The following is a 57,338-nucleotide window of genomic DNA, read 5'->3' as shown; positions in this document are numbered from 1 at the left end:
CTGGCCGCGGAATCCCGCCGTCGGCTCCCGCTCGTCCCGTCCCACCGACCGTCCTCGACGGCCGTGACGTGGGCGGGATCCCGGAGCCCCGGCTCTCCCGAACTCTCTCGCCAAGGAGCCCCCGTGGGACGCGTCGTCGTCGAGGTCATGCCCAAGCCCGAGATCCTGGACCCGCAGGGCAAGGCCGTCGTCGGGGCGCTGCCGCGCCTCGGTTTCACCCAGTTCACGTCCGTGCGCCAGGGCAAGCGGTTCGAGCTCGAGGTCGACGGCCCGGTCACGCCGGAGATCCTCGCCGCCGCCGAGGAGGCCGCGGTCAAGGTGCTGTCGAACCCGGTGATCGAGGACGTCGTGCGCGTCGCGGACATCGAGGCGGACGCGGCCGCGACGATCACGTCCGAGGGGCTCGCCTGATGTCCGGCGCGACGCTCGCGACGGCGCGGATCGGCGTCGTCACGTTCCCCGGCACGCTGGACGACCGCGACGCGGCGCGCGCGGTGCGCCTCGCGGGCGGCGAGGCCGTGTCGCTGTGGCACGCGGACGCCGACCTGCACGGCGTCGACGCGGTCGTCCTGCCCGGTGGCTTCTCCTACGGCGACTACCTGCGCGCGGGCGCGATCAGCCGCTTCGCGCCCGTCATGGAGTCGATCGTCGACGCGGCGGCGGGCGGCATGCCCGTCCTGGGCATCTGCAACGGCTTCCAGGTCCTCACCGAGGCCCACCTGCTGCCCGGCTCGATGGTCAAGAACGACCACCTGCACTTCATCTGCCGTGAGCAGGTCCTCGTGGTCGAGAACGCGGACACGGCCTGGACGCGCGACTACACGGCCGGCCAGCGCATCACGATCCCGCTGAAGAACCAGGACGGCCAGTTCGTCGCGGACGACCGTACGCTCGACGAGCTCGAGGGCGAGGGTCGCGTCGTCTTCCGCTACGACGGCTGGAACCCGAACGGGTCGCGCCGCGGGATCGCGGGCATCACGAACGCGGCGGGCAACGTCGTCGGCCTCATGCCGCACCCCGAGCACGCCGTCGAGGCGGGCTTCGGCCCGGCGAACGAGGCAGGCCCGCGCGCGGGGACCGACGGGCTCGGCTTCTTCACGTCGGTCCTGGGCGCGCTCGTCAACGCATGACGAGGTCGGCGTGACGGGCTCGCCCCTCCGCGCCCTGCCCGACGGCGTCGGGCGCCCGGGCGCGCACGTCACCGTCGAGGCCGTCCCCGGGGACGACGCCGTGGCCGAGCTCCTGCGCGCCCGTCAGCAGGCGGAGCTCGCCGTGCGCTACGGCGAGCCCGACGCGGGCACGTTCGTGCCCGACGCGTCGCTCGCGAACGTCGTGGTCCGCTCCGCCGGTGAGCCCGTCGCGTTCGTCGCGCTGCGCGACGTGTCGGGCACGCCCGACGGCCGCGGCGGGACGCACCCCGCGCGGACCGGGGAGGTGAAGCGCCTCTGGGTCGAGCCCGCCCATCGCGGCCACGGTCACGCGCGCACCGCGATGCGGGCCGTCCACCAGCACGCGGTCGACGCCGGGCTCGACCGCGTCGTCCTGGAGACCGGGACGCTGCAGCCCGAGTCGATCGACCTGTACCTCTCGCTCGGGTACGTCCCGATCGAGTCGTACGGCCACTACGCGGGGCAGCCGCTCTCGCGCTGCTTCGCCATCGACCTGACGTCGGCACACGCCGTGGGGGTCGGTCCACACGCCGCGGAGGAGACGTCGGCGACGGGTGAACGGCTCGGGGCGCCTGGCGCTCGGACGACGGCGACCGCCGCGCCACCGTCGACCGCGAGCGCCCCCGTGACCGTGCCGCCCGTCGAGGTCCGTGCCGTCCTGTGGGACGACCCGGACGCGGCCGCGCTGCGACGGGAGATGCACGAGACGTCGTCCGCGGTCCTCTACCCCGAGCTGTTCGCCGGGTTCGAAGCCGCCGGCGGGTTCGACGCCGTCGACGCACGCCTCGGCGACGACGTCGTGACGACCCTCGTCGCGTACCGGGACGGCGAGGCCGTCGGGTGCGCGTCGCTGCGCCGCCCCGCGCCCGGGGCGCCCGCGGACGCGCTCGAGGTGAAGAAGGTCTTCGTGCGCGCACGGGCACGCAGGACCGGGACGGCCCGCAGGCTCCTCGACGGGCTCGAGGCGGTCGCGCGCGAGCGCGGGGTGGCCCGGCTCCTGCTCGAGACGGGCATCCGCCAACCGGGCGCGATCGCGCTCTACCGCTCGCTCGGCTACCGCGCCGTCCTCACGTTCCCGCCGTACGTCGGGGACAACCACGTCGCGCTCTGCTTCGCGAAGCCGCTGGTCTGAGGGTCGCACCCGGGGATTCTCAGGGCCGTGCCGGATATGCCCGCGGTGTCCTGCCCCGCTAGGGTGTCCCCGTGATCCCCCTCGCGACCGGTGCCTACTCCGTGGCCTCCGTCGTCATCGAGCTCCTCGGCTGGGTCGCCGCCGTCGCGTCACGCGTGCCTGGCCGGGTCGGACTGCTCGCCGGTGAGCTGCGCGAGACCGCCGTCGAGTGGGGGATCCCCGTCGGCGACGTGAGCGACCTCTATGCCGGGTTCCCCGTGCGCCTGGCGCTCGCGGTCGGGGCCGTCGCGCTCGTGTGCGCGGTCGTCGCGCTGGTGCACGGGCTGCGCGAGCGTCAGCGCGCCGAGGGGTCCGCCGACGCGTCGCGGGTCACCGGGCGCTGAGCAGCGGCACGACCTCCCGCCCGAGGAAACGGACGAACCCCTCGACGTCGGGCTCGTCGGCGGTCGGCTGGACCGCGACGGCCGTCGCACCCGCGTCCGCCAGGGCCAGGACGGCTGCGGCGATCGTCGCGGCGTCGCCGCCCGCGCCGATGCCCTGACCGGCCTCTTTGCCCCACAGCGGCACCTCGCGGTCCACGCGCTCCTGCGCGCCCGGTCCCGTCGCGGCGATGAGCGTCGCGTGGAGATCGAGGTCGCCCCTGGCCCTGGTCCTGCCCGCGCGTGCCGCCGTGGCCGCCGCCCGCACGTCGTCCGGGGTGAGCGCGTTCGCGAGGATCAGGCCGTCGCCGAGCTCGCCGGCGAGCGCGAGCGAGCGGGGGCCCACACCACCGAGCCACAGCGGGACGGGCTCCGTGGGCGGCCAGTCGAGCCGGACCGCGTCGAGCGTGACGTACCGCCCCGCCGTCGTGACCTCCTCGCCCGCGAGGAGGCTCCGCAGCGCCGTGGCGTGCTCGCGCAGCAGCGTCAGCGGCGACTCGACGCGGACGCCTGCCTGCCCCATCCACTCCTGGACCCCGTGCCCCACGCCCGCGACGAGCCGCCCGGGAAACACCCGGGCGAGCGTCGCGACCTCCATCGCGGTGACCGCCGTGCTGCGCAGCGGTGCGGGCATCAGCCCGATGCCGACGCGCACGCGCTCGGTCCAGGCCAGCGCTGCGGCCGCCGACGCGAGGCCCGACTGCTTGAAGCAGTCCTCCCATACCCAGAGGTCGTCGAGGCCGGCCTCCTCGGCGGTCGTGGCGAGCCGCCGCAGGCTCTCCGGTGCGTGGGTCGGGACGAACGCGATACCGAGCCGTGGTGTCGTCATGCCGCCATCGTGCCGGGCGCCACCGACAGTCAGCCGTCGTGGCGGCGCGCGCCTGACCACCCTCGGGGGGACCGTCGTGCGCCCTCGTCGGCGCGCGCCAGGAAGGCGAGCTGCGCCGCGACGGACTGGCGCGCCGCACCGAGGACGGACGGGTCGACGTCGGCGTAGACGCGCGCGACCACCTGCTCCACGGCCTCGTCCGCACCTGCGGTCAGGCCGAGAGCGGCGAGCGCCACCCGCACCTGGGCGAGGCGCTCGAGCCGGTGCTCGCGGTACGCGCGCACGCGCTCCGCGAGGTCGTCGACGACCGGCCCGTGGCCGGGGAGCCCTGTCGCCCGCCCGGGCCCCGCGGAGGCGACGGTCTCGATCGAGTCGAGGCTCGCGAGGTACGCGCCGAGCGAGCCGTCGGGCTGCGCGATGACCGTCGTGCCGGTCCCGAGCACCGTGTCCCCGGTGAGGACCGTCGTGCCCGACGGCGATCCCGCGCCGCCCGCGGCGGCGTCGCCCGACCGGGTGCCCCCGGCGGCCATGTCGCCGAGGGTCGCGTCGCCGAGGTACTGGTCGGCGGGGGTCTCGCCGCCCGGGCGTGCGCCGTCCCCGGCGAGGTCGCCGGCCGGGGCGACCGGGCCGTCGTCGGGCAGGACGAGGCAGACCGAGTCGGCGGTGTGACCCGGGGTGGCGAGGACGACGACGCGCAGCCCGGCGGCCTCGATCACCTCGCCGTCGCGCAGCGGCTCGCCGCCGTGGCAGTGTGCCGCGTCGGCGGCGCGCACCGGCGCCCCGGTGCGTTCGCGCAGCCCGGGGGCACCGGCCGTGTGGTCGGCGTGGCGGTGGGTGACGAGCACGAGCTCGACCGGCCCGGCCGCGGCGAGCGCGTCGAGGTGCGCGGCGTCGTCGGGCCCCGGGTCCACGACGACGCACGTCGCCGACCCCGGCGCGCGGAGCACGTACGAGCGCGTGCCGTCGAGCGTCATCGGGCCCGGGTTGTCGGCGCGCAGCACCGCGGCGAGCCGGGTCACGGGCGTGGGCGCGGTCATCTCGGGCCGTCTCAGGCGCGGTGGCGCAGGACCGTCGGGCGACCCTCGTCGTCCCACTGCGAGAAGCGGGCGTCGACCAGCGGGCCGACGAGGTCGTACGTCTCCCACGTGTCCGGCACGCGGTACACGTCCTCGGGTTCGCCGTCGCCGGGGCTCACCGCGTCGACGTAGTCCTCCAGGTAGAGGCCGCCGCGTCCTCGTCCTCCTCGTCGCCCGTGTAGTACGCGCTCGCGAACGCCGCGGCGACGTCGTCGAGGTCCTCGTCGACGAGCCTGCCGTCGCACACGTCGAGCACGAACGCGCCGGGCGTCGTCGTCCGGTCGTGCAGCGCGGCGAGCTCGTCCGCGGCGTGCTCGGCGAGCTCCTCGGAGACGTGCCCGCCGAGCACCGCCCACGCGAGGAACATGCCGATGTGCGTCGCGCCCGCCGCGGGGCCGGCCTCGGGCGGATAGCCCTCGCCCTCGGAGTGCCAGGACGCGTCGTCGAGCTTCGTCGTCATGCGCGCGACGCTACCGCGTCCCGCCGACCACGACCTCGCTCCGCGTCGAGAACGACCCTGCTGTCGGAAAGACGCCGCTCGCGACAGCAACGTCGTTCTCGGCGGGGGGAAGAGGGCCGGGGAATCAGGCAGCGAGGGCGGCCGCGAGGAGCTCGAGGGTGCGGGTGCGGCCCGGGGTGGAGTCCAGCGCCTCGTCCGCGCGCGACGCCGCGACCGGCACGATCATCACCTCGTCGACCCCGTGGCGCTCGGCGAGCCGACGGACCTCGGCCGCGGCGTCGTCGGGCGTCCCGACGGCCCAGCGGCGCAGGCTGTCCTCGACCATCTGCCCGGCCGCGCCGTCGAGGGGCGCGGCCTGGGCCTCCTCCACGGTCTCCAGCGCGGTGAGCGGCTGACCGGTGCGCAGCCGCGACATCATCCGCGCCTGCGGGAGCGCGCGGGCCCGGGCCTCGTCGTCGGTCTCGGCGACGACCGCGTTGAGCGTGAGGAACGTGCGGGGCTCGGGGAACGCCTCGCTCGGACGGTAGCCCTCGCGGTACAGCGCGAGGATCTCGTCGACGCCCTGGCCGGAGAAGTGGTTCGCGAACACGTACGGGAGCCCGAGCTCGGCCGCGAGGCGCGCGGAGTAGTCGCTCGACCCGAGCAGCCAGACGGTCGGTGCGCCGTCGGCGGCCGGGGTCGCGTGCACGTCGTACACCTGGCCGCTCGTGAGGCGCAGGGTCGCGCCCTCGGGGCTCATGAGCGCGAGGATGTCCGTCACGTGCTGGGGGAACCGGTCGACGTCGGCGGTCGGGCCCGTGATGCGCAGGAGCTGCGTGACGACGGGGTCGGAGCCCGGCGCGCGGCCGAGGCCGAGGTCGACCCGGCCGGGGGCGATCGCCTCGAGCGCCGCGAACTGCTCCGCGACGACGAGCGGCGCGTGGTTGGGGAGCATGACCCCGCCCGAGCCGACCCGGATGCGCTCGGTGACCGACGCCGCCGCGGCGATCATCACGGGCGGGGTCGACGCGGCGACCGCGGGCATGTTGTGGTGCTCGGCGAACCAGTACCGCTCGCACCCGAGCCGGTCCGCGAGGCGGACCAGGTCGAGCGACGCCCGCACCGCCTGGGCGCTGGACTGGCCCGAGCGGACGGGCACGAGGTCGAGGACGGACAGGCGGGGGGTCTGGGTGCTCACCCTGGTGCCAACCGGAGACCCCCGGGCCTCATTCCCCCGAGGCAATCCCGCGAGGACCGCGGCACGCCTGCCAGGATGGTCGCCATGGACGTCCCCTCAATGATCATGGGCGCCGCCATCGCGTCCGTCGCCTGGATCGTGCTCGTGCCCTGGGGCCGGCTGAAGGAGCTGCGGGGGCGCGATCAGGCGGGGCGCACGGAGGACTGACCGCCCGGAAGCGGCGTCCGCAGGCCGCTCGCCCGGTGGACCGGGCTCGTGACCGCGGTACGCACCGCGGCCTCGGAGCCGACGACGCGCACGAACGACTGCGCGCGCGTCACCGCCGTGTAGAGCAGCTCGCGCGTGAGCAGCGGCGACGTCGCGGGCGGCAGGACGAGCGTCACGCGGTCGAACTGGCTGCCCTGCGCGCGGTGGACCGTCATGGCGTGCACGGTCTCCACCGGCGGGAGGCGGTGGGTGCGCACGCGCAGCGGCGCACGCGGGTCGCCGAACACGGCGACGACGCCGGCGCCCCCGGGCTCGGCGACGAGCACGCCGGTGTCGCCGTTGTAGAGACCCACCTCGGCGTCGTTCGTCGTGACGAGCAGCGGCCGGCCCGCGACCCACGGGGAGTCGGTCGCGTGGTGGCCCGTGGCCTCCTCGACCCAGGCCTCGACCTGCGCCGCCCACCTGCCCCGACCGGCGGGGCCGCGCCGGTGCGCGACCATGACGCGGTGCCGGGCGAGGGCGTCGAGTGCGGCGGGCGCGTCACCCGCCCGGGCCGCCTCGACCAGCAGCGTGCCCGCGGCCACGGCGTCCGCGCGGACGGTGGCCAGCACGGCGTCGTCGGGCGTGTCGTCGGGGGTCTCGAGGAACTGGACGCTCCCGTGCCCGGCCCGCAGGAGCGCGAGCGTCGCCTCCGCGTCCCCCGCCCGGATCGCCGCCGCGAGCGGCAGGATCTCCGAGTCGCGGTCCTGGCGGTGGACGGTGCGCAGCCGCACGACGCCGTTGCCCAGGACCGCGCGGTCGTCCACCTCGCCGACGGCGGGCGGCGCGGAGTCGGCGAGCGCGACGTCGGCCGTCGCGACCACGACGGCCGCCGTCGCGGGCGGGGCGACCGGTTCGCGGTGCACGAGGTCTCCGAGCACGGCCCCGGCCTCGACGGACGCGAGCTGGTCGGGGTCGCCGACGAGCACGAGCCGTGCGTCGGGCCGCAGCGCCTCGAGCAGCCGCGCCATCAGCGGCAGCGCGACCATCGAGGTCTCGTCCACGACCACCACGTCGTGCGGCAGGTGGTGGTGCGCGTCGTGCCGGAACCGGGTGCTGCTGCCGGGCCGGTAGCCGAGCAGCCGGTGCAGCGTCGTCGCGACCGGGGAGCCGACGCGCTCGCGGTCGACCGGGTCGCCGAACCCGGCGACGACCTCGCGCACCGCCTCCTGGAGGCGCGCGGCGGCCTTGCCCGTGGGCGCGGCGAGCGCCACCCGCAGCGACGCGCCGGACACCGCGTCAATCGCCGTGCCGGTGGACGACGAGGTCAGGAGCGCGGCGTCGTGCAGGACGGCGAGCAGGCGCGCGACGGTCGTCGTCTTGCCCGTGCCCGGACCACCCGTGAGGACGGTGAGCCGGCGCGTCGCGGCATGCGCGGCGGCGAGGCGCTGCCGGGTGTCGTCCGCCGCGGGGAAGAGGCGGGCGAGGGCGGCGTCGAGGCGGTCGGGGTCCACGGGCAGGTCGTCCGCGGCGAGCCGGCCGTCCACGTCGTGGCGCACCGAAAGCTCGTCGCGCCAGTAGCGGTCGAGGTACAGGGCACCGCCAACCCAGCGCGCGGGGCGGTCGGCCGGCCCGTCGACGCCCACCGCGACGAGCGGGCTGCGCGCGACCGCGGCCGCCCACGTGGTGCGGTCCGGCCAGGGCAGGTCCGTGGCGTCGGTGCGCGCCGCCTCCTCGTCCTCGGGCAGCTCGAGCGACCCGAGGTCGTCGAGGCGCACGCACACCGACCCGCTGCGCACCGCGCGCACCGCGAGCGCGACCGCGAGCAGCACCTGGTCGTCGTGCTCGCCCGTGAGCCGCCCGAGCCGCAGCGCGACGCGCAGGTCGGCCGCGGAGACCACGCGCGCGGCGTTGAACGTGGCGAGCCACGCGGGCACCCCGACGGCGAGGCGCGGGTCGCCCTCGTCCACCGGAGGGGCCGGCGGCGCGGCGGGGGCCGTCGCGCCGGGAGGGGTCGTGGTCATGCGCGACCTCCGTCGAGCAGGGCGGACAGGGCGACGACGAGCCCCGGCGGGGGCGTCCAGGCGACGACGCCGTACGGGGCGCCGTCGGGACCGGTCGGGGTGTCGGGGCCGGCCATGCCGCGCACGAACAGGTACGCGCCGCCCGCGAGGTCGCGGTCGGGGTCGTAGCCGCGCACGCGCCAGCGCAGGTACCGGTGCAGCGCGACGAGGTACAGCACGAGCTGCAGGGGGTAGTGCGAGGCGAGCATCGCGTCGCGCGTCGCGTCCGGGTGGTAGTCGCCGACGGCGAGCGGCACGCCGGGCGGGCCGACGCGGTTCGTCTTGTAGTCGACGACGAGGTACCGCCGGCGGCCCGCAGGGTCGGGACGACCGTCCGGCCCTGTGGCGGGCACCCGCAGCACCGCGTCGATCGAGCCCGTGAGGTATCCCCGCAGCGGGACGCCGGCCGCGCCGGCACCGGCGCCCGACCCCGTGCTCGCCCCGGTGCCGCCCGCCTCGTCGGCGAGCGCCGCGAGCAGGTCGGGGTAGCGGGCGAACGCGTCGTCGGCGGCCAGGTGGGCGCGCAGGACGTCGGCGAGGTCGCGCAGCGTCGCGGGCGTGACGCCCTCGGTCTCGTCCCCGCCCGCGAGCGGGAGCTCGAACTCGAGCTCGGGCAGCCGGTCGCGCGGGTCGACGTCGGCGAGGGTGAGCCCGCCCGCGATCGGTCCGAGCGGGGTGCGCAGCGACAGGCCCAGCGCCGCGGCGAGCGACACGGGCTCCACCCCGGGCACGCGGACCGTCGCGGCCTGCGCGCAGCGGGCGCGGACCTCGGCGTCGAGGTCGTCCGCGGCGGTGTCGACGTACTCGAGGATCTCGTGCACCAGCGTGCCGAACGCCGTGCCTCCCGGCTGCCCCTCGTAGGGCGACGGGACGTCGGCGCCGGGACGGGTGGCCGGCACGACGGCGGGCGCGGTGCCGGTCCCGTCGTCGTCCGGCGTCTCCTCCGGCTCGTCCTGGACGCCCGGGTCCTCCGGCTCGCTCTCGATCCCGCCGACCGGACCGTGGTGCGCGGCCGCGGTGAGGGCCGAGTACGACGCGCGCCGCCACTCGCGGTCGGGCAGGTGCGTCGCGGCGGCGAGGGCGAGGTCGGACCCGGCGCGCGCGCCGGGCGACCAGCGCTCGCCCTTCGGCCGGGCGTCGACCTGCTCGACGACGACCGTCCCGCCCGAGCGCGCGGCGAGCGCCTCGAACGCGGACCGGACGGCGTCGTCGCGCATCGCGTCGGGCCGGGCGTGGCGGCCGGGCTCGCCGCCGAGCATCCGGTCCGCGAGGAGCAGCCGCGTGAGCGGCCCGGACCCGGTGCTGCGCTTGGTCGGCGTCCAGTGCACGACCACCTGGTGGCGGGCGCGCGTGAGGGCGACGTACAGCAGCCGCAGGTCCTCGCCCAGCTCCTCGTCGCGCCAGCGCGCCTTGGCGTCCACGAAGCCGGGGGAGCCGACGCCGCCCAGGTGCAGGACGCGCTGCCCGTGGTCGTCGTGGAACGCGAACAGCTCCTGGTCGTCCGACTCGAACCGCTCCCAGCCGAACGGGACGTACACGACGCCGAACTCCAGGCCCTTCGCCGCGTGCACGGTGACGACCTGGACGGCGGCGGCGTCCGTCTCGAGGCGCCGGGTGCGCTCGTCGGTGAAGACGGAGCCGACCTCGGCGATCCGGGCGCGCAGCCACGCCGTGAGGGCGGCCGTGCCGAGCCCGTCGGTGACGGCGGCCTCGTGGAGCGCCTGCGTGACGTGGCGCAGGTCGGTGAGGTAGCGCTCGCCGTCGACCCGCTCCATGACCCGCGCGGTCGCACCTCCCCGGGCCGCGACCTCCGCGACCGCAGCCACGCCGCGGTCCGCGAGCAGACGTGCCCAGGTCCGGACGGTGTCACCGAGCACGTCGTGGTCGGCGTCGCCGGCGGTCGCGAGCCGTTGCGCGTCCCAGCCGACGAAGGGGGTGAGGGCGAGCGCCGTCGCGCGCCGGTGCAGACCGGGCTGCTCCAGCGCCGCGAGCAGGGTGAGCCAGTCCTGGGCAGCCGCCGAGCCGAACACGCTCGACGGCCCCGACACGACCGCGGGCACACCGAGCGCGACGAGCGCGGAGCGCACCGCCTCGGCCTGCGCGTTCGTCCGGGTGAGCACCGCGACGTCGCGCGGCTCCAGCGGCCGCCACCGTCCCGCGCCGCCGGTGCTCACGCCGTCGTCGCCCGCCGCGCCGAGCCCGTCGTCGCGCACGCGGTCGCCGCCGCCGTCGGCGGTCCCCAGGCGCCTCGCGACGTCCGCCGCGACGTCCCGGGCCAGCAGGCTGCGCGCGTCCGGTGCCGACGGGGCCGACGACCCGCCGAGGCGGTAGGCGCGCCGCGTGACCTGCCGCAGCCGCACCGGCGCGCCGCCGGAGAAGCGCGGCTCGGGGTGCGCTGCGTCGACCGGGCGCACGACGATGCGCGGGTCGCCGAGCGCCGTCTCGCCCAGCAGCGCGTGCAGGCCCGCGAGGAGCGGACCGTCGCTGCGCCAGCTCGTGCTGAGCGTCGCCGTGTCCGCGGCGTCCTCGACCGCGCGCAGGTACGTCACGACGTCCGCGCCGCGGAACGCGTAGATCGCCTGCTTGGGATCGCCGATCAGCACGAGCGTGCGGCACTCCTCGGGGTGCCCGTGGAACGCCGTCCGCAGGATCTCCCACTGCTCGGGGTCGGTGTCCTGGAACTCGTCCACCATGACGACGCGGAACCGCGACCGGACCCGCCGGGCCGCCGTCGCGCCGTGCTCGGGGTCGGTCAGCGCGCGGCGCAGCAGCACGAGCAGGTCGTCGTAGTCGAGCAGGTGCATCGCGCGCTTGCGCGCCTCGACCTCGCGGCGCGCGGCGACCGCGGCCTCGTACCGCGCCGCCGCCACCGACCCCTCGGCCGCGTCCGACGGCGCGACCACCGCCCCGTGGTCGCTCACGGCCGCCCGGGCGACGTCGCGCACGTCGCGCGGCGAGAGGATCGGCTCGGGCTCGTCGGCGAACCGTCGCACGTACAGGTCGTCCGTGACCTCCTCGACGAGGTCCGCGACGTCGGGCAGGAAGCTCGTCGTGAGGTCGACGTCGGCCGCCGTCCCCAGCGCGGTGAGCATCTGCTGGCAGAAGCCGTGCGTCGTCGTGATCGTCGCCGCGTCGAGCTGGGACAGCGCGACGCGCAGGCGCTCGCGGCGGCGGTCGAGCTCGTCGTCGTCGACCGCGGCGAGGAACGCGACGAGGGGGTCCGGGTCGTCGGCGGGGGCGGCCCCGCGCAGCGCCCGCTCGGTCGCGACGAGGCGCTCGCGGACGCGGTCGCGCAGCTCCGACGTCGCGGCGCGACCGAAGGTCACGAGCATGATCTCCGGCAGGGCGGCCACGCCCTCGGCGACGTACCGCGTCGTGAGGGTCGCGATCGTGTGGGTCTTGCCCGTGCCGGCGCTCGCCTCGAGCACGACCGTCCCGCTCGGCAGGTCGCCGAACGGGTCGAAGCGCCGGGGCGCGCTGCTCGTCCCCGGCGTGCCGGCGTGCGGGGTGGTGCCGTCGGTCGTGGTCCGGGACGTCGCGCCGTTCACCGGGCACCTCGCAGCTCGTTCTCCAGCAGGGGCTCCCACACGCGGCGCGCGAGCGCGCCGAGGCGGGTCGGGTCGTCGGGGAAGCGGCCCAGGTCGGCCGTGGTGGCGAGCCCGGCGACGTCGGGGAGGGCCGGGTCCTGTCCCCACGCGAGGACGACGTACGGGTCCTTGCGCTCGAAGCCCTTGTTCCACGCCCAGCCCGCGCGCATCAGGGCGTCGCGCGCGTCGCTCGTGCGCCGTTCCTCGCTGTAGCGCAGCGACACCTCGGGCAGCAGCGGCAACGGCTCGCGTGCCGCCTCGTCGCGGAGCGCCACGAGGTCGGCGAGGACCCGGGACGCCGTGTCGCGGTCCGGCGGGGTGAGGGTGGACCACGCGACGCCGGGACCGCGGGACGCGCGACCGATCGCGACGGCGTCCCACGGGCGGCTCGGGTCGCTCGCTGTGAGCGCGAGCGCCTGGACCCAGGCGCGCAGCCGGTGCTTGGGACCGAGCCGCGAGTACTCGGTGCGCACGACCCGCGCGCCGTGCACGCCCGGCACGCTCCCGACGAGGGTGCGACCGTCGGGCAGCAGGGCACGGACGTCGACCGTCTCCGCGGAGCTCAGCACGTCCTGGCTCACCGGGCGGCCCGCGGCGACGTCGGCCTCGCGCGCGGCCTCCACCGCGGCGACGCGCAGCGGGCCGACGGCGCGGACCACCTCCTGCAGCGCCGAGCGCCCCAGCTCGCGCGGAGGCACCTGGCCCCGGCGCCACTCGGCCTGCATCGCCCGGTTCGGGTCGACGCCGGCCAGTGCGGCGCGGAGCACGCGGTCGCCCACGCCCCAGCCCGCGAGGCCGGTGAGCGCGAGCGGGAGGCGGTCCTCGACGTCGTCCTCCTCCAGCACGAGCCCCACGTCGAGCGTGTGCTGGGCGAACCAGCGCGGCGCGTTCTCCAGCAGGCGGACCAGGTCGTCGAGCTCGACGTCGGCGCGGACGTCCGCCCCGGCGTCCGGCACCTCGCCCGCCCCCGGGCCGCTCGCGGCGACGGCCGGCAGGTCGAGCGGGGCGCCCACGAGGGCCCCGACCGGCTGCCGCCTCTCACGTGCCTGGCGGGCGCCGTCGAACGCCGCGCCGTCGTGGCTGAACGGCCCCGGCACGCCCAGGGCACCCGGGGTGAAGTTCCGTTCGTCCACGGTCTGCAGCGGGTGCTGCACGACGACGTGCTCGCGCGCCGGGCGACCGTCGGGCGTCGTCGCGACCCGGTCGAGCGCGTCGAGCAGCTCCGCGACGGGGACGGCGGGCGGGCGGGCGGCGCCGGTGCGCTCGTCGGCGCCCGTGTGCACGACGACGAGGTGGTCGCCCGCCGCCGCGACGGCGTCGAGGAAGATCTGCCGGTCCTCGCTGCGCGCGTCGCGCTCGCCGATCTCCGGGTGCCGCGCGAGCAGGTCGTCGCCCGCGGGAGCGGCGGTGCGGGGGAAGACGCCGTCGTCGAGGCCCAGCAGGCACACGACCCGGTGCGGCACCGAGCGCATCGGCTCGAGCGAGCACACGGTGAGCGCGCCGGTGCGGAACCCGGCGCGCGTCGGCCGTCCCGCGAGGCGGTCGTCGAGCAGCGCCCGCACGTCCGCGAGCCGCAGCGCGACCCCGCCGTGCGCGGCGCCCGCCGCGCGCACGTCGCCCAGCACGCGGCGCGCGGAGCCGATCTGCCACGCCTCCGTGGGCGGCGCCTCGGCGAGCAGCGTGAGCGCGCGGTCGAGCGCGTCGAGCCAGTGCGCGAGCGGGTGCACCCCGTCGAGCGCGCGCAGCGTCTCCGTCAGCCGCGCGACGAGCTCCGCGAGGCGGCCTGCGAGGTCCACGTCGGTCGAGCCGACGTCGTCCAGCGGCAGCGCCGGCCCGACGAACCGTGCGTCCTCGTCCGCCATCGCCGCGCCGAGCAGGAGGCGGTCGAGCGCCGCGTCCCACGTGCCCTGGCGGACGCTCTCGTTGATGTCGAAACGCGCTCGGCGCGCGCCGTCCTCGCCCCAGTGCACGCCCGCCTCGACGGCCCACTGGCGCAGGCGGTCCACGTCGTCGTCGGAGAACCGGAACCGGCGGCGGACCGGCGCGCTCGCCGCGAGGTCGAGCACCTCCGACGCCGTGACGCGGCCGTCCGCGAGGCGCAGCAGGGTGGCGAGCAGCGCGAGCACGGGGTTCGTCGTCCCCGCGCCGCGGTCGGCGAGGCTCACCCGCAGGCGCTGGCCCGGGTGCGCGTCCTCGCCGAGCTCGGGGACCGCGCCGAACGTCGCCGTGACGAGCGGGGCGAACGTCTCGACGTCCGGGCACAGCACGATGACGTCGCGCGCCTGGAGCGTCGGGTCGGCGGAGAACAGGCCGACCAACGTCTCGCGCAGGACCTCGACCTGCCGGGACCGCCCGTGGCACGCGAGCACCTGCACCGACCGGTCGGCAGGGTCGACGACGTGGGTCCCGTCCGGCGTGTCCGTGCGGAGGGCGCGCTGCAACGCGCCGAGCAGGGTCGCCGGCGTCGCGGAGGCCGCGTGGAGCGTCTCCACCCGGACGTGCGCCGGGTCGTCCGCGGCGAGACGCAGCTGCAGCTCGACCGCGTCGCGCCCGGTGGACGCGAGGAACGGGTGGCGGGCGAAGGTGGGCAGGTCCGCGCGTCGGGCGCGGTCGCCGGGACCGAGTGCGACGGCGGACCCGTCGTGCGCTCCGCCGTCGTACGCGGCGACCTTGTCCCACAGCGCGGGCGACGGGTGCACGAGCCACAGGTGGACGTCGCGGTGCTCGGCGAGCGCGTGCAGCACGCGCAGCTCGTCCTCCGGGAGCCGCGTCGGGCCGAACACGGACAGCCGCGGCGGCAGGTCGACGGCCGCCGGGTCCGCCCGCAACGCCGCGACCGCGTCCTCGACGCGACGTGCGGGGTCCGTGGCCGAGACGCGGTCGACCAGGCGGCGCCACAGCTCGGGCTGCCAGGCGAGGTCGTCCGGGGTCTCGCCCGTCCCCTCGCTCGGGGACCCGGCCGACCACGCCAGGACGACCTCGGGCCGCTGTCGCGCGTAGTCGACGAGCAGGTCCGCGAGCCGGCGCGCGAGCGTCAGGCGCCGGCCTCGCCGCACCTCGTCGCCCGGGTCTCCGACGTACCGCGCGAGCGGCGCCGCCCACGGCTCGGCGAGGTGCGCGTCGAGCACCTCGAGCACGGACCACGCGAGCCGCTCGGGGCGCCACGGGTCGTCGTCGGGGTCGAGGTCGGTGAGGTCCGCGACGACCTGCTCCACGAGCCGGCGCGGCCCGCGGAAGTCCACGTTCGCGCAGATGCCCGACGTCTCGCCCGCGCCCAGGTGGTGCGACAGCCGCTGCGCGAGCCACCGCTCGACCCCGCGCGTCGGGACTGCCACGACGTCCGGCGTGAACGGGTCGTCCGGGACCTCCGTCAGCACGGCGGCGAGCGGCGCCACGAGCGCCTCGGCACGCTCGGAGCGGTGCACGTGCAGCACAGAGGACCCCTGTCGGTGGTGTCGGACTGGTCGTCGCGCCCCGCTGGTCGGCCGAGCGCTACGAGGAATCTACGAGGTGCGTCCCACACCGTCGAACCCGTCGTCCACAGCGGTCTCCGAGCGCGACGACAGGCCGCGAGCCTCACTCGGCCGGCGGCTCCGCGCGCCGCGCGACGAACACCCACTCGCGGCCCGGGCGGTCGGGCGCGTCGCGGACGTCCACGACCTCGAAGCCGCACGCCACCAGCGACGCCTCGACCTCGTCGCGCTCGCGGAAGCGCAGGGTCGAGTCGGAGTGCAGCTCGGTGCCGTCGGGCAGCACGGTCGTGTCGTGGAACGTCACGAAGGGGAGCGACACGTCGGTGAGGTCGGTCCAGGACTCGACCGGCCCGACGTCGGGCACGTCCACGCGGACGGTCGTCGCGTCGCGGACCCAGCCCTCCCAGGCCCGGCGGGCGGGCACGCGCGTCTCGAAGACCAGCCACCCGCCCGGTGCCAGCGCGGAGCGGACGCCGCGCAGCGTCGCGGTCCACGCGTCGTCGGTGAGGAAGACCTGCGCGACGTTCGCCGTCATCGTCGCGAGGTCCACCTGGAGCGGCGGGAGGGTCGTGGCGTCGCCGTGCACCCAGCGCACGCGGTCGGCGCCCGGCTTGGAGCGCGCGACGTCGAGCGACGCGCCCGCCGGGTCCACGCCGACCACCTCGATCCCGCGCCGCGCCAGGAGGCACGCGAACGTCCCGGTGCCGCACCCGACGTCGAGCACGCGCCGTGCGCCGAGCTCGTCGACGATCGCCGTGTAGGCGTCGAGGTCGCTGCGGTCCGGGTCGAGCGGGTCGTAGAGGGCGGCGAGGCGGGGTTCGTCGAAGATCGCGTCGGGCACCCCCCGACGCTACGAAGGCATGGCGCGGCGGGTCCACACCATTCCCGAGCGCCACCGTGTCGACGGTGAGCCCGCTGCTCGCCGAACATGCTGTTGTGGCCCGTCCCGACGCCGGGACGGGCCACAACCACATGGTCGGCGCGAGGAGAGTCAGGCGTTGAGCGCCTGCTCCACGTCCTCGATGACGTCGAGCGGGTCTTCCAGACCCACCGACAGGCGCACGGTCGTCTCCGCGATCCCGACGGCGGCGCGGCCCTCGGGGCCGAGCTTGCGGTGCGTGGTCGTGGCGGGGTGGGTGACGAGCGACTTGGCGTCGCCGAGGTTGTTGGAGATGTCGACGACCTGGAGCGCGTCGAGGAAGGTGAAAGCGCGCTTCTTCGCGGTCTCGGGGTCGGTGCCCTCCGGGACGGCGAGGTCGAACGTCACGACCGTGCCGCCGCCGCTCTGCTGCGACCGCGCGAGCTCCTGCTGGGGGTGCGACGCGAGGAACGGGTACCGCACGCGGCCGACGCCGGGGAGCTGTTCGAGCGCCTCCGCGACCTGCGCGGCCGCCGCGTTCTGCGCCGCGACGCGCACGGGCAGCGTCTCGAGCCCCTTGAGCAGGACCCACGCGTTGAACGCCGAGAGCGACGGCCCCGTGTTGCGGATGAACGTCTGCACGGGCCCGTTGACGTACTCCTCGGTCCCGAGGATCGCGCCGCCGAGCACCCGGCCCTGGCCGTCGATGTGCTTGGTCGCCGAGTACACGACGACGTCCGCCCCGAGCTCGAGCGGCTTCTGGAGCAGCGGCGTCGCGAACACGTTGTCGAGGACGACCACCGCGCCCGCGGCGTGCGCGAGCTCGCTCACGCGCCGCGCGTCGACGATGTCCTGCATGGGGTTGGACGGCGTCTCGAAGAACACGACGTCCGCCGGCGTGGACAGCGCCTCCTCCCACTGGGAGAGCACGTGCCCGTCGACGTAGTCGGTCCGCACGCCCCACTTGGCGAAGATCTCGTCGAAGATGACGATGCTCGACCCGAACAGCGCGCGCGCCGCGACGATCCGCGACCCGGAGCCCACGAGCGCGGCGAGCGACGTGAACACCGCGGACATGCCGGACGCCGTCGCGTAGCACGCCTCGGCGCCCTCGAGCAGGCGCAGGCGCTCCTCGAACGCGTGCACCGTCGGGTTGCCGTAGCGCGAGTAGACGAACCGGTCGAGCTCGCCCTTGAACGCGGCCTCGGCGTCGGCGGCGCGGTCGTACGTGTAGCCCTGCGTGAGGAACAGCGCCTCGGACGTCTCCTGGAACTCCGTGCGGTGGTGCCCGCCGCGCACGGCGAGCGTCGCGGGGCGCGCGCTCGCGGGCAGGGGCTTGCGGCCGGAGCCGCCGGGCACGCTCCCGGGCTGCGCGGCGCTCACCGGGCGGCCTCGTCGAACGTCGTGGTGGGCAGTCCGCGGACCTTCCAGCCCTCGACGTCGCGCAGGCCGGAGAACCCCTGGGCGCCCTCGAAGCCCTCGAGCACGTTGTACGACGGCCCGAGCCCGGCGGCCGTGGCCGCGCGCGCGGCGCCGATCGACCGCTGGCCCGAGCGGCACAGGAACACGACGGGACGCTCGTCGCCGGGGGCGAGACCCGCCTCGACGAGCTGGTCCACGAAGCGCGGGTTGGGCCCGGCCGGGGTCACCCACTCGTCGAACACGACGTCGCGGCCGAGGTCCGTGGCGTCGGGCACCCCGATGGTGCGCCACTCGCCCTCGGTGCGGACGTCGACGAGCACCGCGCGCTCGTCGCTCGTCAGCAGGTCCCACGCCTGCTGGGGGGTGATGTCGCCGGCGTAGCCGACGGCGGGTCGCGCGTCGGGTACGGCCGACGTCTGCTGGGACTGGTCGCTCATGAGTCCTCCTCCATCGATCGTGGCAGTAGCACCCTGCGCCCGGCCGCCTCGCGACGGACCGGGGGGTTGCTGCGGCGTCGACGTGCCACGTCACTCGGCCGCTCCGGATGGTTGGCACGGATCGTACGCCACGCGTCCGGCGCGCGGAACGCCCGTCTCGCCGAGCGGCCCAGGGCGGCGGTGCCCGACGTCGGCCGGTCGCGCTAGCGTGGCCGTGCGGCCGGGCGGGGGTCCCGGCAGGCAGGGGGATCGATGCGGATCGCACGCGGACGGGCGGTGGGCGCGGCCGTGGTCGCCGGAGTGGTCGCGGCGGGTGTCGTCCTGCTGTGGACGGCGCCCGACGGCGACGACGGGCCGCGGGGGGTGGTGGAGCTCGGACGGCAACGGCGAGGCGTGCGACGCCTACGCCGACGCGCACCCGGAGGTCGTGCTGGCGAGCACCCGCACCGGTGAGGTCGTCGAGGCCCACACGAACGGTGCGAGGCTCCGGCGTCCTCCGCGGGCGCCGCCGGGCGATCCGGCCGAGTGGCCGCCCGACTCCGTCGTCGTGCTCGACGCGCGCACCGGCGAGGTGCTCGACGCGTTCGAGGTCGACGAGTCCGGCTGGCGTCTCGACCTGCCCGTGGACTGCGTCCCGCCATCCGAGACGCGCTGACCACCGGTTGACACGCCCCGTCCCCCGCGCACATCCTGGGACGCAGGTCATGAGTGCCAGCGTGAAACCCCGGTTTGCTGGCCGGCAACCCTCCTCTCGCGGCGGGGTGCCCCGGGTGACGACCAGGCCGCACGCCGACCGGCGCGCGGCAAGCGCGGGGATCACGGTCCCCGGACTGCCCTCGGAGGACTGTGCCATGACTGCTCTCGCCGACGTCTCGTGTCCGCCCGACCTCTCGACGGCGCCTGACCTTTCGGCGGTCGCCGACGCGCCCGCGCTCCTGCCCGTCGTCGGCGCGGACACGCTCGTGCCGCTCGTCGACGGCCGCAGCGTCCCCTACGCGAACCTCGACGTCGCGGCCTCGGCCCCGGCCCTGCGCTCCGTCGCGGACCGCGTGACCGAGGTGCTGCCGCTCTACGCGAGCGTGCACCGCGGCGCGGGCTACCTGTCGCAGGTCTCCACGGCGCTCTACGAGGCGTCGCGCCGCACGATCGGCGCCTTCGTCGGTGCACGCGAGGACGACGTCACGGTCGTCACGCGCAACACGACCGACTCGCTCAACCTGCTCGCGGGATGCGTCCCGGCCAACGCGGACGGGACGCCCGGGCGCGTGCTCGTCCTCGACGTCGAGCACCACGCGAACCTGCTGCCGTGGCAGCGCGCGGGCGGTGCGACGGTCCTCGCCGGCGGCGCGTCCGTCGCGGAGACGCTGTCCGGCCTGCGCACCGAGCTCGCGCGCTTCCCGTACGCCCTGGTCGCCGTGACCGGCGCGTCGAACGTCACGGGCGAGTCGCTGCCCGTCGCGGACGTCGTGCGGGTCGCGCACGACGCCGGGGCGCGCGTCGTCCTCGACGGCGCCCAGCTCGTCCCGCACCGCGGGTTCTCCCTCGCGGACTCCGGGGTCGACTACGTCGCGTTCTCCGGCCACAAGACGTACGCGCCGTTCGGCGCGGGCGCGCTCGTGGGCCGTCGCGACTGGCTCGACGCGGGCACGCCGTACCTCGCCGGCGGCGGCGCGGTCCGCCAGGTCGCGGTGACCGGGACGCAGTGGCAGACGGCGCCCGCGCGCCACGAGGCCGGGTCGCCCAACGTGGTGGGCGCCGCGGCGCTCGCGGCCGCGTGCGACGCGCTCGCCGCGCTCGACCCGGCCGACCTCCACGCCCACGAGGCGACGCTCCGCGCCGCCCTCGTCGAGGGCCTCGAGGCGGTCCCGGGCGTGCGCGTCGTGCGGGTCTGGGACGACGCCGTCGACCCGGTCGGCGTCGTCACCTTCTCCGTCGAGGGTCACGACCCCGGCCTCGTCGCGGCGTACCTCTCCGCCGAGCACGGCATCGGCGTGCGCGACGGCCGGTTCTGCGCGCACCCGCTGCTCGCGCGCCTCGGGTACGACGCGGGCGCGATCCGCGCGTCCGTCGGCGTCGGGACGACGGGCGCGGACGTCGTCCGGCTCGTCGAGGCCGTGCGGTCGTACGTGGAGCAGGGGCCGACGACGCGGTACGAGGTCGTCGACGGCTGCTGGGCCGTCGCCGACGACCCGCGCCCGGTGCCCGCGGGCTCCGGTCTGGAGGGCCTCTTCGCCACCGCCGCGGCGGGCTTCCTCGCCGACGCCGCGGGGTGCGGCCCCGCCGTCTGACCCGGCGCCGGCGGGACCGCCGGGACAGCCGTTCACCGGGCCGTCGACGAGCGTTGTCCACCGCGTCGCCGAACCCTCTTGGCGGCGTCGTCCGCGTGTGCTCTGATATGCGCTGTGCTGCACGACGTCGTCCTCTCGGGGCACGGATTCCGCCTGGAACCGCTGGCCCTGGAGCACGCTGAGACACTGGCCGGCCTCGTCGACGAGGCGATGTGGTCAGGCATGAGCATCCCCATGCCCTTCGGGGTCGCGGGGATGGCCGAGCTGGTGGCCGCGACGCGCGCCGCACCCGACCTGACGGGCTTCGTCGTGCGCGCCGCAGGACCCGACGGGGCTCCGGGCGACGTGCTCGGCAGCACGGCGTTCCGCGACCTGTCGCTCGTCGACCGCCGGGTGGAGGTGGGCCGGACGTTCTACGCCCGCTCGACCTGGGGGAGCCTCGTCAACCCCGTGACCAAGTGGCTGCTGCTGCGGCATGCGTTCGAGACGTGGGACGTGCACCGCGTCGGCTTCCGCGTCGACACGCGCAACACCCGCTCGCTCGGGGCCATGCGCCGCCTCGGGGCGTACGAGGAGGGCGTCATGCGCGGCCACCGCACCGCGCCCGACGGGACGCGCGCCGACTCCGTGATGTTCTCGATCCTGGCGCCCGAGTGGCCCACCGTCGAGGTCGGCCTCCTGGAGCGGATCAACGCCCCGCGCGTCGTGCCCGTGCTCGCCCCCGCGCACCCGGTGGCCCCGCTGCCGCTCGCCGCGTCGTAGGCCCGTCGCCGGAGACCCGGGCCGGACGGCGGACCGGGACCGCGCGGACCCGGCACGCCACGAGGGCCCCGCCGGAGCGGAGCCCTCGCGAGCAGATCAGGGGCAGGGACTAGCGGTCGAACGCGTCCTTGACGTCGTCGCCCGCCTGCTTGATGTCGGCCTTCGCCTGGTCCTTCTTGCCCTCTGCCTCGAGCCGCTCGTTGTCCGTGAGCTTGCCCGCGCCCTCCTTGAGCTTGCCGCCCGCCTCCTCGGCGGCGTGCTTGGCCTTGTCTCCGAGTCCCATGAGTGCTCCTCTCGTCGGTACTCGTCGACCGTAGGCACGGCCCCGGTCACTCGCACGCGGTCGGGCACCCACGGTGTGGTGGGATGTGCGGGTGCAGCACGAGACCACCCTCGAAGGCTTCGGCGTCCGCCTCGTCCCGCTCGACGAGAGCCACGCTCCCGCGCTCGGCGCGCTCGTCGACGACGGCATCTGGGCCGGCATGTCCAGCCGGGTGCCGAGCGGGACGGAGGCGATGGCCCGGTACGTCCGCGACGCCGTCGCCGCCCCGGGCAGGCTCGCCTTCGCGGTCGTCGGCTCGGGGTCCGATGGCGGGTCGGACGGCACGACCGACGGCGCCGACGTCGTCCGCGGTTCGACGTCCCTCTACGAGTGGGTGCCCTCCCAGGGCCGGATCGAGCTCGGCTCGACGTTCTACGCACGCGAGTGGTGGGGCGGCGTGACCAACCCGGCGTGCAAGTACCTGCTGCTGCGGCACGCGTTCGAGGACCTGGGCGTGTCGCGCGTCGCGCTGCGGGCCGACGCGCGCAACAGCCGCTCGATCGGGGCGATCCGGCGCCTGGGCGCCGTTCCCGAGGGCGTGCTCCGCAGCCACCGTGTCGCGCCCGACGGGTCGCGCCAGGACACGGCCTACTTCTCGATCCTGCTCGACGAGTGGCCGGCCGTCCGCGACGGCCTGCTCGCGCGCCTCGATGCCCTCCTGGGCGATGGGCGGACGGGGCCTGTGGACAACGTCTCGGGGAGGTCCGTGCGCCACTAGCGTGCGACGGGCCCCGTTGCCCGGGGTCGTCGACGAAGGGGGCCGCACGCCATGCACCACGAACCGCCCGAGCCTGTCTGGGACTGGCAGAACAGGGTGCGACCGCGACCGCGCGCACCACGGGTGCGCGCCGATCTGCCCCCCGCTCCGTGGTCGGTCCATCGCGCCGGGACCGTGGTGGTGTACTTCGGGCTCGCCGTGCTCGCGAGCACGGGGGTTGCCCTAGCCATGCTCCTCGTGGTCATGGTCATGGATTCTGCGGGGGACGGTCCGCAGCCCGACGGCCTGGCCTGGCTCGTCCTGAATGTCGGCGCGCTCGGACTCGTGCAGATCGTGCTGGGCGGGATGATGACGGGCGCCTGGAGCGCCCGACACGTGCTCGTCGGCACCAGCGGGGTCAGCGGTGCCATGTGCGTCGGCGCCGTTGTGTGGAGCCCGCTGCTGACTCCGGCGGCGATCGCCTACTGGTTCGCCGTCCTGCCCGGAATGCTGTGCGTGGCCGCGGTCGACATCGCGTCGGTGCGCGTCGCGCTGAGGAGTGACGTGCGCGACCACGCCCGGGCCGTCCGGCAGGCGCGCCGGTCGGCCCGGGCGGCGACGCGACTCGTCAGGAGCGGGGCGTGACCCGGCCCGCGAGGTGCAACCGGCCCTTGCCGTCCCACGCCTGGTAGACGACGCCCGTCGTCGAGTCACCCGCGCCGTCGGGCACTGCGGGGGCGACCTGCCCGACGGCGTCCCGCACCGCGGCGGGCACGTCGCCCGCGGGGCGCAGGGCCACGTCGACCGTGCTCGGCAGCAGGACGGGCTTGGCGAACGTGACCGTCCAGTCGTACCTGTCGCCGCGGCGTTGCCCCGCCTCGGCGAGCGCCCGCGCGGCGGTGTACATCCCGTGCGCGATGGCGCGCGGGAACCCGAACGCCTTGGCGCCGAGCCCCGACGTGTGGATGGGGTTCCGGTCGCCGGAGACGGCCGCGTACGCGCGACCGGTCGCCGGGCCGAGGGCCCAGCGCGCCGTCGGGAGCGGGGGGACGAACGCCTCCGTGCCCGACGCCGCCGTGCCGTCCTCGTCCGCCGGGTCGCCGGGGAGCGTGACGCCCTTCGCGAGGTACGTCGAGACACCCCGGTAGGCGAGCGTCGTCGCCGGCAGGCCGGTCCCGGAAGCGCGCTCCTCGTCGGTGCGCTCGACGGAGACCTCGGTCACGAGGTCCACCTGGACCCCGCGCCGGTGCGGACGCAGCCGCTCGGCCCAGGCGCGCACCTCGAGCGTGTCCCCGAGCCGCACCGGGCGCAGCACGGACACCGAGTTCGCGAGGTGCACCATGCCGAGCAGCGGCAGCGGGAAGTCGGTCCGGACCATGACGGCCGTCGCGAGGGGAAAGCCCAGCACGTGCAGGTACCCGGCGGGCAGCACCTCCGAGGGCGCCTCGCCCACGAGGCGCGCGTACCGCGCGAGGTGCGCGGCGCTGCCCACGTGGCCGGGTGCGGCGGCGTCGCCCGTCGGCACGCCCGCGACGCGGTAGGTGACGTCGGGCAGCGCGAGATCGTGCCGCCCCCGGCCGGGGAGCCTGTGCGCTGCCGCGATCCGCCCCGACGCCGCGAGCCCGCGCACGTACAGGCCGCCGAGCCCGGGGATCGCGGGCAGGGTCTCGACCCGGTCGGGCGCGCCCGACCGGGCTGCGGGCGCGCCGCCGTCGGGCGCCGTCACCGGCCCACCACGTTCTGCCCGCACACGCGCAGCACCTGCCCGTTGACGCCCGCGGCCCCGGGCGACGCGAGGAACGCGATCGCCTCGGCCACGTCCACGGGCTGGCCGCCCTGCTGGAGCGACGCGACGCGGCGCGCGACCTCGCGCTGGACGAACGGGATCGACGCCGTCATGTCCGTCTCGATGAACCCCGGCGCGACGGCGTTCGCCGTGCCGCCGGGCCCGCCTGGCGCCGCGAGCAGGCGCGCGAACGCGCGCGTGTGCCCGATGACGCCGGCCTTCGAGAACGCGTAGTTCGACTGGCCGCGGTTGCCGGCGATGCCGCTCGTCGACGCGAGCGAGACGATGCGCGGCGCGGAGGAGAACCCGTTCGCGCCGAGCAGGTACTCCGTGATGCGGAGCTGCGCGGCGAGGTTCACCGCGACGACGGCGTCCCACTTGTCCGCGGACATGTTGGCGAGCAGCTTGTCCCGCAGGATGCCCGCGTTGTGCACCAGGATGTCGAGCCCGCCGTGCCGCGCGCGGGCGTGCTCGAGGATGCGCGCGCCCGCGTCGTCGGCGGTCACGTCGAGCTGCAGCGCCGTGCCCTTGATCTCGTTCGCGACCTTCGCGAGCGCCTCGCCCGCCGCGGGCACGTCGACCACGACGACCTTCGCGCCGTCGCGCGCGAGCGTCCGGGCGACCTGCGCCCCGATGCCGCGGGCGGCGCCGGTCACGACGGCGACCTTGCCGGCGAGCGGCTGGTCGAGGCTCGGACCCTGGATCGGGCCGGCGCCCGTCTCACCTGCCGAGGTAGAGCCCAGGTCCGACAGCGTGCTCGCGCCGACACGGAGGAGCTGGCCGTCGACGAACGCGGACCGGGCAGACAGGAAGAAGCGGAGGGTCGCGAGCACGCTCGGGCTGTCGACGGGGGCGTCGTCGGTCACCTGGACGCCGTTGCCGGTCGCACCGTAGCGGAGCTCCTTGGCGACGGAGCGCAGGAACCCGTCGACGCCCTCGCGGGCGGCGGCGAGCTCGGGGGAGTCGCTCTCGGCGGGGGCGCGCGAGATGGTCACGACGCGGCCGTTCGGCGCGAGCCGCCGGAGCGACGCGGAGAGCGCCAGGACGGGCGCGGACGCGTCCTCGGGGCGCTCGATCCCGCTGAGCACGACGACGACCGCACCCCAGCGGGTCGTGTCGTCCGGGGTCTGGCGGACGTCGAGGTCCCAGGCGAGCAGGGCCTCGGCGACGCGGTCGGCGTCGTCGCGCACGCCCGGGGTCCCGCCGAGCACGAGCACGGGCCCGACGGTGAGCGGGTCGCCCGCGCGGAAGCGGCGCAGGACCGCGGGGCGCGGGAGGCCGAGCTTCTTGGCGAGCGTCTTCGTGAAGCCGGAGTTGACGGCCTGGACGTAGGAGTCGGTCACGGTGGTTCCTCTCGGGTCGTCGGGGCCGTCAGGCGGGGGCGTCGGTCGCGGGGTCCGTGGTGGGGACGGACTCGAGGATCGCGGCGACGCCGAGGCCTCCCGCGGCGCACACGGAGATCAGCGCCCGCGCGGGGGCGCCGGTCTCGGCGGACTTCGCGGCGAGGAGCTTGGCCGCCGTCGCGACGATGCGGCCGCCGGTCGCGGCGAACGGGTGGCCCGCGGCGAGCGAGGAGCCGTTGACGTTGAGCCGCGAGCGGTCGATCGAGCCGAGCGCGCCGTCGAGGCCGAGCTCGGTGCGGCAGTACTCGTCGTCCTCCCAGGCCTTGAGCGTGGTGAGCACGGTCGACGCGAACGCCTCGTGGATCTCGTAGAGGTCGAAGTCGCCGAGCGCGAGGCCGTTGCGCGCGAGCAGGCGCGGGACGGCGTGGGCCGGTGCCATGAGCAGGCCCTCGTGACCGTGCACGAAGTCGACGGCCGCGGTCTCGGCGTCGACGACGCGCGCGAGGAGCGGGAGGTCGCGCTCGCGCGCCCAGTCGGCCGACGCGAGCAGGACGGTGGAGGCGCCGTCGGTCAGCGGTGTCGAGTTGCCGGCGGTCATGGTCGGAGTGACGCCCTCGAGGCGCTTCCCGTACACCGGCTTGAGCGCGGCGAGCTTCTCGAGCGACGAGTCCGTACGGAGGTTGTCGTCGCGCACGAGCCCGCGGAACGGGGTGACGAGGTCGTCGAAGAAGCCGGCGTCCCACGCGGCCGCGAGGTGCTCGTGGCTCGCGAGCGCGAGCTCGTCCTGCGCCTCGCGCTCGATGCCCCAGCGCGCCGTCGTGATCGCCTGGTGCTCGCCCATGGACAGGCCGGTGCGCGGCTCGTCCGTCGCGGGGGTCAGGGGCGCGAGGTCGGAGGGGCGCACCTTGGCGAACGCCTTGACGCGCTGGCCGAAGGTCTTCGCGTGGCTCGCCTCGAGCAGCGCCCGGCGCAGGCCCTCGCTCACGGCGATCGGCGCGTCGGAGACCGTGTCGGAGCCGCCCGCGACGCCCGACTCGACCTGGCCGAGGCGGATCTTGTTCGCGACGGTGATCGTCGCCTCGAGGCCGGTCGCGCACGCCTGCTGGAGGTCGTACGCGGGGGTCTCGGGGGAGAGGGACGAGCCGAGCACGGACTCGCGGACGAGGTTGAAGTCGCGCGAGTGCTTGAGCACGGCGCCGCCGACGACCTCGCCGAGCCGCTCGCCCTGGAGCCCGAAGCGCGCGACGAGGCCGTCGAGCGCGGCCGTGAACATCTCCTGGTTGCTCGCCGAGGAGTACTTCTTGCCCGCGCGGGCGAACGGGATGCGGTTCCCACCCACGACCCAGGCGTCGCGGGGGGCGCCGGGGGTGCTGGTCTCGGGAGCCTGCTCGGGGGCCCTCGCGGAGGACTGCTCGGGGGTCTGGCGGGGGCTGGTGCGGTTGGCCACTGTGCCTCACTTCCTGTCCGTGCTCGCTGCGCTGCGTCGGTCCCGGCCCGGGGAGGGAGCCTCTGCACGAGTTCGACGGCGATGCCGCGGTCGATGCCGCGCGGAGGCGAGGGAGAGGGCCGGCTGGTGTCCAATACCAAGAGTACCTGATACTCTCGGTTTCGTGAGTCGGGTCACAGGGCCGTTCCCTGCCCCGACGCGGTGCCGGAGGACCAGGCACCGACGACATCGAGGTCGGGCGCAACGGAGGGCGACGTGAACACAGGTGCCGACGCGCGAGCGGCCACCCGAGGACGGGTGCAGCCGGGCGCGGCGGTGGACGGCCGGTCGACCCGCTGGGACGAGCACCGGGCGGCGCGCCGCGCGGAGCTCATCCGGGCGGCGAGCAAGGCCGTGCACCGGGGAGGCCCCGGGGTCTCCATGGACGAGATCGCGGCGGCGTCGGGGACGTCGAAGTCGATCATCTACCGCTACTTCGACGACAAGACCGGCCTGCAGGTCGCGCTCGGCTCCGCCGTCGTGGGGCAGATGCACGACGCGCTGACCCAGGCCGCCGAGTCGGCCGAGACGCCCAAGCGTGCGCTGCGCGCGATGGTCGGCGTCTACCTCGAGATGATCGAGAGCTCGCCCAACGTCTACTACTTCGTCACCCGGACCAGCGCCGTCGCGGGGACGGAGGAGCCCGCGGCGCAGCTCGCCGCGAGCGGGCTCACGAACGGGACGACCGGCGCGAGCCGCGCGCCCCTCGCCGCGTTCCTCGACTCGGTGATCGAGCTGGTCGCCGAGCCGTTCGCGCGCGTCACCGACGTCTCTCCCACCGACGCCGCGGCCTGGGCCGCGGGCGCCGTCGGGTTCGTGCGGGGCGCCGGGGAGTGGTGGCTCGGCCACCGCGACCGGGCCGACGTCCCCGACCGCGAGCAGCTCACCGAGCGCGTCGCCGCCTGGCTCTGGGCCGGGCCCGTCGGCGTCCTCTCCCACAACCCGGGCACCCCCCGCTCCCACGGCGACCGGCGCACGTCACCCGCGACCCGTCGCGACGGCGTCCGCCCCGCCACCGACCGCCCTGAGCACCCGGCGACCGCCTCAGAACTCAAGGAGATCCCATGACCGCCACGTCCGACCGTCCCGCCCTCGCGCAGCGCGCGTCGACCACGGGTGACGCGAGCGCGACGCCGCAGGGCGAGGCCCGCGTCGACGTCGCCTCCCTCGAGAAGCTCCTGCTCGGCCGGTGGGCCGACCTGCGCGCGACGGCGCGCGCCACCGCGGGCGAGGAGGCGTTCCAGCGCATCGAGGGCCTGACCCTGCGCGAGCACCGCGAGCGCGTGCTGGAGCAGATGCGTCTGCTCGTCGGCAAGGGGCAGGTCTGGCGCGGGTACCCCGAGCGCCTCGGCGGCGCGGACGACGCGGGTGGCAACCTCGCCGGGTTCGAGGAGCTCGTCGCGGCCGACCCGTCGCTCCAGATCAAGGCGGGCGTCCAGTGGGGCCTGTTCGGTGCGGCGATCCTGCACCTGGGCACGCCCGAGCAGCAGGACCGCCTCCTCCCGGGCGCGATGGACCTCTCGGTGCCCGGCGCGTTCGCGATGACGGAGATCGGCCACGGTTCGGACGTCGCGAGCATCGGCACCACGGCGACCTACGACCCGGAGACCGAGGAGTTCGTCGTCCACACCCCGTTCCGCGGGGCGTGGAAGGAGTTCCTCGGCAACGCGGGGGTACACGGCGTCGCGGCGGTCGTGTTCGCGCAGCTGATCACGAAGAACGTCAACCACGGCGTGCACGCGTTCTACGTGCCGATCCGCGACACCGCGGGCGAGCGCGACGAGCTCGGCCGTCTGCCGTTCCTGCCCGGTGTCGGCGGCGAGGACGACGGTCAGAAGGGCGGGCTCAACGGCATCGACAACGGCCGCCTGCACTTCGACCACGTGCGGATCCCGCGCGCCGACTTGCTCGCCCGCTACGGCTCGGTCGACGCGGACGGCACGTACTCCAGCCCGATCGAGAGCCCGGGCCGCCGGTTCTTCACGATGCTCGGGTCGCTCGTCCAGGGGCGCGTGTCGCTCGACGGCGCCGCGGTCACCGCGTCGAAGCTCGGCCTCGCCATCGCCGTGCGGTACGCCAACGAGCGCCGCCAGTTCACGGGGGCGAGCGCGACCGAGGAGGTCGTGCTCCTCGACTACGGCACGCACAAGCGCCGCCTCATCGTGCCGATCGCGGAGACGTACGCCGCGCACTTCGCGCACGACCGCCTCCTCGACCTGTTCCACTCCGTGTTCTCCGGCGAGGAGGACACCCCGGAGCAGCGCGAGGACCTCGAGACGACGGCGGCCGCGCTCAAGGCGACGAGCACCCGGTTCGCGCTCGACACGCTCCAGGAGACGCGCGAGGCGTGCGGCGGTGCGGGGTTCATCACGGCCAACCGCATCACGAGCCTGCGCGCGGACCTCGACGTCTACGCGACGTTCGAGGGCGACAACACCGTGCTGCTCCAGCTCGTCGCCAAGCGCCTGCTCGCCGACTACGGCAAGCAGTTCAAGGGCATCACCCCGGGACAGATGGCGCGCGTCGTCGTCGAGCGCGCGGGCGACATGGCCCTGCACCGCACGCCGCTCAAGCGGGCCGCGCAGGCGCTCGCGGACGTCGGCGACCCGCGCCGCGCCGCCGGTCACCTGCGCGACCCCGAGACGCAGCGCGCGCTGCTCACCGACCGGGTCGAGACGATGGTCGCGGACGTCGCGCAGGCCCTGCGCCCCGCGCAGAAGGCCGATCCCGAGACGGCGACGAACCTGTTCAACGCCCACCAGGTCGAGCTCGTCGAGGCGGCGCGGGCCCACGCGGAGCTGCTGCGCTGGGAGGCGTTCACGCAGGCGCTCGAGACGATCGAGGACGCCGGCACGCGCGAGGTCCTCACGACCGTGCGCGACCTGTTCGGCCTGAGCCTGGTCGAGCGCCACCTCGCGTGGTACCTGCTCAACGGCCGCCTCTCGGCGCAGCGTGCCAGGACGGTCACGAGCTACCTGGACCGCCTCATCGACCGCCTGCGCCCCCACGCGCAGGACCTCGTCGACGCGTGGGGCTACGGCCCCGAGCACCTGCGCGCGACGATCGCGACCGGCATCGAGAAGGAGCGCCAGGACGAGGCGCGCGACCACTACCGGCGCCTGCGCGCGAGCGGCGACGAGCCGCGCAGCGAGAAGTCGCTGCGCAAGGCCGCGAAGGGCGGCCCGCAGGCCCGCTGAGGTTCGCGACCGGTCGCTGACCGGCCCGCCCCCGGAACGTCCTCGGCACAGCAGCGGAGCGGTACCGCCGCCGAGGGTCAGGCCCGGGCAGCACGACGTCCACCAGCCGTTCGTGCCGCCCGGGCCGTTGCCGTCCCCGCCCTGTCCGATCCCGGGCCGCCGAGCACGAGGTTGCTGTCGTTCTGAGGACCAGGACGAGACGAACCTCGTGCTCGACCGCGCGCGACGTCGTGCTCGGCGCGGCGGGGGCTGCCGGTCAGGTCGGGTTGCAGCGCGCGGCCATCGTGGCGAGCAGCCCGACGTCGGGCCGCCAGGGCTCGAGGTTCCACGTCGCCTTGTCCGGGGCGCCGACCGCGTGGCACACGAGCTGGTCGTGCATCGTCGGGGTGTCGGCCTCCGGCTCGGCCGCGAGCACCTGCGCCCAGACGAGCTCCTGGCCCGCCCGGCCCGCGGCGCGCGCCCACGCCGTCGCGTCGACCGCGAGCGACCGCCCGCCCTCGCGCTCGCCCCAGTCGGCGCTCCTCATCGCCTGCGTGCCGAGCGTCACGGCGACGTCCCAGGCTGCGGCCGGACCGGCGCCCGTCGCGCCCGCGTCGTCGGCCGTCCCCGTCCCGCTCGCGTCCCCCGCGAGGGTCCGCGGCGCGCCGCTCGTCCCGTCGGTACCGGACGAGGTGTCCGGCGACGTGCCCGACGACGTCCCTGCCGCGGGCACGAGCGTCACCTCAGCGCGGTGTGCGTCGAGGAGCGCGACCCGCACCCCGGGAGCACCGGCTGCGGTCGGTCCGGCCGATGCCTCGCCGTCCGTCCCGTCGGCGCCAGCCGTGCCCTCGTCCCGGTCCTCACCGTGCGGTCCGACGTCATGCGGTCCGACGTCGTGCGGAACGCTGCCGTGCGGACCGACGACGCGGGGGGCGTCGAGCCCGCCGACGGGCGTGCCGGCGTCGTCCAGGACGGTCAGGGTGCCGTCCGGGTGGCGCACGAGCGACCCGGCCTTGACCGAGACCAGAGCCGGGGCGTCGGTGAGCACGAGCGCGACGTTCGACGTGCCCTCGTCGCCTGCCGAGACAGCCGCTGCCGGAGCACCGCCGTCAGCCGCGGTGGAAACGAGCGTCGGCGCCGCGATCTCGACCGTCGCCGGACCCATGAGCACCCGCACGGCCTCGGGCGCCGCGGTCGTGTCGCCACCGGCGTCTGCCGTGCCGCCCTCGTCGGGCTCGCCGGACGTGCCGTCCGCCCGCGTCGTCGTGACGGTGCCGGGGCTCGGCGCGGACGCCCCGCCGTCGGGCGTGCACCCGGCGAGGACGACGAGCATCAGGACGCCGGCGGCGAGGGGTCGCACCGTCGGACGAGGCCGGCGCCGCGCTCCGGCGCGGCCGGGCCGGGTCACGACGACACGGGAAGCAGGCCGGCCCAGCGGCGGGCGAGGTCGACGAGCCCCACCCGCTGGAGCGCATCGACCTCGTCGGGCGTGAACCAGCCGACGTCGTCGGTCGACTCGTCCTCCTCGACGCGCAGCTCGCCGCCCACCACGTGGGCGCGGTAGACGATGCGGATCGCGTGCAGCGCCCGGTCGCGGTCCTCGGGGCGCAGCCGGGCCGCGGCGTCGACCACGATGCTGTCGACGCCGAGCAGGCCGTCGAGCTCGACGTCGTAGCCGGTCTCCTCGCGCACCTCGCGGACGGCCGCGGCCTCGGGGTGCTCCCCGGGGTCGATGCCGCCCCCGGGCAGGGTCCAGCCGCCGTGGTCGCCCTCGCTCCAGTGGGGGAGGAGCATCCTCCCGTCCTCGCGGACGATCACGGCGTAGGCGGCGACGCGGGTCTGCATGGACCCATCATGCGCGACGACCGCCCGACGACCGCCACAGCCCCTGCTCTGCTGTCGACCATGCGATCCGGCGCGCCGAGCACGCGGATGTCGCCCATCCCAGCGCCCGGACGGTCCGCAACCCGATGTGCGGCCGCCCCGTGACGGTAGTCTTGCGCGAGTGGTCTGGGTCGAATACTCTGGATCGAGTATTCGGAGGTGAGCGATGTCCCGTCGTCCTGTGTCCAACCCGCTCGCGCTCGCGGTGCTCGCGAGCCTCGCCGAGCGACCCATGTATCCGTACGAGATCACGACGACCCTGCGCGAGCGGGGCAAGGACGACAGCATCCGGCTCAACTTCGGCTCGTTGTACTCCGTCATCAAGTCGCTCGAGAAGCACGGCTTCATCACGCCGTCGCACTCGGAGCGCGAGGGCAACCGGCCCGAGCGCGTCGTCTACGAGATCACGGAGGCGGGCAAGGTCGAGGCGGCCGCGTGGCTGCGCGAGCTGCTGGCGGTGCCGTCCAAGGAGTACCCGGACGTCGAGGCGGGGCTGTCGCTCATCGCCATGCTCTCGCCCGAGGAGGTCGCGGCGCTCCTGCGTGCGCGCCTCGCGTCGCTGGACAACGAGATCCGCACGCGCGACGCCGGGCTCACCGGCGCGGCGGCAGCCGGGCTGCCGGAGCTCTTCCTCGTCGAGGCCGACTACCGCCTGGCCATGCTGCGCGCGGAGCGCGCGTGGATCGACCGGTTCGCCGCACGCCTGGAGGCGGGCGAGGTCGGCGGCCAGGACGGCTGGGCCGAGATGGCGCGCCTGCGCGCCGCGGGCGCCTCGCCCGAGGAGATCGAGGAGGTCGTGCGCCGCCACCTGCCCGCCGACCTCACCCCCTGAGACCACCGGCGCGCGTCCGACGAGGATAGGCGCCGGACGGAAAAGAGTGGTGGCCCGGATGCGCCAACATCCGGACCACCGAGCCCGAGTCGTCCCGCCGGAACCGACAGAACTGCTGCGTCAACAGTCACCCAGGGCCCTCCCATGCTAGCCGCGCGGGAGGGGCCACCCCCGGCGAGACGGCTCCCGACACAAGGAGCCTCATCGTGCCCTCCACCACCCGCGCGCGGGAGACGGCGATCGCCGCCGTCGACCTGCGCAAGACGTATCCGGGCGGCCGCGGCCGCCCGCCCGTGCACGCGCTCGACGGTCTGTCGTTCGCCGTGCCCGCGGGCACCGTGTTCGCCCTGCTCGGCCCCAACGGGGCGGGCAAGTCGACGACGGCCAAGATCCTCACGACGCTCAGCCGCGCCGACTCCGGCACGGCGACCGTCGCCGGGATCGACGTCGCGCGCCAGCCCGAGCGCGTGCGGCGCGCGATCGGGTACGTCGCGCAGAAGCCCGTGACCGACCCCATGGACTCCGGACGTGAGAACCTCGTCCTCGCGGGCCGGCTCCAGGGCCTCGGCGCGCGCGCCGCCCGCGCCCGCGCGACCGAACTGCTCGACCGGTTCTCCCTCACGGACGCGGCCGACCGCCTCGTGAAGACGTACAGCGGCGGCATGGCGCGCAAGCTCGACGTCGCGATGGGCATCGTGCACCGGCCGCAGGTCGTGTTCCTCGACGAGCCGACGACCGGGCTCGACCCGGAGGCGCGCGCCGAGATGTGGGCCGAGATCGAGCGCATGACGGCGCGCGAGAGCATGACGATCCTCCTCACCACGCACTACCTCGAGGAGGCCGACCGCCTCGCCGCGAACCTCGCGATCGTCGACCACGGCCGCGTCGCCGTCGCGGGGACCCCCGACGCGCTGAAGGACGAGCTGCGCGGCGACGGCATCGTCGTCGAGCTCGCGCCCGGGACGGCAGCTGCCGTGCCCGACGGCGCGACCGCCCTCGCGGCGCGCGTCACCGACGCGGTGCGTGCCTGCGCGGGCGTCCGCGACGTGCACGTCGCGGGCCGCACCCTGCGCGCCCGGGCCGACTCGGGCGCCGTCGCGCTGCCCGCCGTCCTCACCGCGCTCGACGCGGCGGGGCTGCCCGTCGCGTCCGCGACGCTCGCGCGCCCGAGTCTCGACGACGTGTACCTGCGGCACACCGGCCGCACCTTCGCAGCGGCCCAGTCCGCCGAACCGGCCGAGGCCGGCCGCGATCTCGACGCGACGACCGAGGGGGTGGCCGCATGACCGCCGTCGTGCACACCGGGCTGCTCACCGCCCGGGCGCTGCGCCAGGGCGCGCGCATCCCCGTGTTCATGGTCATGAACCTCGTGCAGCCGATGATCTGGCTGCTGCTGTTCGGCCAGCTCTTCCAGGCCGTCGTCGAGATCCCCGGGTTCTCCACGGGCGGGACGTACCTCGAGTTCATCGCGCCGGGCGTCGTCATGATGACGGCGATGTTCGGCGCCGCGTGGGCCGGCACGTCGTACGTGCAGGACATGGACCGCGGTGTCATGGACCGCTTCCTCACGTCCCCGGCGTCGCGCGGCGCGCTCATGGCGTCGACGATGATCTACCAGGCCGTCATCGCGGTCGGGCAGGCCCTCGTCGTCCTCGCGGTCGCGTGGCTGTGCGGGGCGCGGTTCGGCAGCACGCCGGGCGAGACGACGCTCGGCGTCCTCGCGCTGCTGCTCGCGGTCGTGCTGCTCACGGCTCTGTTCTCGGCGCTGAGCAACGCGATGGCCCTGCTCACCGGGCAGCAGGAGGCGCTCATCGGCATCTCGCAGCTCATCACGCTGCCGCTCATGTTCCTGTCGTCCGCCGTGATGGACACGCGGCTGTCCGCGGACTGGGTGTCCGACGTCGCGCGGTACAACCCGTTCGACTGGGCCGTCGTCGCGGGGCGCGAGGCGCTCGCCGCGTCGCCCGACTGGGGCGTGGTGTGGGGCCGTCTCGGGCTGCTCGCGCTCGCGGCGGTCGTCATGGGCTGGCTCGCGACGCAGGCGTTCCGCACCCGCCAGCGCTCGGCCTGACGCCGCGCACGACGTCCGCCCGAGGCCCACGGCCCCGGGCGGACGTCGTCGCTCAGCGGGACCTGCCGTCGTCGTCGGAGTCGTCCGGGACCTCGTCCTCGAGGCGGGAGACGTCGGAGAACGCGATCTGACGGTGCCGCACCGAGCGGTTGTACAGCCACGTGACGAACGAGAGCAGGATCCCCAGGCCGACGAGCGCGCCCGCGATGACGTACTGCTCCTGCTGCTCCGAGCTGCGCGCCCACGGGCCGGCGAGGTACGCGCACGTGAGCGCACCGAGGACCGCGAGCCAGGTGCGGGTGCGGAAGTGCTGGTGGTCCACGCGGTCGCGGCGCAGCACGAGGAGCGCGATGTTGACGATCGTGAACACGACGAGCAGGAGCAGCGACGTCGTCCCGCCGAGCAGCGCGATCGCGTTGGTGCCCGACTCGGTGCCCGACTGCCGCACCACGTAGACGATGAGCGCGAAGGCGATGGCCGTCGTCACGAGGATCGAGACCCACGGCGTGCGGCGGAACGGGTGCACCTGGCCGAACGCGCGCGGCAGCACCCCCTGGTTCGCCATGCCGTAGAGCAGGCGCGACGCCATGAGCATGTTGATGAGCGCCGAGTTCGCGACGGCGAACATGCCGATGAAGGGGAAGATCGTGTCGAACGGCAGGTTCGGCGCCCCCGCCGCGACGACCTGCGTGAGCGCGGAGCCCTTCGAGTCGTCGACGAGGTCGCCGACGGGGACGAGCGCGACGGCGGTGATCGCGACGAGCACGTAGATCGCGCCGGTGATCGACAGCCCGGTGAGCATCATGCGGGGGAAGTCGCGCACGGGGTTCTTGCACTCCTCGGCCATGTTCACCGAGTCCTCGAACCCGACCATGGCGAAGAACGCGAGCGTCGTCGCGGCGGTCACGGCGAGGAACACGCTCTTGTCGTCCGCGCTCTCGAACACGACGACGCGCGAGAAGTCGGCCCGGCCCTGCGTCGTCGCCCAGAGCCCGACGAAGATCACGAGCAGCAGGCCGGAGAGCTCGACGAGCGACAGCACGACGTTCGCCCGGACGCTCTCGCCGACGCCGCGGAAGTTGACGAGCGCGACGAGGGCCATGAAGCCGAGCGCGATGAGGAGCCTGCCGTCGCCGCCCGTCGGGAGCGCCAGCCCGAACCCGTCGGAGACGAACCCGGCGAACGCGTTGGACGCCGTCGACGCGGACGTGATGCCCGAGCTCATGACCATGAACGCGACGACGAACGTCAGCAGGTGGATGCCGAACGCCTTGTGCGTGTAGAGCGCCGCACCGGCGGCGCTCGGGTACTTCGTGACCAGCTCCAGGTAGGAGAACGCCGTGATCGTCGCGACGACGAACGCGAGCAGGAACGGCAGCCACGCCGCCCCGCCGACCTCGCCCGCGACCTGGCCCGTCAGCGCGTACACGCCCGTGCCGAGGATGTCCCCGACGATGAACAGGAGCAGGAGCCTGGGCCCCATGACGCGCTTGAGCTCCGGCTGCTGCCGTTCCTCCGTGCGACCCGCGGTCTGGCTCATGAGAGGCTCCCTCGCGTCTCGACGTCCCGAACCTCCATGGAACCCCCGGCCGCGGACTCGTGTCAGCGCGAACGGGCGCGTGTCGCCTCCGGGCTGCCGAACCCGGGGTCGCTCCCCAGGTCGGCCGGCGGGTGGGGAACGATCCCGGGCTCGGCGGACGTCGGGCGTGCGCTCGTGGCGGGACGCGGACGGCGGCGCAGGACGCCCGTCGTCGTCGCGACGCCCAGCAGGAGCACGACGCCGCCCAGCAGCTCTGCCGCGTTCGGCACCTCGTCGAGCACGACCCACGCGGCGAGCATGCCCACCGGCGGCACGAGCATCGTGAACGGCACCACCGCCGACGCCGGGTACCGGGCGAGCAGCGTGTTCCAGATCCCGTAGCCCACGAGGCTCGCGAGCCACGCGGTGTACAGGGTCGACAGGACGGGCGCGAGCGTGAGGTGCGTGAGCGCGTGCCCGACGGCGTCGGGCCCGTCGAGCGCGAGCGACAGGCCCAGCATGGGGAGGGGCACGACGAGCGCCGACCACACGGTCATCGACAGCCCCTCCAGCCCGGGCCGCCGTGACGTCGAGCCGTGGTCCGCCGAGGGAAGGACCTGGCGGCTCCCGGCACGCCGGGCGACGACGTTCCCGACCGCCCACGACGCCGCGGCGGCGAGCGTCACGACGAACGCGAGCGCCGGCGTCGACGCGCTGCGACCCACGCCGACGACGACGAGCCCGGCGGCGCCGACCAGCACGCCGACGAGCTGCGACCGCGTCGGCACCTCCCGCAGCGTGGCAGCGGCGAACAGCACGGTGAGCCCGACCTGCGCCTGGAGCACGAGCGACGCGAGGCCGGCGGGCATGCCGAGCGCGAGCGCGGTGTACAGGAGGCCGAACTGGCCGAGGCTCATGAACGCGCCGACGAGCAGCACGTCCCGCCACCGCGCGCGGGGTCGCGGGACGAGGAAGATCGCGGGGACGAGCACGACGAGGAAGCGCAGGGCGACGAAGAGCGTCGGCGGCATGTCACCGAGGCCGAGGTCGATGACGACGAAGTTCACGCCCCAGACGACGGCGACGAGGAGGGCGAGGAGGGACGAGCGCAGGGGCATGGGTACGAGCGTGCGCCCTCGGCATCGTGCACGTCCAGCGCACGGTCGTGCACGGTTCTCGGTAGCGTGGCTTCCCGATAGCCTGGGGTCATGATCGACCTCGCCGCCGTGGACGCACTGCTCGCCGTCGACCGCACCGGGACCGTGCACGCCGCCGCGCGTGAGCTCGGGTACACGCCGTCCGCCGTCTCGCAGCAGGTCAAGCGCCTGGAGCGCGACCTCGGCGCGCGCCTGCTCGACCGGGAGGGGCGCGGCGTCGTGCTCACGGCCGCCGGCCGGCGCGTGGTCGAGGAGGGCCGCGCGCTGCGCGAGCAGGTCGAGTCGCTGCGCGCCCGCCTGCACGACGCCGGCGCCCGGCCCACCGGGACCGTGCGGCTCGGGTCGTTCTCGACGGCCGTGCGCGGCGTCGTCGCACCCCTCGTCGCACGCGTGCGCGACGACGTCCCCGACCTGCGGCTCGTCGTCGAGGAGGCGGAGCCGTGGGACGCCGTCGCGGCCGTCGCGGCGGGGACGCTCGACCTCGCGCTCGTCCACCACTGGGAGGGCGTCGGCCTCGCGCTGCCCCCGAGCCTGCGCGCCGAGGAGCTGTTCCGCGACGAGGCCGACGTGCTCGTGCACGCGTCCAGCCCTCTCGCCGGGCGGTCCGCGCTCACGCCCGCCGACCTGCTCGACGAGACGTGGGTCTGCACGCCCGACGGCACGATCTGCTACGAGTGGTTCTGCCACATGTTCGCGCGCGAGCCGCGCGTCCCGCGCATCGACTTCCGGTGCCTCGAGTTCGCGTCGCAGGTCGAGGTCGTGGCGCAGGGCCTCGCCGTCGCGCTCGTCCCGCGGCTCGGTCGCGGCCCCCTGCCGTCCGACGTCGTCGCGGTCCCCGTGCGCGAGCCCGTCCCGACCCGCCCGGTGACGGTCGTGTGGCGCGCCACCATGACCGACGCCCCGGCGGTCCGCTACCTGCGCGAGCGGTTGCGCGCCGTCGCACCCTGACCAGGCGCCGAGCTCAGGGTTGCTCCTCACCCTCGTCCGAGGGCAGGGAGAGAGCCCGGGTTCGGCGGTGTCCGGCGGGCGGGGGCACCGACCTCCGCCGGAACTCCGCGGGGCCGCGGGCCGTTGGGATCGGCGAGGGTATCCGTCGCAGCCGTCCGACGAAGGGACACGATGACCGAGCACGAGCCGACCCGCCGGTCCGCCGACCCGCGCACCGTGGCGATCGCGGGCCTGACGACCGTCGCCTGGTACGCCGTGCCCGACGTCGTGCGGCCGCGCTGGGCCCGCGCGCTCGCCAAGACGGTTGTCGCGACGACGGGCGCCGTGCTCACGGTGACCTCGACCGCGGAGGGGCGCGAGGCGCGCGAGGGCGTCCGGTCGCTGCGCGACGCCGCCCGCGCGGCGGGCACCGACGCCGACGGCCTCGACGTGGTGCCGAGCAGCAGGACGAGCACCCTGCCCGAGGCCGAGCCGGCGGACGACACCGTGCGCGAGGACAACACGTACGCGCCGGACCGTGACGAGCCGACGCCGGTCCCGCCCGGGGTCGTCGGCGCGGCCGCGGCCGGGGGCGTGGTGCTCGCGACGGCGCTCGCCGTCGCGGGGGAGAAGTGGGCCTACCGCCGGGGCGAGCGGTTGCGCGCCCGGGGCGTGCGCCTGCCGCACGCACGCGTCGGGCTCGCGCTCGGCGCGCTCGCCGTGGCGCTCGCGGCGGCGGAGCCCTACCTGTGGAACGCTGAGGACCGCTGAGGCAGCGACCCGGGCCGGCCCACCGGCGTGAGGTCGTGCACCGTGCGGCCTCGCGGACCGGGAGGGGCCGACCGTGATCGGGTTCGGGCTGGCGCTCGCAGGGGTCGCCGCGGCGATCCACGTGTACATCTTCGTCATGGAGTCGCTCACGTGGACGAGCGCGCGCACGCGCGCGACGTTCGGCACGTCGCGCGAGGAGGCGGAGGCGACGAAGGAGCTCGCGTTCAACCAGGGCTTCTACAACCTGTTCCTCGCGGTGCTCGTGGTGCTCGGGATCGTCCTGTACGCGACGGACCGGCAGGACGTGGGCCTCACGCTCGTCGTCGCGGGCGCCGGGTCGATGGTCGCCGCCGGGCTCGTGCTCATCCTCTCGTCGCCGTCGAAGGCGCGCGCCGCGCTGGTGCAGCTCGTCCCGCCGCTGCTCGGGGTCGTCGGGGTCGTCGTCGGCCTCGTCGCCTGACGGCACCCGACCGGAGGGCGGACGGGGCCACGACGTCCGGCGACCCGCCGGTAGACTGGGCCCCGCGCCGTCGTGCGCTCCCCGCATCAGCGCCCACCCGAGGGAAACGATGACCGCCCCCGCACCCCAGGCTTCCGCACGCCCCGCGCTCGACACCGTCGAGCACGCCGCCGCCACCCCCGACGAGGACCAGCCGTACGCCGAGCTCGGCCTCAAGCCCGACGAGTACCAGCGCATCCGCGACATCCTGGGGCGCCGCCCCACGGCCGCCGAGCTGGCGATGTACTCGGTCATGTGGTCCGAGCACTGCTCGTACAAGTCGTCCAAGGTGCACCTGTCGAAGTTCGGCACGGCCACGACGGACGAGATGAAGAAGCACCTGCTCGTCGGCATCGGCGAGAACGCGGGCGTCGTCGACATCGGTGACGGCTGGGCCGTGACGTTCAAGGTCGAGTCGCACAACCACCCGTCGTTCGTCGAGCCCTACCAGGGCGCCGCGACGGGCGTCGGCGGCATCGTGCGCGACATCATCTCGATGGGCGCGCGCCCCGTCGCCGTCATGGACCAGCTCCGCTTCGGCGCGGTCGACCACCCGGACACGGCGCGCGTCGTGCACGGCGTCGTGAGCGGCGTCGGCGGCTACGGCAACAGCCTGGGCCTGCCGAACATCGGCGGCGAGCTCGTGTTCGACGCCTCGTACCAGGGCAACCCGCTCGTCAACGCGCTGTGCCTCGGCGTGCTGCGCCACGAGGACATCCACCTCGCCAACGCGTCGGGCGTGGGCAACAAGGTCGTGCTGTTCGGCGCCCGCACGGGCGGCGACGGCATCGGCGGCGCCTCGATCCTCGCCTCGGAGACGTTCGAGGACGGCGTCCCCGCCAAGCGCCCGAGCGTCCAGGTGGGCGACCCCTTCATGGAGAAGGTCCTCATCGAGTGCTGCCTCGAGCTCTACGCGGCGAAGGTCGTCGAGGGCATCCAGGACCTCGGCGCGGCCGGCATCTCCTGCGCGACGTCGGAGCTCGCCTCCAACGGCGACGGCGGCATGCACGTGTGGCTCGACGACGTCCTGCTGCGCGACCCCACGCTCAACGCGGGCGAGATCCTCATGTCCGAGTCGCAGGAGCGCATGATGGCGGTCGTCGCGCCGGACAAGCTCGACGAGTTCCTCGCGATCACGAGCAAGTGGGACGTCGAGACCGCGGTCATCGGCGAGGTCAACGACTCGGGCCGACTGACGATCGACCACCACGGCGAGCGCATCGTCGACGTCGACCCCCGGACGGTCGCGCACGAGGGCCCGGTGTACCACCGCCCGTACGCGCGCCCGTCGTGGCAGGACGGCCTCAACGCGCGCACCGTCGAGGCCGACGCGCTCGCGCGCCCCGAGAGCGGCGACGACCTGCGCGCGACGGCACTGCGCCTCCTCGCGTCGCCGAACCTCGCGTCGAAGGAGTGGGTGACGAACCAGTACGACCGGTTCGTCCAGGGCAACACCGCGCTCGCGCAGCCCGACGACTCCGGTGTGATCCGCGTCGACGAGAGCACGGGCCTCGGCGTCGCGCTCGCGACCGACGCCAACGGCCGCTACGGCAAGCTCGACCCGCGCACGGGCGCGCGCCTCGCGCTCGCCGAGGCGTACCGCAACGTCGCGACGACGGGCGCCCGCCCGCTCGCCGTGACCGACTGCCTCAACTTCGGCTCGCCCGAGGACCCGGACTCGATGTGGCAGCTCGTCGAGGCGATCGAGGGCCTCGCGGACGCGTGCCGCGAGCTCGGCGTCCCCGTCACGGGCGGCAACGTGTCGCTCTACAACGGCACCGGCGAGCCCGGCCAGATCGACTCCTCCATCCACCCGACCCCGGTCGTGGGCGTGCTCGGCGTGCTCGACGACGTCGCGCACGCGACGCCGTCGGGCTGGCGCGAGACGGGCGAGAGCATCTACCTGCTCGGCACGACGCGGCCCGAGCTCGACGGGTCGGCGTGGGCCGAGGTCGAGCACGGGCACCTCGGCGGCCTCCCGCCGCAGGTCGACCTCGCGGCCGAGAAGGCGCTCGCCGGCGTGCTCGTCAACGCGAGCCGTGACGACCTCGTGTCGGCCGCGCACGACCTCTCCGAGGGCGGGCTCGCGCAGGCGCTCCTCGAGGCGTCGCTGCGCTTCGGCGTCGGCGCCACGGTGTCGCTCGACGCGCTGACCGAGCGCGACGGCGTCACCCCGTTCGAGGCGCTGTTCTCCGAGTCGACGGCGCGCGCGCTCGTCGCCGTCCCCCGCGGCGAGGAGTCCAAGCTCGTCGACGCGTGCGTCGCGCGCGGCGTCCCCGTCCTGAAGATCGGCGAGACGGGCACCGAGCCCGGTGCGGCCGCCGAGTCGGGCGAGGCGCTCGAGGTCGCGGGCCTGTTCACCGTCGCGCTCAGCGAGGCGGACGCGGCCTTCCGCGGCACGCTGCCGGCCATCTTCGGCTGACACCCGCACCACCGACGCCCCGGTCACCGCACAGGTGACCGGGGCGTCGTCGTCCGCGGACGACCCGACGGCGTGTCCCGGAGTCCCGCCGAGCACGACCCTGCGCGCGGTCGACCACGGGGTTGCTGTCGGAAGGAGCCCGACAACGACAGCAACGTCGTGCTCGGCGGGAGCGAGCGACGGGTGGGTTCGGTGGAGGTCGGCGGGCGAGGTGGTGCGGCGGGTCGCGGCGCGTGTCGCGACGGTGTCAGAGTCCGGGCATGACCTCGGCGACCACGAGCCTCCCGCCCGCGCGCGTCACCGCCCGACGGCGGCCCGGCGGTCCGGTGCTCACGGTGCTGCTCTCCGTCGGGACCGTGGCGGTCGTCCTGCTCACGCTCGTGCGGGCGGTGCCGTACGACGCCGTGACGCCGTTCGCGCAGGTCGTCGGGTTCACGCCGTTCGTCGCCCTCGGGGTGGTCGTCGGGCTCGCGCTCACGCTCCTCGCCCGGCGATGGATCCTCGCGGCGCTGCTCGCGGTGTGCGTCGCCGCGCAGGCGGTGTGGCTCGTGCCGGCGTTCGTGCCCGGTCCGGCGCCGCCCGACGACGCGGCCTCCGTGCGTGTGATGGGCGCCAACGCGTGGCTCGGGTCGGCGGACGCCGAGGCGTTGGTCGACCTCGTGCGCGAGCAGGACGTCCAGGTGCTCGCCGTGCTGGAGCTGACGACAGGCCTGCGCGAGCGCCTCGTCGCGGCGGGCATCGAGGACGTGCTCCCGTACAGCGCCGACGCGAAGGTCGGGTCCGGGGCGCTCGGCAGCGGGCTGTGGAGCGCGCTGCCGCTCGACGACGTCGACGTCGAGCCGTTCTCCAACGACGCGATGCCCTCCGCGACCGTCGAGGTCGACGGCGTGCCGGTGCGGGTCACCGCCGTGCACCCGATCCCGCCGATCCCGGAGTACGTGCGCGTCTGGGGCGAGGAGACCGCCGCGCTGGCCGAGCGGGCGACCGCGGACCCGCTCCCGCAGGTGCTCGTCGGCGACTTCAACGCGACCCACGACCACGCGACGTTCCGCCGCCTGCTGGGCGACCGTTTCCACGACGCGTCGCGCGCGTCCGGGAGCGGGCTCGACCTGTCGTGGTCGCCGCGGCCGGGCACCGTCCCGCCGGTCCTGAACCTCGACCACGTGGTGACGGACCGGGAGAACGTCGTGACCGGCGTCGGCTCCCTGCACGTGCCCGGCAGCGACCACCGCGCGATCGTCGCGACGGTCCACGTGCCCCGCCCCTGACGCCGAACCCGGGGTCGTTCCCCACGCGTGGCTCACGGTGGGGAACGACCCCGGGTTCGACGCCGGAGAGGGTCAGCCGCGCGCGGGCTCCGGGGAGTCGACGGAGGTCTCGTGGTGCGGGTGGCGGCGTTCCAGGGCGGCGCCCTCGACGTCGACGTCGGGCAGGATGCGGTCGAGCCAGCGGGGGAGCCACCAGGCCTTGTCGCCCACGAGGTGCATGAGCGCGGGGACGAGCAGCATCCGCACGACGAACGCGTCGACGAGCACGCCGAACGCGAGCGCGAACCCGATGGGTCGGATCATCGAGCTGTGCGAGAAGACGAACCCGCCGAAGACGGAGATCATGATGATCGCCGCCGCGGTCACGACGGACCGGCCCGCGCGCAGGCCCTGCGTGATCGCGACGCGCGCCGGGGCGCCGTGCGCGTACGCCTCGCGCATCCCCGAGCCGAGGAAGAGCTGGTAGTCCATCGCGAGGCCGAACAGGATGCCGACGAGGATCGTGGGCAGGAAGTTGAGGATCGGTCCCGGCGTCTCGACGCCGAACACCCCCGACAGCCAGCCCCACTGGTAGATCGCGACGACCCCGCCGAGAGCGGCGAAGTAGGACAGGATGAACCCGAGCGTCGCGACGACCGGCACGAAGACCGACCGGAACACCAGCACGAGGATGACGAGCGACAGCCCCACCACGACCGCGAGGTAGATCGGCAGCGCCTGCGCGAGCTTGTCGGAGATGTCGATGTTGCCGCTGGCCGAGCCCGCGACCCCCAGGGACGCCTTGCCGTCGGGCGCCTCGACGTCGCGCAGCGCGTGGACGAGGGCCTCGGTCGACTCGCTCGTGGGCCCTTCGGCGGGGATCACCTGGAACGCGGCGACCGTGCGGTCCGCAGAGGTCCCGATCGGGGCGACCGCGACGACGTCGTCGAGCGCGAAGAGTGACCGGGCGACCTGCACCTGGTACTCCAGCGCCTCCGCCTCCGTGGGCTCGCCCGGGAGGTCGGCGACGACGAGCAGCGGCCCGTTGGTGCCCTCGCCGAACTGCTCCGCGATCGTCGAGTAGGCGCGGTACTGCGTGGAGTCGTGCGCTTCCGACGACCCGTCGGGCAGGTTGGTGCGCAGGTCGAGCGCGGGGAGGGCGATCACCCCGAGCGCCACGACGGCGAGCAGCGCCGTGCCCACCGCGCGCAGCGTCGACATCGGGCGGACGGGCTTGGTCCCGTCCGGGGCGGTCGTGCCCGACGCCGCGGTGTCGGCCGCCGTGTCCGTCTCGCCCGGGGCTGCGGCACCCGCGGCTTCAGCGAGCGCGGCGCGCTCCCGGCGGCTGAGGATGCGCGTCCCGATCATGCTCAGCAGAGCGGGCGTCAGCGTGACGGCGATGAGCACGGCGATCGCGACGCACAGCGCGCCGACGGTCCCCATGAGGCCGAGGAAGGGGATGCCGGTGACGTTGAGCGCGAGGAGCGCGATGAGCACCGTGGCGCCGGCGAACACGACGGCGTTGCCCGACGTGCCGTTCGCGAGCGCGATCGACTCCAGCACCTCGTCGCCCTGCTTGAGCTGGCGGCGGTGCCGGTTGACGATGAACAGCGAGTAGTCGATCCCGACCGCGAGCCCGAGCATGAGTCCGAGCACGGGGGTCACCGACGACATCTCGACCACGCCGGAGAGCGACATCGCGGCGAGCGCGCCGATCCCGACACCGATGAGGGCCGTGAGGATCGGCAGCCCCGCGCCGACGAGCGTGCCGAGCATGACGACCAGCACGATCGCCGCGACGACGAGGCCGATCGCCTCGCCCACGCCGAAGACCTGGGGGACGCCCTGCGTGATGTCGGACGAGAAGTCCGTCTGGACACCCTCGACCGGGTCGTCGGTGAAGACCGCGACGAGGTCGTCCTTGGTCTGCTGCTCGATGCTCATGTTCGGCTCGGTGAACGCGACGCTCGCGACGGCAGCGCTCCCGTCCTCGGACACCATGCGGATCTCCGACGCCATCTCGAGCAGCGGCGCCGAGGCCTCGAGCTGCGCGGACTGCTCCTCGAGGGTCGTGCTCTGGTCCTCCAGCGCGGTCACCTGCTTGTCGAGCGCCGCGGCCTGGGCGTCGAGCTCGGCGCGCCCGGCGTCGAGCTCGGCCTGCTGCGCGTCGAGCTGGGGCGCCGCCTGGTCGAGCGCGCCCGCGGCCTCGGCCTGCGCGCGCGCCGCGTCGAGCTGGGTCTGGCCCTGGTCGAGCTGGGTCCGCGCGGCGTCGATCTGCTCCTGGCCCGCGGCGAGCTGCGTGCGACCGTCCTCGATCTGCGTGCGCCCGGCCTCGATCTGGGTGCGGCCGTCCTCGACCTGCTGACGCTGGTCCGCGAGCTCGGCCTGCGTGGCGAACGGGTCGACGGCCGTCTCGACGCCGTCGACGTCCTCGGCCGCGGCGAGGCGGTCGGAGATCTCCGCCTCCTGCTCGGGCGTGAACGCGGAGCCGTCCTCCGTGGCGAAGACGACGGTGCCGCTTCCGCCCGACGCCTCCGGGAGCGCCGTCTGCAGGCGCTCGGTGACCTCGGCGGTCGGTGTGCCGGGGATGGAGAAGCTGCTCGCGAGCGAGCCGCCGAACGCGACGAACGCCGCCCCCGCGAGCACGAGCACCGCGAGCCACGCGGCGAGGACGGTCCGCGCGCGGCGCGCGCTGGCACGCCCGAGGCGGTAGAGGAGTTCAGCCATGAGGGTCCTTCGGTGGGGAGTCCGGGGTGGTCCGGTGGGCGGTGCGGCGTGCGGTCCGGTGGCGGTCAGCGAGGTGAGGGGCGGGAGGCGTCAGGCGGGGATCTCCCAGCCTGAGCGCATGCGCGCGACGAGACGGTCGAGGAGGTCCGCCCACACGCGGCGCGAGGCGTCGTCGTCGGCGGCGCCGGTCGCGGCCCACCAGCGGCGCTGGATCACCAGGACCCCGGCCATGAGCGCGCCGACGAGCATCTCGATCTCGAGCGGGTCGACGTCGGGGTGCCGCCGCGTGGTCTCGGCGACCAGGCGCTCGGCGAGGTGGGTGAACGTGCGCACGACCATCGTCGTGACGCGCGGGGTGGGCTCGGTCGCGGTGCCGCCGAGGGCGCGCGTGAGGTAAGCCATCGGGCCGACGAGGTCGGTGCCGCGGAGCGCGGCGGTGAGGTCGTCGAGCGGGGTCGTGCGGTCGGTGCCGGGGTCCGCGGCGCTCGCCCCGAGCGCGTCGACCACCGTGCCCAGCACGTCCTCGCACACCTCGACCACCACGTCGTCGAGCGACGCGAAGTGGTTGAAGATCGTGCGCCGCGCGACGTCGGCGCGTGCGGCCAGCTCGTCGACCGTGAACCGGGCGCCCCCGTTCTCCTCCATGAGCGACGCGGCGGCATCGACGATCGCGCGGCGGTGACGCGCGCGCAGCGCGGCGCGGCGGTCGGTCGTGGGGCTGGTCGGGGAGCCAGCCGCAGAGCCTGTCGGTGAGCCTGTCGTCGGGTCCGTCACGGGCACGTCCGACGGCTCGGTCGCGGAGGGAAGGGGCACCTGTTGACACTAAGTGCATTGATGCACTCGGTGCAAACAGAGCCCCGATCGGCTCAAAGTTGACCGATTGAGTCCAGTATGTGGGAAGGTCTCCACGGCGCGTTGACACCCCGCGGTGGCCGCTCGTAAGTTCCCGCGCAACCGAGGTCGTCGCACCCCGGTCACAGGACATGGTCATGAGCTCCGACGCCAAGCCCCGGCTCGTCGGACGGCAACCCTCCCGCGCGGTGGGGTGCCCCGGGTGAGGACCAGGTCCCGCGTCGCGCGGACCACGCGCGGTGCGGGGCAACGACGCGGAGCCCGGCGACGGGCACGAAGGAGACGGACGATGGATCGGCGAATGTCGAGCACCGCGGTGAGCACCGCGCACGCGTCGACGTGCCCCTGTCCGTTCGCGGGCGGCCTCGGCGCCCTCGCCCTCGGGGCCACGGGTCCCGCGCGCGTCGCCTGTTGTCGCTGACGACGACCCGCCTCTGACACCCGCGCCACCCGCGCGCGGTCCGGGTCCCTCCCGGCTTCCCCAGCCCCGTCCTGCCGCCGCGCGCGGCCGGACCGCCCTGCCCACCTTCCGGCACCCCGCCGCGCCCTGAGCGCGCCGTCGGCTCAACTGAGAACGGATCCTCGCGATGTCCGACCCCCGCCCTGCCCGCACCCTCCACCTCGGCGTCGACCTCACCGACGCCGGCGCGCACCCCGCCGCCTGGCGGACCGTGGGCTCACAGGCCCAGCGCCTGTTCGACGCCAAGCGCCTCGTCGAGCTCGTGGCCACGGCCCAGCGCGGCCTGCTCGACCTCGTCACGCTGGACGACGCGTTCACCCTCCAGCCGGGCCGCAACGGGTCCGTGCGCGGCCGGCTCGACGCCGCGCTCGTCGCCTCCCGCCTCGCGCCCCGCAGCGCGGGGATCGGCCTCGTCCCGACGGTCACCACCACGCACACCGAGCCGTTCCACGTGTCCAAGGCGATCGCGACGATCGACCACGTGAGCGCGGGCCGCGCCGGGTGGCAGGTCGGGTGGTCCACCACGCCGGCGGAAGCCGCGGCGTTCGGGCGCAAGGGCGCGCAGGACGAGCCCGACGCCGTCGCCGAGGCGGACGAGGCCGTCGAGGTCGTCACGCGTCTGTGGGACTCGTGGGAGGACGACGCCGAGATCCGCGACGTCGCGACGGGCCGGTTCGTGGACCGCGAGAAGCTCCACTACGTCGACCACGAGGGCATCCGGTTCGCGGTCAAGGGGCCGTCGATCACGCCGCGCCCGCCGCAGGGCCAGCCGCCCGTCGTCGTCCGGGCGGGCACGCCCGCGTCGCTCGACCTCGCGGCCCGCCGGGCCGACGTCGTGCGGGTGCGCGCGGCGACGCGCGACGAGGCCGTCGCCCTGCGGACGCAGGTGCGCGCCGCCGCCGCCGACGCCGGTCGCGACCCCGACGCGCTGCGAGTCTTCGTGGACGCGTACGCCGTCATCGGCGACACGCGCGCGAGCGCCCAGGCCCGCCTCGACCTGCTCGAGGACCTCGAGGGCGTCTCGTGGGACACCGACTCGCTCACGCACGTCGGCACGGCGCGGGACCTCGCGGTCACCGTCGAGGAGTGGGTGCACGCCGGCGCGGCCGACGGCTTCCTCCTGCGGCCGTCGTCCCTGAGCACGGACCTCGACGCGATCGTCGACGGCGTGGTGCCGCTCCTGCAGGGCGCGGGCCTGTTCCGCACCGCCTACCCCGGGACGACGCTGCGCGACACGCTCGGCCTCCCGCTCCCCGCCAACCGCTACGCGGCGATCGCCTGACCCCGGACGGACCCACGACATGAGCACGCACCCCCGCAAGCAGATCCACCTCGGCGCCCACTTCCCGGGCGTCAACAACACCACCGTCTGGAGCGACCCCCGCTCGCGCAGCCAGATCGACTTCGCCTCGTTCGAGCACCTCGCCCGCCGTGCCGAGGACGCGAAGCTCGACTTCTTCTTCCTCGCGGAGGGCCTGCGCCTGCGCGAGCACAAGGGCCGCATCCACGACCTCGACGTCGTGGGCCGCCCCGACACGCTGCCCGTGCTCGCCGCGCTCGCGGCCGTCACGGACCGCCTCGGCCTCGCGGGCACGATCAACACGACGTTCAACGAGCCGTGGGAGCTCGCGAAGCAGTTCGCGACGCTCGACCTCCTCTCCGAGGGCCGCGCGGCCTGGAACCTGGTGACGAGCCCCGACGCCTTCACGGGTGCCAACTTCCGCCGCGGCGGCTACCTCCCGTACCCGGAGCGCTACGCCCGGGCAGCAGAGGTCGTCGAGGTCGCGCGCGCCCTGTGGGACTCGTGGGACGACGACGCGGTCCTGGCCGACCGGATCGCGGGCGAGTTCCTGCGGCCCGGCGCGGTGCGCCCGGTCGCGCACCACGGTGCGTACGCGGACGTCGTCGGGCTGTTCGAGACGCCGCGCGGACCGCAGGGCCACCCCGTCCTGTTCCAGGCGGGCGACTCCGCCGACGGCCGCGACTTCGCCGCCCGGACCGCCGACGTCGTCTTCTCCGCGCACTCGACCTTCGACGCCGGGCGCGCGTTCTACGACGACGTCAAGGGCCGCCTCGCCGCCCACGGGCGCGACCGCGACTCCCTGAAGATCCTGCCCGCGACCGTCGTCGTGCTGGGTGACACGCCCGCCGAGGCGGAGGAGCGCGCGCGGGAGATCCGGCTCCAGCAGGTGTCGGGCCCGACGGCGATCGCGTTCCTCGAGCAGGTCTGGGGCCGCGACCTCGAGGCGTACGACCCCGAGGGGCCGCTGCCCGACGTCGAGCCCGACACGGAGAACCTGTCGATCACGCGGGGCCGCGTGCGGCACGCGAAGGACCCGGCGGCGGTCGCCGCGGCGTGGCGCGAGCAGGCCGAGGCGAACGGGTGGTCGATCCGCGAGCTCGTCATCCAGGTGACGTCGCGCGGCGGCTTCGTCGGCACGCCGCAGCAGGTCGCGGACGACATCGACCGCCACGTCCAGGAGGACGCCTCCGACGGCTTCATCCTCGTGCCCCACCTCACGCCGGGAGGGCTCGACGACGTCTTCGACCGCGTCGTCCCGCTGCTCCAGGAGCGCGGCTCGTTCCGCACGGAGTACGAGGGCACGACCCTGCGCGAGCACCTCGGCCTCGTCCGGCCCGGCGCCGCGCAGCGCACCGCCGACCCCGAGCCGGCCTCCGCCGAGCTCGTCGGCTGACCGCAGCCCGCCCGCACCCGTCCCGCAGACCTGCACCGCACCGACCTCGGAGGACCCATGAGCACGAGCACGCCGACCGCCACGGGCGCCGTGGCCACCGCGCCCACCACCACCGGCACGCCCGACGCCGCCGTGTCGCCCGCGTCGCCCGACGCCTCCGCGTGGGCGGACTGGCACGCCGAGCGTGAGGAGGGACTGCGCCCGCCGCACGGCTGGCTGAGCCTCGTCGCGTACCACTGGCTGCCCGCCGAGCCCGCAGCGCTACCCGGGGTGCCCGGGCTCTGGTGGGCCGACGCCGACGGCGCGCACCACCGCGCGGGCGCGGACGGCGCCGTGCGCACGACGGCGGGCGCGGACGTCACGACAGTCGTCGTCCCGGAGGGCGGGTCGTCGGTCGCCGGGACGTACCTGCCCGAGGGCCGGGAGTCCGGGACCGATCCGGCGACCGAGCGGGGCCGTGAGCACGACGAGCGGGACGAGACGCGCGAGGTCGCGGTCGAGGTCGTGCGTCGCACGGGCCGGTACGCGGTCCGCCTGCGCGACCCGCTCGCTCCCGCCCGGCTCGCGTTCGACGGCTTCCCGACGTTCGCGCACGACCCCGCCTGGGTCGTGGACGCGGCGGTGCGCTGGTACGACGCGCCGCGGCCCGTCGTCGTGGGCGCCGCGCGTCCCGGGCTCGTGCACCACGTGAGCACGGTCGGCGAGGTCGACCTCGTGGTCGACCGCGACGGTGTCGCCCATCGCGCGACGCTCGTCCTCACGGGCAAGGCCGGCGGCGCGGTGACGCTGCTGTTCAGCGACGAGGCGGACGACGTCGCGCCCTGGCGCGTCCTGTGGGTGGATGCCGACGTGGCGCCCGGCGCCGAGGGGCGCGTGCGGCTCGACCTCAACCGCACGATCAACCTCCCGTACGCGTTCAGCGACTTCGGGACGTGCCCGGCGCCGCTCGAGGGCAACCACGTGCCGTTCGCCGTCACCGCGGGCGAGAGGGCACCCCGGTGACCGCGCTCGCCGCGCGCCCGGCCACGGCGCGGTCGACAGAGGCGGCGGGCATGGGGACGCGCGAGGTCCGGTCGGTCGCGATGCACGACCCGCTCGTGCGGCCGCTCCTCGACGAGCTGTCCCACGAGTACTGGACGCGGTACCAGCGCGTCCTCACCGCGGAGGAGCTCCGTGCCGAGATGGAGCACTACCCGGCGCAGGACTTCGCGGCGCCGCACGGCGAGCTCGTGCTGGTGCTGGAGGACGGCGAGCCGGTCGCGGGCGGAGCGTTCCGCCGTCGGACCGAGCCGGAGCTCGGCGACCCGGCGCGCCTCGCCCGCCAGTCCGCGCGGCGCGGCGACGGCTCGCCCGCCGTGCGGACCGCCGAGCTCAAGCGGATCTGGACGCACTCGGCGCACCGGCGCCGCGGCCTCGCGCGGCTCGTGCTGGCGGAGCTGGAGCGCCGCGCGGCCGATCGCGGGTACCGGCGCGTGTACCTCACGACCGGCCCGCGGCAGCCCGAGGCGGCAGGCCTCTACCTCGCGACGGGCTACACGCCCCTGTTCGACACCGGGACCGATCCCGAGGAGATCGGCCCGCTCGCCTTCGAGAAGTGGTTGGAGGTCGCGCCATGAGCACCGTGTCGCTCCCGCAGGACGAGTCCCGCCAGCTCGCGCCGCCGTCGGGCCGGCACCCCGCCGACCCGCGCGCCGGCTCGCACGGGGTCCACGACGCGCTCCCGCTCGAGAGCCTGCGCATCGTCCCCGCCCGGCACCCGGGCCGCTGGGTCGCCACGGCCGGCGTCGCGGTGCTGCTCGCGATGGTCGTCAGCTCGCTCGTGACGAACGACCGCTGGGAGTGGGACGTCGTCGCGCAGTACCTCACGTGGCCCTCGATCCTCGAGGGCGCGTGGGCCACGATCCGGCTCACGCTCGTCGCGTCGGTCGTCGGGTTCGCGCTCGGCACCGTCCTCGCGCTCATGCGTCTGTCGCGCTCCCCGCTCCTGCAGTCGGTGTCGTGGACGTACACGTGGGTGTTCCGGTCCGTGCCGCTGCTGCTGCAGCTCCTGCTCTGGTACAACCTCGCGTACCTCTACCCGTACCTGAGCGTCGGCATCCCGTTCGGGCCCGAGTTCCTGTACTTCGACACGCTGTCCGTGATCGACAAGTTCTGGGCCGCGATCCTCGGCCTCGGGCTGTCGCAGGCCGCGTACTCGGCCGAGATCGTGCGCGCCGGGATCCTCTCGGTCGACCAGGGGCAGCAGGAGGCGGCCGCCTCGCTCGGCATCCCCAAGCGGCGCCAGGTGAGCCGCATCATCCTGCCGCAGGCGATGCGCTCCATCATCCCCACCGCCGTCAACGAGGTGATCGGGCTGCTCAAGGGCACGTCGATCGTCTACGTCCTCGCGTACGGCGAGCTGTTCTACATCGTGAGCGTCATCTACGGCCGCAACGGCCGCGTCGTGCCGCTGCTCATCGTCGCGTCGATCTGGTACCTCGTGCTGACCACGCTCATCACGGTCGTCCAGTACTACGTCGAGCGGCACTACGCGAAGGGCGCCGTGCGCACGCTGCCCCCGACGCCGCTGCAGAAGGCCCGCTGGACGGGCCTGGTCTGGGCGTCGCGGCTCTCCGGCCGACCTGTTCCGGACTCCGTCCCGCCCGCGTACGCGGCCCGCGCCCGCGTGGGCGTGCTGACGCGCACCGCGCGCACGTCGGGAGGTGCGGCATGAGCGCCGTCGGCGCGACCACCGCCGTCGCGTCCACCGACGTGGCGACCGCCGGGCTCGTCGAGATCCACGGCGTCCACAAGAGCTTCGGCACGCTCGAGGTGCTGCGCGACGTGTCGCTCACCGTGCCGCCCGGGTCGGTGACGGTCGTGCTCGGCCCGTCCGGGTCGGGCAAGTCGACGCTGCTGCGCGCGATCAACCACCTCGAGAAGGTCGACAAGGGGTTCATCTCGCTCGACGGCGAGCTCATCGGCTACCGCCGCAAGGGGAACACCCTGCGCGAGCTCAAGGAGCGCGAGATCCTCGGCCAGCGCACCCAGATCGGGTTCGTCTTCCAGAGCTTCAACCTCTTCCCGCACCTCACCGCGCTGGAGAACGTCGTCGAGGCCCCGGTCTCGGCACAGCGCCGCCGCCGCGAGGACGTCGAGCCCGAGGCCCGGGCGCTGCTCGAGCGCGTCGGGCTCGCGGACAAGGCCGACGCCCGACCCCGCCAGCTCTCCGGTGGTCAGCAGCAGCGCGTCGCCATCGCCCGCGCGCTCGCGCTGCGGCCCAAGGTGCTCCTGTTCGACGAGCCCACCTCGGCGCTCGACCCCGAGCTCGTCGGGGAGGTGCTCGAGGTCATCAAGGACGTCGCGAGCACGGGCACGACGCTCGTCGTCGTCACGCACGAGATCGGCTTCGCCCGCGAGGTCGCCGACACCGTCGTGTTCATGGACGACGGCGTCGTCGTGGAGCAGGGCACGCCCGCCGAGGTGCTCGACCGCCCGCGTCACGACCGCACCCGGGCCTTCCTCCAGAAGGTCCTCTGACCCGGGGTCCACGACCGCGCGCACCGGCCCCACCACCGCTTCCCGACGTCGTCACCAGCGACCGGCCGTCCGGCCGTCCCGCACACCCGCACTCCCTGCGTCGCCCGACGCACCACCCGAGAGGTAGGACACCCGTGACCGCAACGACCACCCGCGCCCGCGCCCCCCGCGCGCTCGCCGCCCTCGCCGTCGTGCCCCTGCTGGCGCTCGCGGCCTGCTCCGGGGTGAGCACCGAGGCCCCGGCCGCCGCGGAGGAGGACGCGGCGACCGAGGAGAGCACGACGTCCGTCTCGGACGCCCTCGACGTGAGCACGAGCCCGGACCAGGACCGCATCCGCACGACCGAGTCGGCCGAGGCGATCGCGCTCCTGCCGGACGCCTGGAAGGACAAGGACGAGATCGTCGTCGCGATCTCCGCCGGCTCCGCGCCGCCGCTCGGCTTCCTCGCCGACGACGACGAGACGCCGATCGGCAACGAGACCGACATCGCGCAGCTCGTCGCCGACGCGCTCGGCAAGGACCTGCGCCTCGAGGTCAAGGCGTGGGCCGACTGGCCGCTCGCGCTCGGCTCGGGCGACGTCGACGCCGTGATCTCCAACGTCACCGTGACGGAGGAGCGCAAGGAGACCATCGACTTCTCCACGTACCGCAACGACGAGCTCGGCTGGCTCGTGGGCGCCGACTCCGACATCACGTCGATCACGAAGCGCGAGGACATCGCGGGCAAGGTCGTCGCCGTCGGCTCCGGGACCAACCAGGAGAAGATCGTGCTCGAGTGGGACCGCCTCAACCAGGAGGACGGCCTCGACCCCATCCAGGGCCCCGAGTACTACGAGCAGTTCTCCGACGTCCTGCTCGCGCTCCAGTCCGGGCGCATCGAGACGTACGTCGGCCCCAACGCGTCGCTCGCGTACCAGGCGGCGATCTCCCCGCAGGACTTCTCGGTCGTCGGCACGCTCAACGGCGGCTGGCCGGACACCGCGCAGATCGCCGTCGCGACGAAGAAGGGCAACGAGGTGGCCCCGGCCATCACCGCCGCGATCAACCACGCCATCGAGGACGGCACGTACCTCGAGGTGCTCCAGCGGTGGGGCCTGGAGTCCGAGGCCGTCGAGGAGTCGCAGACCAACCCGCCCGGCCTCCCGAAGACGGAGTGACCCGCGCATGACCACCAGCACCCAGCACGTCGACCACCTCGTGGTCGGGGGTGGCGTGATGGGCTCGGCCGCCGCGTGGCAGCTCGCCCGGCGCGGGCGCGACGTCGTCCTGCTCGAGCGCTTCGCGCCCGGGCACGCGCACGGCGCCTCGCACGGCACGTCGCGCATCTACCGCACGACGTACGCCGAGCCCGAGTACCTCGACCTCGCGCAGGAGGCGCTCGGCCTGTGGCGCGAGGTCGAGGCGGAGACCGGGACCGAGCTGCTCGCCGTCACCGGCGGCGTGAGCCACGGGCGTCGCGACGGCGCGGCCGAGCGCCGCGCGGACGCGATCGGCGCCGCGTTCGCGGCCCGCGGGATCGAGCACGAGTGGCTCGACCCCGCGGCCGCGGCCGAGCGGTGGCCGGGACTGCGGTTCGAGGGCCGGGTGCTGCACGAGGTCGCGACGGCCGGGCGGCTGCACGCCGACCGCGCCGTCGCGGCCCTCCAGGGCGCGGCCGCCGCGAGCGGGGCCGACGTCCGCCACGAGGTCGCCGTCCGGCACGTCGAGCGCGTCCCCGAGGGCGTGCGCGTCGTGACCGACGGCGGCGACGTCGTCGCGCGGGTCGTCGTCGTGACCGTCGGCGCGTGGAGCGCCGGGCTCCTCGGCGGTCCGAGGGGCGGGCTGCTGGGCCAGGAGCTCCCGCTCGTCGTCACGCAGGAGCAGCCCGCGCACTTCGCGCTCGCCGCGGGCGCGTCGCCCGCGGGGTGGCCGGCGTTCACGCACGACGTCGGCCCGGGAACGGCCTGGCCGAGCGGCGTCTACGGCCTCGCGACCCCGGGCGAGGGCGTCAAGGTCGGCTTCCACGGGGTCGGCCCCGTCGTCGACCCCGACCGGCGCTCCTACCGGCCCGAGCCGGGCCAGCTCGCCGCGCTGCGCGACTACGTGCGCACGTGGCTGCCCGGGCTCGACCCCGACGCGTACGTCCCCGTGAGCTGCACCTACACCACGACGCCGGACCACGACTTCGTGCTCGACCGCCGCGGCCCGGTCGTCGTGGGTGCCGGGTTCTCCGGCCACGGATTCAAGTTCGCCCCCGCGGTCGGCCGCGTGCTCGCCGACCTCGCTACCACCCCCGGCGACCTCCCCGCGGCCGACCGGTTCGCGCTCGCCCGCCTCGCCGCACTTCCCGAGAGGACCGCCTCGTGACGATCGCTCCCGCACCTGCCGCCGCGGACGCCCCGGCTCCGTCCGCAGACCCCGCGACGCTCGCCACGCCGCCCCACGACACCCACGGCCCCCGCGCTGCGGTCGCGGCGCGGTACGGCGTGGACCCCGGCTCCGTCGAGGACGTCGCGCCGGGCGCGACCGAGGGACTGGCACCCGCCGTGGACCGTCCCGGCACCGTCCTCGCGACGCAGCTCGGTCACCGGACGGTCCGCCGCTACCGCACCGACCCGCTGGCCGACCACGTCGTCCCGACGCTCGTCGCCGCCGCGCAGTCCGCACCGACGTCGTCGAACCTCCAGCTCTGGAGCGTCGTCGCCGTCACCGACCCCGCGCGCAAGGACCGGCTCGCGGCGCTCGCGGGCGACCAGGAGCACGTCCGCACCGCGCCGCTGCTGCTCGTGTGGCTCGCGGACGTCGCGCGGGCGCGCGCCCTCGGCGAGCGCCAGGGCGTCCGGCTCGAGGCCACCGACTACCTCGAGACGACCGTCGTGGCCTTCCTCGACGCCGCGCTCGCCGCGCAGAACGCCGTCGTCGCGGCCGAGTCCCTCGGCCTCGGCACCGTGTACATCGGCGCGCTGCGCAACCACCCCGCGCAGGTCGCGGCGGAGCTCGGCCTGCCCGAGGGCGTCGTGGCGGTCGTCGGGCTCGTGGTCGGCCACCCCGACCCCGCGGGCGGCGAGCGCGTCAAGCCGCGGCTGCCGCAGGCGGCCGTGCTGCACGCCGAGCGCTACCACGGCGACCAGGCGGAGCACGTCGCGGCGTACGAGGAGCGCATCGCGCACTTCTACCGCGAGGAGGGGCTCGACGGCGGCTGGCACGACCGCGTCGTCGACCGCCTGCGCGTCCCCGGCGCCCTCCGCGGGCGCGCCCACCTGCGACCCACGCTCGCCGCGCTCGGGTTCCCGTCCAAGTAGCCCGGCATCCCGCGCGACCGCGTCGTCGGGAGCCACCGCACCGCCACCGGTCGCCGCACCACCACCGGCCGCCGCACGACCACCGAAGGAAGCCATGTCGTCCCACCAGCACCCGCACCCGACCGCCGCCCCTGGTGGGCCGCGACCGGCGTCCGGCCGCGTCCCGCTGTCCGTCCTCGACCTCGCGATCGTGCCCGAGGGGGCGACGGGCCAGGACGCGGTGCGCCGCGCCGTCGGGCTCGCGCGCGACCTCGACCGCCTCGGGTACCACCGCGTCTGGTACGCCGAGCACCACCTGTCGCCCGGCGTCGGCTCCGCGTCGCCC

The 57,338-nt window shown here is 75.3% G+C and carries 51 protein-coding genes and 2 riboswitches (1 of these 53 cut by a window edge); of the genes, 30 read left to right on the top strand and 21 right to left on the bottom strand.

What is annotated here, in order from left to right; genetic code table 11:
• Window positions 1-123: 123 nt before the first annotated feature.
• The 4 genes from purS to NF338_RS03730 all read left to right on the top strand — a co-directional run bounded on the left by purS (window position 124) and on the right by NF338_RS03730 (window position 2,684).
• Window positions 124-411, top strand: coding sequence for a phosphoribosylformylglycinamidine synthase subunit PurS (purS, locus tag NF338_RS03745; RefSeq protein ID WP_087470936.1), 288 nt, complete (start codon window positions 124-126; stop codon window positions 409-411).
• Window positions 411-1,130 (top strand): phosphoribosylformylglycinamidine synthase subunit PurQ, encoded by a 720-nt coding sequence (purQ, locus tag NF338_RS03740; RefSeq protein WP_264029565.1) that lies wholly within the window; start codon window positions 411-413, stop codon window positions 1,128-1,130. The genes purS and purQ overlap by 1 nt, the downstream gene beginning before the upstream one ends.
• Window positions 1,131-1,140: 10 nt before the next feature.
• Window positions 1,141-2,301 (top strand): GNAT family N-acetyltransferase, encoded by a 1,161-nt coding sequence (locus NF338_RS03735; RefSeq protein ID WP_264029564.1) that lies wholly within the window; start codon window positions 1,141-1,143, stop codon window positions 2,299-2,301.
• A gap of 71 nt (window positions 2,302-2,372) precedes the next feature.
• Window positions 2,373-2,684: a hypothetical protein gene (locus NF338_RS03730; RefSeq protein WP_264029563.1), complete on the top strand. Its 312-nt coding sequence runs from the start codon at window positions 2,373-2,375 to the stop codon at window positions 2,682-2,684.
• Here NF338_RS03730 and NF338_RS03725 read toward each other — a convergent pair.
• From NF338_RS03725 to NF338_RS03705, 5 genes are all read right to left on the bottom strand, one after another.
• Window positions 2,671-3,549, bottom strand: a complete 879-nt coding sequence (locus tag NF338_RS03725; protein WP_264029562.1) for an LLM class flavin-dependent oxidoreductase — start codon at window positions 3,547-3,549, stop codon at window positions 2,671-2,673. The genes NF338_RS03730 and NF338_RS03725 overlap by 14 nt on opposite strands.
• A 29-nt stretch (window positions 3,550-3,578) precedes the next feature.
• A complete protein-coding gene (locus NF338_RS03720; RefSeq protein ID WP_264029561.1) occupies window positions 3,579-4,586 on the bottom strand; it encodes an MBL fold metallo-hydrolase in 1,008 nt (335 codons plus the stop codon).
• Window positions 4,587-4,597: 11 nt separating this feature from the next.
• Complete coding sequence (locus NF338_RS03715; RefSeq protein WP_264029560.1) at window positions 4,598-4,744, bottom strand: hypothetical protein; 147 nt, start codon at window positions 4,742-4,744, stop codon at window positions 4,598-4,600.
• Window positions 4,741-5,085 carry a hypothetical protein gene (locus tag NF338_RS03710; RefSeq protein ID WP_264029559.1) on the bottom strand — a complete coding sequence of 115 codons (345 nt, stop codon included), beginning with the start codon at window positions 5,083-5,085 and terminating at the stop codon, window positions 4,741-4,743. Before NF338_RS03710 ends, NF338_RS03715 begins: the two co-directional genes overlap by 4 nt.
• Window positions 5,086-5,209: 124 nt before the next feature.
• Window positions 5,210-6,262, bottom strand: coding sequence for an LLM class flavin-dependent oxidoreductase (locus NF338_RS03705; RefSeq protein WP_264029558.1), 1,053 nt, complete (start codon window positions 6,260-6,262; stop codon window positions 5,210-5,212).
• 84 nt (window positions 6,263-6,346) lie between these two features.
• Between NF338_RS03705 and NF338_RS03700 the strand changes: the two genes are divergently transcribed.
• Window positions 6,347-6,469: a hypothetical protein gene (locus tag NF338_RS03700; protein ID WP_264029557.1), complete on the top strand. Its 123-nt coding sequence runs from the start codon at window positions 6,347-6,349 to the stop codon at window positions 6,467-6,469.
• Here NF338_RS03700 and recD read toward each other — a convergent pair.
• The 6 genes from recD to NF338_RS03670 form a co-directional block, all read right to left on the bottom strand.
• A complete protein-coding gene (recD, locus tag NF338_RS03695) occupies window positions 6,445-8,472 on the bottom strand; it encodes an exodeoxyribonuclease V subunit alpha (RefSeq protein ID WP_264029556.1) in 2,028 nt (675 codons plus the stop codon). The genes NF338_RS03700 and recD overlap by 25 nt on opposite strands.
• Window positions 8,469-12,059 (bottom strand): UvrD-helicase domain-containing protein, encoded by a 3,591-nt coding sequence (locus tag NF338_RS03690; protein ID WP_264029555.1) that lies wholly within the window; start codon window positions 12,057-12,059, stop codon window positions 8,469-8,471. The genes recD and NF338_RS03690 overlap by 4 nt, the downstream gene beginning before the upstream one ends.
• Complete coding sequence (gene recC, locus NF338_RS03685; RefSeq protein ID WP_264029554.1) at window positions 12,056-15,532, bottom strand: exodeoxyribonuclease V subunit gamma; 3,477 nt, start codon at window positions 15,530-15,532, stop codon at window positions 12,056-12,058. Before recC ends, NF338_RS03690 begins: the two co-directional genes overlap by 4 nt.
• Before the next feature lie 142 nt (window positions 15,533-15,674).
• Window positions 15,675-16,412 carry a class I SAM-dependent methyltransferase gene (locus NF338_RS03680; protein ID WP_264029552.1) on the bottom strand — a complete coding sequence of 246 codons (738 nt, stop codon included), beginning with the start codon at window positions 16,410-16,412 and terminating at the stop codon, window positions 15,675-15,677.
• Window positions 16,413-16,562: 150 nt separating this feature from the next.
• Window positions 16,563-17,813, bottom strand: a complete 1,251-nt coding sequence (locus NF338_RS03675) for an O-succinylhomoserine sulfhydrylase (protein WP_264029551.1) — start codon at window positions 17,811-17,813, stop codon at window positions 16,563-16,565.
• Complete coding sequence (locus NF338_RS03670; RefSeq protein WP_087470945.1) at window positions 17,810-18,289, bottom strand: rhodanese-like domain-containing protein; 480 nt, start codon at window positions 18,287-18,289, stop codon at window positions 17,810-17,812. Before NF338_RS03670 ends, NF338_RS03675 begins: the two co-directional genes overlap by 4 nt.
• 427 nt (window positions 18,290-18,716) lie before the next feature.
• Here NF338_RS03670 and NF338_RS03665 point away from each other — a divergent pair, with 427 nt between their 5' ends.
• The 3 genes from NF338_RS03665 to NF338_RS03655 all read left to right on the top strand — a co-directional run bounded on the left by NF338_RS03665 (window position 18,717) and on the right by NF338_RS03655 (window position 21,339).
• Entirely contained in the window at window positions 18,717-18,944 is a 228-nt protein-coding gene (locus NF338_RS03665; protein WP_264029550.1) for a hypothetical protein, read from the top strand.
• A gap of 45 nt (window positions 18,945-18,989) precedes the next feature.
• Window positions 18,990-19,105: riboswitch (SAM riboswitch) on the top strand.
• Between the two features lie 35 nt (window positions 19,106-19,140).
• Window positions 19,141-20,577 carry an aminotransferase class V-fold PLP-dependent enzyme gene (locus NF338_RS03660; protein ID WP_264029549.1) on the top strand — a complete coding sequence of 479 codons (1,437 nt, stop codon included), beginning with the start codon at window positions 19,141-19,143 and terminating at the stop codon, window positions 20,575-20,577.
• Window positions 20,578-20,691: 114 nt separating this feature from the next.
• Entirely contained in the window at window positions 20,692-21,339 is a 648-nt protein-coding gene (locus NF338_RS03655) for a GNAT family N-acetyltransferase (RefSeq protein WP_264029548.1), read from the top strand.
• Between the two features lie 109 nt (window positions 21,340-21,448).
• Here the strand turns inward: NF338_RS03655 and NF338_RS03650 are convergent, their stop codons facing one another.
• Complete coding sequence (locus tag NF338_RS03650; RefSeq protein ID WP_087470949.1) at window positions 21,449-21,622, bottom strand: CsbD family protein; 174 nt, start codon at window positions 21,620-21,622, stop codon at window positions 21,449-21,451.
• A gap of 91 nt (window positions 21,623-21,713) precedes the next feature.
• Here NF338_RS03650 and NF338_RS03645 point away from each other — a divergent pair, with 91 nt between their 5' ends.
• Window positions 21,714-22,379 carry a GNAT family N-acetyltransferase gene (locus NF338_RS03645; protein WP_264029547.1) on the top strand — a complete coding sequence of 222 codons (666 nt, stop codon included), beginning with the start codon at window positions 21,714-21,716 and terminating at the stop codon, window positions 22,377-22,379.
• A gap of 174 nt (window positions 22,380-22,553) precedes the next feature.
• Window positions 22,554-23,003: a hypothetical protein gene (locus NF338_RS03640; protein WP_264029546.1), complete on the top strand. Its 450-nt coding sequence runs from the start codon at window positions 22,554-22,556 to the stop codon at window positions 23,001-23,003.
• Here the strand turns inward: NF338_RS03640 and NF338_RS03635 are convergent.
• The 3 genes from NF338_RS03635 to NF338_RS03625 are packed head-to-tail and all read right to left on the bottom strand — an operon-like array spanning window position 22,987 to window position 26,934.
• Window positions 22,987-24,084, bottom strand: coding sequence for a MaoC/PaaZ C-terminal domain-containing protein (locus NF338_RS03635; protein WP_264029545.1), 1,098 nt, complete (start codon window positions 24,082-24,084; stop codon window positions 22,987-22,989). The two genes, NF338_RS03640 and NF338_RS03635, sit on opposite strands and share 17 nt — an antisense overlap.
• Window positions 24,081-25,487 (bottom strand): 3-oxoacyl-ACP reductase, encoded by a 1,407-nt coding sequence (locus NF338_RS03630; protein WP_264029544.1) that lies wholly within the window; start codon window positions 25,485-25,487, stop codon window positions 24,081-24,083. The genes NF338_RS03635 and NF338_RS03630 overlap by 4 nt, the downstream gene beginning before the upstream one ends.
• 28 nt (window positions 25,488-25,515) lie before the next feature.
• On the bottom strand, window positions 25,516-26,934 hold the full coding sequence (locus NF338_RS03625; protein ID WP_264029543.1) for an acetyl-CoA C-acetyltransferase: 1,419 nt from the start codon (window positions 26,932-26,934) through the stop codon (window positions 25,516-25,518).
• Window positions 26,935-27,189: 255 nt separating this feature from the next.
• On the opposite strand from NF338_RS03625, the gene NF338_RS03620 reads away from it, so the two are divergent.
• Window positions 27,190-28,041: a TetR/AcrR family transcriptional regulator gene (locus NF338_RS03620; protein WP_264029542.1), complete on the top strand. Its 852-nt coding sequence runs from the start codon at window positions 27,190-27,192 to the stop codon at window positions 28,039-28,041.
• Window positions 28,038-30,170 (top strand): acyl-CoA dehydrogenase, encoded by a 2,133-nt coding sequence (locus NF338_RS03615; protein ID WP_264029541.1) that lies wholly within the window; start codon window positions 28,038-28,040, stop codon window positions 30,168-30,170. Before NF338_RS03620 ends, NF338_RS03615 begins: the two co-directional genes overlap by 4 nt.
• A gap of 256 nt (window positions 30,171-30,426) precedes the next feature.
• On the opposite strand, the gene NF338_RS03610 is transcribed toward NF338_RS03615, so the two are convergent.
• The gene (locus NF338_RS03610) at window positions 30,427-31,509 is read right to left on the bottom strand and encodes a DUF2599 domain-containing protein (protein ID WP_264029540.1); all 1,083 of its coding nucleotides are present in this window, start codon (window positions 31,507-31,509) and stop codon (window positions 30,427-30,429) included.
• 44 nt (window positions 31,510-31,553) lie between these two features.
• Window positions 31,554-31,994 (bottom strand): NUDIX hydrolase, encoded by a 441-nt coding sequence (locus NF338_RS03605; protein WP_204539553.1) that lies wholly within the window; start codon window positions 31,992-31,994, stop codon window positions 31,554-31,556.
• A gap of 205 nt (window positions 31,995-32,199) precedes the next feature.
• Between NF338_RS03605 and NF338_RS03600 the strand changes: the two genes are divergently transcribed.
• The 3 genes from NF338_RS03600 (at window position 32,200) to NF338_RS03590 (ending at window position 34,936) form a co-directional block, all read left to right on the top strand.
• The gene (locus NF338_RS03600; RefSeq protein WP_264029539.1) at window positions 32,200-32,865 is read left to right on the top strand and encodes a PadR family transcriptional regulator; all 666 of its coding nucleotides are present in this window, start codon (window positions 32,200-32,202) and stop codon (window positions 32,863-32,865) included.
• Between the two features lie 206 nt (window positions 32,866-33,071).
• Window positions 33,072-34,151: an ATP-binding cassette domain-containing protein gene (locus NF338_RS03595; protein WP_264029538.1), complete on the top strand. Its 1,080-nt coding sequence runs from the start codon at window positions 33,072-33,074 to the stop codon at window positions 34,149-34,151.
• Window positions 34,148-34,936, top strand: a complete 789-nt coding sequence (locus NF338_RS03590) for an ABC transporter permease (protein ID WP_264029537.1) — start codon at window positions 34,148-34,150, stop codon at window positions 34,934-34,936. Before NF338_RS03595 ends, NF338_RS03590 begins: the two co-directional genes overlap by 4 nt.
• Window positions 34,937-34,988: 52 nt before the next feature.
• Here NF338_RS03590 and NF338_RS03585 read toward each other — a convergent pair whose 3' ends face one another.
• Window positions 34,989-36,476, bottom strand: a complete 1,488-nt coding sequence (locus tag NF338_RS03585; RefSeq protein WP_264029536.1) for an APC family permease — start codon at window positions 36,474-36,476, stop codon at window positions 34,989-34,991.
• A 62-nt stretch (window positions 36,477-36,538) separates the two neighbouring features.
• The gene (locus NF338_RS03580) at window positions 36,539-37,573 is read right to left on the bottom strand and encodes an EamA family transporter (protein WP_264029535.1); all 1,035 of its coding nucleotides are present in this window, start codon (window positions 37,571-37,573) and stop codon (window positions 36,539-36,541) included.
• Window positions 37,574-37,663: 90 nt separating this feature from the next.
• Between NF338_RS03580 and NF338_RS03575 the strand changes: the two genes are divergently transcribed.
• The 5 genes from NF338_RS03575 (at window position 37,664) to NF338_RS03555 (ending at window position 43,499) form a co-directional block, all read left to right on the top strand.
• Complete coding sequence (locus NF338_RS03575; protein WP_264029534.1) at window positions 37,664-38,560, top strand: LysR family transcriptional regulator; 897 nt, start codon at window positions 37,664-37,666, stop codon at window positions 38,558-38,560.
• Window positions 38,561-38,731: 171 nt separating this feature from the next.
• Window positions 38,732-39,310: a hypothetical protein gene (locus NF338_RS03570; protein WP_264029533.1), complete on the top strand. Its 579-nt coding sequence runs from the start codon at window positions 38,732-38,734 to the stop codon at window positions 39,308-39,310.
• A 73-nt stretch (window positions 39,311-39,383) separates the two neighbouring features.
• Window positions 39,384-39,770, top strand: coding sequence for a DUF1304 domain-containing protein (locus NF338_RS03565; protein ID WP_264029532.1), 387 nt, complete (start codon window positions 39,384-39,386; stop codon window positions 39,768-39,770).
• Window positions 39,771-39,879: 109 nt separating this feature from the next.
• On the top strand, window positions 39,880-42,231 hold the full coding sequence (purL, locus tag NF338_RS03560; protein ID WP_087470963.1) for a phosphoribosylformylglycinamidine synthase subunit PurL: 2,352 nt from the start codon (window positions 39,880-39,882) through the stop codon (window positions 42,229-42,231).
• 260 nt (window positions 42,232-42,491) lie between these two features.
• Window positions 42,492-43,499 (top strand): endonuclease/exonuclease/phosphatase family protein, encoded by a 1,008-nt coding sequence (locus NF338_RS03555; RefSeq protein WP_264029531.1) that lies wholly within the window; start codon window positions 42,492-42,494, stop codon window positions 43,497-43,499.
• Window positions 43,500-43,571: 72 nt separating this feature from the next.
• Here NF338_RS03555 and NF338_RS03550 read toward each other — a convergent pair whose 3' ends face one another.
• Together NF338_RS03550 and NF338_RS03545 are read right to left on the bottom strand one after the other, a co-directional pair.
• On the bottom strand, window positions 43,572-46,205 hold the full coding sequence (locus NF338_RS03550) for an MMPL family transporter (RefSeq protein ID WP_264029530.1): 2,634 nt from the start codon (window positions 46,203-46,205) through the stop codon (window positions 43,572-43,574).
• A 90-nt stretch (window positions 46,206-46,295) separates the two neighbouring features.
• Window positions 46,296-47,018, bottom strand: coding sequence for a TetR/AcrR family transcriptional regulator (locus NF338_RS03545; protein WP_264029529.1), 723 nt, complete (start codon window positions 47,016-47,018; stop codon window positions 46,296-46,298).
• 172 nt (window positions 47,019-47,190) lie between these two features.
• Window positions 47,191-47,300, top strand: a riboswitch (SAM riboswitch).
• Window positions 47,301-47,644: 344 nt separating this feature from the next.
• Here NF338_RS03545 and NF338_RS03540 point away from each other — a divergent pair.
• The 10 genes from NF338_RS03540 to NF338_RS03495 form a co-directional block, all read left to right on the top strand.
• The gene (locus NF338_RS03540) at window positions 47,645-48,799 is read left to right on the top strand and encodes an LLM class flavin-dependent oxidoreductase (RefSeq protein WP_264029527.1); all 1,155 of its coding nucleotides are present in this window, start codon (window positions 47,645-47,647) and stop codon (window positions 48,797-48,799) included.
• A 19-nt stretch (window positions 48,800-48,818) separates the two neighbouring features.
• Entirely contained in the window at window positions 48,819-50,213 is a 1,395-nt protein-coding gene (locus NF338_RS03535; protein ID WP_264029526.1) for an NtaA/DmoA family FMN-dependent monooxygenase, read from the top strand.
• A gap of 57 nt (window positions 50,214-50,270) precedes the next feature.
• On the top strand, window positions 50,271-51,215 hold the full coding sequence (locus NF338_RS03530; RefSeq protein ID WP_264029525.1) for a DUF1684 domain-containing protein: 945 nt from the start codon (window positions 50,271-50,273) through the stop codon (window positions 51,213-51,215).
• On the top strand, window positions 51,212-51,829 hold the full coding sequence (locus NF338_RS03525; RefSeq protein ID WP_412846001.1) for a GNAT family N-acetyltransferase: 618 nt from the start codon (window positions 51,212-51,214) through the stop codon (window positions 51,827-51,829). The genes NF338_RS03530 and NF338_RS03525 overlap by 4 nt, the downstream gene beginning before the upstream one ends.
• Window positions 51,826-52,926, top strand: coding sequence for an amino acid ABC transporter permease (locus tag NF338_RS03520; RefSeq protein ID WP_264029524.1), 1,101 nt, complete (start codon window positions 51,826-51,828; stop codon window positions 52,924-52,926). The genes NF338_RS03525 and NF338_RS03520 overlap by 4 nt, the downstream gene beginning before the upstream one ends.
• Window positions 52,923-53,732 carry an amino acid ABC transporter ATP-binding protein gene (locus tag NF338_RS03515; protein ID WP_264029523.1) on the top strand — a complete coding sequence of 270 codons (810 nt, stop codon included), beginning with the start codon at window positions 52,923-52,925 and terminating at the stop codon, window positions 53,730-53,732. Before NF338_RS03520 ends, NF338_RS03515 begins: the two co-directional genes overlap by 4 nt.
• Before the next feature lie 134 nt (window positions 53,733-53,866).
• Window positions 53,867-54,889, top strand: coding sequence for an ABC transporter substrate-binding protein (locus NF338_RS03510; protein WP_264029522.1), 1,023 nt, complete (start codon window positions 53,867-53,869; stop codon window positions 54,887-54,889).
• A gap of 7 nt (window positions 54,890-54,896) precedes the next feature.
• A complete protein-coding gene (locus NF338_RS03505; protein WP_264029521.1) occupies window positions 54,897-56,078 on the top strand; it encodes an FAD-dependent oxidoreductase in 1,182 nt (393 codons plus the stop codon).
• Complete coding sequence (locus NF338_RS03500) at window positions 56,075-57,013, top strand: NADPH-dependent oxidoreductase (RefSeq protein WP_264029520.1); 939 nt, start codon at window positions 56,075-56,077, stop codon at window positions 57,011-57,013. Before NF338_RS03505 ends, NF338_RS03500 begins: the two co-directional genes overlap by 4 nt.
• 94 nt (window positions 57,014-57,107) lie before the next feature.
• A protein-coding gene (locus tag NF338_RS03495) for an LLM class flavin-dependent oxidoreductase (protein WP_264029519.1) crosses the window boundary here: on the top strand, window positions 57,108-57,338 show its start. It continues 1,017 nt past the right edge of the window; the window shows 231 of its 1,248 coding nt (coding positions 1-231); its start codon is at window positions 57,108-57,110; the stop codon falls past the right edge of the window.

The sequence above is a fragment of the Cellulosimicrobium sp. SH8 genome (genome assembly GCF_025818875.1).
Taxonomy (GTDB): domain Bacteria; phylum Actinomycetota; class Actinomycetes; order Actinomycetales; family Cellulomonadaceae; genus Cellulosimicrobium; species Cellulosimicrobium cellulans_D.
Note: the sequence above shows the minus strand (reverse complement) of the source record. Positions and strands in the feature narration are given on the sequence as shown.

Coding starts and splice junctions, on each gene's coding strand:
- NF338_RS03670 (WP_087470945.1), bottom strand. CDS start 18,289: ATGAGCGACCAGTCCCAGCAGACGTCGGCCGTACCCGACGCGCGACCC.
- recD (WP_264029556.1), bottom strand. CDS start 8,472: ATGACCACGACCCCTCCCGGCGCGACGGCCCCCGCCGCGCCGCCGGCC.
- NF338_RS03650 (WP_087470949.1), bottom strand. CDS start 21,622: ATGGGACTCGGAGACAAGGCCAAGCACGCCGCCGAGGAGGCGGGCGGC.
- NF338_RS03585 (WP_264029536.1), bottom strand. CDS start 36,476: ATGAGCCAGACCGCGGGTCGCACGGAGGAACGGCAGCAGCCGGAGCTC.
- NF338_RS03550 (WP_264029530.1), bottom strand. CDS start 46,205: ATGGCTGAACTCCTCTACCGCCTCGGGCGTGCCAGCGCGCGCCGCGCG.
- NF338_RS03590 (WP_264029537.1), top strand. CDS start 34,148: ATGACCGCCGTCGTGCACACCGGGCTGCTCACCGCCCGGGCGCTGCGC.
- NF338_RS03710 (WP_264029559.1), bottom strand. CDS start 5,085: ATGACGACGAAGCTCGACGACGCGTCCTGGCACTCCGAGGGCGAGGGC.
- NF338_RS03535 (WP_264029526.1), top strand. CDS start 48,819: ATGAGCACGCACCCCCGCAAGCAGATCCACCTCGGCGCCCACTTCCCG.
- NF338_RS03615 (WP_264029541.1), top strand. CDS start 28,038: ATGACCGCCACGTCCGACCGTCCCGCCCTCGCGCAGCGCGCGTCGACC.
- NF338_RS03570 (WP_264029533.1), top strand. CDS start 38,732: ATGACCGAGCACGAGCCGACCCGCCGGTCCGCCGACCCGCGCACCGTG.
- NF338_RS03575 (WP_264029534.1), top strand. CDS start 37,664: ATGATCGACCTCGCCGCCGTGGACGCACTGCTCGCCGTCGACCGCACC.
- NF338_RS03530 (WP_264029525.1), top strand. CDS start 50,271: ATGAGCACGAGCACGCCGACCGCCACGGGCGCCGTGGCCACCGCGCCC.
- NF338_RS03720 (WP_264029561.1), bottom strand. CDS start 4,586: ATGACCGCGCCCACGCCCGTGACCCGGCTCGCCGCGGTGCTGCGCGCC.
- purL (WP_087470963.1), top strand. CDS start 39,880: ATGACCGCCCCCGCACCCCAGGCTTCCGCACGCCCCGCGCTCGACACC.
- NF338_RS03580 (WP_264029535.1), bottom strand. CDS start 37,573: ATGCCCCTGCGCTCGTCCCTCCTCGCCCTCCTCGTCGCCGTCGTCTGG.
- NF338_RS03555 (WP_264029531.1), top strand. CDS start 42,492: ATGACCTCGGCGACCACGAGCCTCCCGCCCGCGCGCGTCACCGCCCGA.
- NF338_RS03515 (WP_264029523.1), top strand. CDS start 52,923: ATGAGCGCCGTCGGCGCGACCACCGCCGTCGCGTCCACCGACGTGGCG.
- purQ (WP_264029565.1), top strand. CDS start 411: ATGTCCGGCGCGACGCTCGCGACGGCGCGGATCGGCGTCGTCACGTTC.
- NF338_RS03605 (WP_204539553.1), bottom strand. CDS start 31,994: ATGCAGACCCGCGTCGCCGCCTACGCCGTGATCGTCCGCGAGGACGGG.
- NF338_RS03520 (WP_264029524.1), top strand. CDS start 51,826: ATGAGCACCGTGTCGCTCCCGCAGGACGAGTCCCGCCAGCTCGCGCCG.
- NF338_RS03505 (WP_264029521.1), top strand. CDS start 54,897: ATGACCACCAGCACCCAGCACGTCGACCACCTCGTGGTCGGGGGTGGC.
- NF338_RS03600 (WP_264029539.1), top strand. CDS start 32,200: ATGTCCCGTCGTCCTGTGTCCAACCCGCTCGCGCTCGCGGTGCTCGCG.
- NF338_RS03540 (WP_264029527.1), top strand. CDS start 47,645: ATGTCCGACCCCCGCCCTGCCCGCACCCTCCACCTCGGCGTCGACCTC.
- NF338_RS03660 (WP_264029549.1), top strand. CDS start 19,141: ATGACTGCTCTCGCCGACGTCTCGTGTCCGCCCGACCTCTCGACGGCG.
- NF338_RS03725 (WP_264029562.1), bottom strand. CDS start 3,549: ATGACGACACCACGGCTCGGTATCGCGTTCGTCCCGACCCACGCACCG.
- NF338_RS03700 (WP_264029557.1), top strand. CDS start 6,347: ATGGACGTCCCCTCAATGATCATGGGCGCCGCCATCGCGTCCGTCGCC.